The sequence below is a fragment of the Serratia sp. 22278 genome, assembly GCF_052045405.1.
Taxonomy (GTDB): Bacteria; Pseudomonadota; Gammaproteobacteria; order Enterobacterales; family Enterobacteriaceae; genus Serratia; species Serratia marcescens.
The window spans coordinates 109,322-165,090 of record NZ_JBQEOW010000004.1; the positions used below are offsets into that span (position 1 = coordinate 109,322).

Consider the following 55,769-nt stretch of genomic DNA (forward strand, 5'->3'; position numbering starts at 1 on the left):
AACTGAGCGGCATGCGCAAGCTGGCGGCGCAGGGGTATGTGGCGCGCAATCGGCTGTTGGATCTGGAAGGGCAGCATGCGCAGATCGACGGCCAGGCGTCCGAGGATACCGGGAATATCGGCCGCCTGGGCCGCCAAATCCTGGAGCTGAAACTGCGGGCGATCCAGCGGCGGGAGGAGTATCAGAAAGAGGTCAGCAGCCAATTGGCCGAGGTACGGATGAAGCTGGACGAGCTGGATAACCGCTTGGCCAAGGCGGAGGCCGATCTGGGGCATACGCAGGTGAAAGCGCCGGTGGCGGGCACCGTGGTGGGGTTGAGCGTGTTCACCGAAGGCGGCGTGATCGGCGCCGGTCAGCAACTGATGGAGATCGTGCCCAGCGATCGCGGGCTGCAGGTGGAGGCGCGTATTCCGGTCGAACTGATCGACAAGGTGCAGGTGGGACTGCCGGTCGAACTGTTGTTCTCGGCGTTCAACCAAAGCACCACGCCGCGCGTCGAGGGCGAAGTGACGCTGGTCGGGGCCGATCGCCTGACCGACGAGAAAAGCGGCGCGCCTTATTACAGCGTGCGCGCCAAGGTCAGCGAAGAAGGATTGCAACGTTTGAACGGGTTGGAGATCCGCCCGGGGATGCCGGTTGAAGGGTTCATCCGCACCGGCGAGCGTTCGATGATGAACTATCTGTTCAAACCGCTGACCGATCGCCTTCATTTGGCGCTGACGGAAGAGTGAGCATGTCGGTTTCGCCGCTGCCTTTCGCCGCGCCCGGCGCCGCCATGCCCTGGCGCCGTTGTCTGGTGTTGGTGCTGGCGCTGCATCTGCTGGTTGCCGCGCTGCTTTGGCCCTGGCGAGACAAGGCCGTGCCGCCGTGGGTGCCGCCGCCGGCGGTGATGGTGCTGATGGCCGCCGCGCCGCAGGCCCCGGCCGAGGTGAAACAGCCGCCGGGACAAAGGACGCTGCCGCCTCAGGCTGAACCGTCGGCGCCGCCGGAGCCGTTGCCGCTGGTGAAAGCGCCTGACGCCGCGCAGCCGAACATCGCCGTGCCGCCGAAACAGAAAAAACCACCTAAGCCGGTGAAGAAAAACAACCTGCCCCGCACGCCGCCGCACGAGAGAATCATCGCGCCGCCGAAGGTTCAGGAGCAAAGCGCCGGCGCGCCGCCGCCGGGCCGCGCGGATAAAACGGCCGCGCCGCAAACCCGCCTGACACCCTATGCTCAGGCGGGGGAGGACAACTGGCGCAGCCGCATCAGCGGCCGCCTGAATCGCTTTAAGCGTTACCCCAAAGACGCACTGCGGCTGAAGCGCCAGGGCGTCGGGCAGGTGCGTTTCACGTTGGACAGACAGGGCCACGTGCTGGCGGTGACGCTGGTCAGCAGCGCCGGGCTGCCGTCGCTGGATCGTGAAATCCAGGCGCTGGTCAAACGCGCTTCGCCGCTGCCCACGCCGCCGGCGGACGCCTACGTCAACGGCACGGTGGAATTGACGTTGCCGATCGATTTCAGTTTGCGCGGCGCGGGTTTTTGACGCGGTTGTTTCATGGCGATGGCCTGAGCGTGGCGCACGGAAACCTTTGCCTCTGCGCCGCGATCGCATTTCGCGCGAAAAACCAGTGACAGATCAACCGCAATCCCCCAATATGGATTTTCCATCAAGATGATTACGCGGGTGCCAGTCTATGCTGAAAGTGAATGAGTATTTTGCCGGAAAAGTGAAGTCTATCGGTTTTGACAGTAGCAGCATCGGTCTTACCAGCGTGGGCGTGATGGAAGAGGGCGAATACACCTTCTCCACCGCGCAGCCGGAAGAAATGACGGTGATCACCGGGGCGCTGAAAGTGCTGCTGCCGGGGGCGCCGGACTGGCAGGTGTTTACGCCGGGCGAGAAGTTCTTCGTGCCGGGGCACAGCGAGTTCAACCTGCAGGTGGCCGACGCCACCGCCTATCTGTGCCGCTACCTGAGCAAATAAACGTTGCTCGTTAGGGGAACGCAGGGCTCAGCGAAGGCTGGGCCCTGGTCGTTTCTGAGGCGGGATTAACGCTGGGCTTCGCCGCCGAGCGCTTCGATGGTGTTTTTGATCAACGCCGCCAGCTCGCTGGTCATCAGGATAAAGTCGGCGTCAAAGCGCTGGGCGAAGTCATCGCGATCGATATCGTCGTTCTGCTCGCGCAGCGTGTCGGCGAACTTCAGGCGCTTGAGCGAGCCGTCGTCCGACAGCATCAGCTGGATGCGCTCCTGCCAGTCCACCGCCAGCTTGGTCACCAGCTTGCCGGCTTCGATGTGCACCGCGATTTCGTCGCTGATCAGATTCTGCTTCTTGCAGCGGATCACGCCGCCTTCTTCCAGAATCGCTTTCAGTTCCGCTTCATCCTGAATGGCGAAGCCGGCCGGCATCTCGCCGGAACGCACCCATTCGGTCAGCGTCAGTTCGATCGGGCTTTCCATGGTCAGCGGCACTACCGGCAGCGAGCCGAGGCTTTTGCGCAGCAGCGCCAGCGTGTCTTCGGCGCGTTTGGCGCTGGCGGCGTCGACCATGATCAGATCGTTGACAGTGTCGATCCACATGAAGGTCTGGTTGAAGCGGCTGAACGCGCGCGGCAGCAGGCTGTGCAGCACTTCATCTTTCAGCGCGTCCTTCTCGGTTTTCTTCAGTTTGCGGTGTTGCTCCGCCTCCAGGCGCTCAATCTTGGCCTGCAGCTCTTGCTTGATCACCGGCGACGGCAGGATTTTCTCTTCCTTGCGCGCGCAGATGACGATCTGGCCGTTGACCGCGTGCGTCAGCGCATCGCTGTGCGAGCCCATCGGGGAGACCCAGCCGGTCTTCGCCATGTCCTGGCTGCCGCACGGCGTGAAGGCGAACGCGCTGAGTTGTTTTTCCATTTCATCCGCGTTTAACGCCACTTCGCGGCTCAAACGGTAAACCATCAAATTCTTAAACCACAGCATAATGTTATCCCTGGCTGGGCGTGCGTTCGGCACGCTGATTCGTCAAAAGCAGGGCGGCATGATAACGAATTGACGCTGAAAAATCGCCCCATTCTCTCCGAATTGCGTCGCTTTGCGCACCGGGGAAGGACGGGACGGAGAATGGGAAACAGGTGATTCATTCGCGCGCTTACATTAGGCTGTGACAACGCTGCGTGGCATTGAGGAGAAAAAATACGTGCGCATTGGCATCGACTTGGGTGGAACAAAAATTGAAGTGATCGCGTTGGCGAATGACGGGCGGGAGCTGTTTCGCCATCGCATCGCCACGCCGCGCCATGACTACCGGCAAACCCTGGCGGCGATCGCCGGACTGGTGAAACTGGCGGAGGATCATACCGGCGAACGAGGATCGGTCGGGATCGGCATTCCCGGCACGCTGTCGCCGTTTACCGGGCGAGTGAAGAACGCCAACTCGGTGTGGCTCAACGGCCAGCCGCTGGATAAGGATCTGTCGGCGCTGCTGGCGCGCGAGGTGCGCATCGCCAACGACGCCAACTGCCTGGCGGTGTCGGAAGCCACCGATGGCGCCGGCGCAGGCGCGAAAACCGTGTTTGCGGTCATCATCGGCACCGGCTGCGGCGCCGGCGTGGCGCTGAACGGCCAGGCGCATTCCGGCGGCAACGGCATTGCCGGCGAGTGGGGCCACAACCCGCTGCCGTGGCAGGATGACGATGAGCTGCGTTACGCCCGCGAAGTGCCGTGCTACTGCGGCAAACCGGGCTGCATCGAAACCTTTATTTCCGGCACCGGTTTCGCCACCGACTATGCGCGCCTGAGCGGCAACGCGCTACAAGGGCATGAGATCATGGTGCTGAGCGAGCGGGGCGATGCGCTGGCGGAGCAGGCGATCGTACGTTACGAAATGCGATTGGCGAAATCGCTGGCGCACGTGATCAACATGCTGGATCCGGACGTGGTGGTGCTCGGCGGCGGCATGAGCAACGTGGATCGCCTGTACCGCACGGTGCCGCAGCGAGTGAAAGACTGGGTGTTCGGCGGCGAGTGTGAAACGCCGATCCGCAAGGCGGTTCACGGCGACTCCAGCGGCGTGCGCGGTGCGGCCTGGCTGTGGCCGCAACAGCAGCGCTAAGCGTTGCAACAAAGCGCGAGGCTGCTCGCGCTTTAAACCCTTCACTGTACAAAAACTGGACGGCGCTTTATGCTTTAGCTAACTTAGCTAAGGAGGACGCGTATGCCGATTCAGGCCAATATGCACGAAGCCAAATCCAATCTGAGTCAGTTGGCGGACAGAGCCGCGGAGGGAGAAACCGTGATTATTGCAAAAGCAGGGAAGCCGTACGTACAGCTGGTCGCCATCAAGGGGGAAGCGCGCCGCCCTGGCGCCGCCAAGGGCAAGTTCACCGTGCCGGCGGATTTCAACGCGGGGGATGCGGCCATTGCGGCGTTGTTTGAGGGCGATGAATGAAGCGCCTGTTGCTGGATACCCACGCGTTGCTGTGGTGGTTGATTGATGACGCCTGCCTGGGCGCGAACGCCAAAAGGCAGATCGCCGATCCGGGCAATGCGGTGTACGTCAGCGCGGCCAGCATTTGGGAGATCTCGATCAAGCAGGCGCAGGGCAAACTGGCGCTGCCGGAAGATATCTTTGCGATCATCGAGGCCGAGGATTTTCTGTCGTTGCCGATGGACACCTTTCACTGCCAACAGGCCGGGCAGCTGCCGCCCTATCATCAGGATCCTTTCGATCGCATGCTGATCGCACAGGCGCAGGCCGAGGGGCTGACGCTGATCTCCGCCGACGCGGTGTTTCCGCAGTACGGCGTGCGGGTGGCGGACGCCCGCCGTTAAGCCGGCTTTTCCTCGCTTTCGCTGCGCACCCGTTCGATATGAATGGTCAGAAACATCATCTCTTCCGTGGTGAGCTGATGCTGATAGTGCTTTTCGATGTGGCGGTTGATCTTGCCGGCGCAGGCGAAAGACTCGCGGTATTTCTCTTTCACCACCTGATACAGCGAGTCGTCGTCGCTGTCGACGTAGTTTTTCCCCAGCAGGCGCTGGGCGAAGAACTTCAAATGGGTGACGAAGCGGTGGTAGCTCAGGGATTCCTCGTTGTAATCAAAGCGGAAATGGTATTTGACCAGGTTGAGGATCTCTTGCATCACGCGGGTGATGTGCAGCGTGTTATGCATCTCGTCGTTAAGCTGAGCGTTGACCAGGTGCAGGGCGATAAATCCGGCTTCGTCTTCCGGCAGCGCGGTATCCAGCCGCTGGGCGATCAGGGCCAGCGCCTCCAGCCCGACGGCGAATTCGGCCGGATAGAGTTTTTTAATCTCCCACAGCAGCGCATTTTTGATATCCAGCCCTTGCGCATAGCGCTGCAGGGCGAAGTGGATGTGATCGGTCAGCGTGATGTAGACGATGTTATGCAGCTTGCCCGGCAGGCGTTCTCGGGCGAGGGTGATGATTCTGTCGGCGGTGGTGACGCAGGCCAATGGGATCTCGGCGAGCAGCTCTTTATAGCGCTCGGCGATTTCACCGCCGTTATGGGTGAAGACCTTTTCGATCAGGCTTTCGTCCAGCGTATCGCCGGGCTTCTTTTTAAAGCCGATTCCTTTTCCCATCACCACCGTCTCTGCCTGACGGTCGTCCAGCGTAATCACCACGTTATTATTGAGTATTTTAGCGATTTTCATGGTTTTTCCCGGTGTTTCAGCATCCTGAAAACGAAAAAACCTGACGCCCGGAAGCGATCCCGGGCGTCAGGTTTTGCCTGTATTTTATGTTTCTGCCCTGCGGCCTGAGCGGCGGAGGGGATACAGTAACAATCCTGTTATGCTGGCATAATAACCCGTGCCCGCCGCGGCTCAACGCTTTTCACCGCGGAGTGCCGCCGCGGTCACACTTCTGCGCGGCGCGCGGCGGGATCATTCCAGCCTGAAGTGCGCCTCCAGCCGGCTGACGCCGAGCCCGTTGACCTTTTTCACCTTGATCTGCACCGGAATGCGTTCTTTCATCGCCTCGACGTGGCTGATCACGCCGATGGTTTTGCCGGAGGCGTTCAGGCTGTCCAGCGCGTCCAGCGCGGTATCGAGGGTTTCGGCATCCAGCGTGCCGAAACCTTCGTCGAGGAACAGCGAGTCGATGCTGGTTTTGTGGCTGACCAAATCGGACAACGCCAGCGCCAGCGCCAGGCTGACCAGGAAGCTCTCGCCGCCGGACAGGGTGCGGGTATCGCGCAGCGCGTCGGCCTGCCAGGTGTCCACCACCTGCAGCTCCAGCGCGTCGCTGGTCTTACGCTGCAGCAGGTAGCGCCCGTGCAGCCGGCCGAGTTGAAGGTTGGCCAGATACACCAGATGATCGAGCGTCAGCCCCTGAGCGAAGCGGCGGAATTTGTCGCCCTCTTTTGAGCCGATCAGCTGGTTGAGGCAGCTCCAGTCGTCGTAGTCTTGCTGGCTGCGGGCGATCTGCTCGAACAGCGCCTGTTGATTGAGACGGCGTTCGGCGTCGCTTTCCAGCTGGTTGCGCAGTTCGCCCTGGCGCAGCTGCAGCGCCTTCAACTGCTGTGCCAGTTCGGCCAGCGATTGGGTGAGCGCATCGAGATCCGCGTTGGCTTCATCCACCCCTTCAGGGCGGTTTTGCCGGTGCTGCTCCAGCGTTTGCGTCGCCTGCGTCAGCAGGGCGGCGGCCTCCACCTGCCGCTGTTGCAGCTGTTCTTTGCGCTGTTGCAATTCGCGGCGCAGGACATCGTCCAGCAGCGCGGCGGTGAAGGCGGTTTCATCGGCGAATTCGCTGTCGGCCAGCGCCTGCTGCCACTGCTGCTGCGCCTGCTGCAGCCGCTCCTGCATCTGAGTGTGTTGATGTTGCAGCCCGGCCTGCTGGCCGGCCAGGCGTTCGCGCAGTTCCTGCGCCTTTTGCCACTGCTCGGCGGCCTGAACGCTGGCCTGTTCGCAGGCGGTTTGTTTGGCGCGCAGCTGTTCGCGCACCTCGGCGACCTGCTGTTCGCCGAACAGCGCCAGCCGCTGCGCGCGTCGTTCGGCAAGGGTCTTCTCGCCTTCTTGCCAGCGTTGATGCAGCTCTTGCTGCTGTTGCAGGCTGTCGGCGTGGGCTTTCTGCAGCAGCGTAAAGCGTTCTTCGAGCAACGCCAGCTGTTGCTGCGTCTGCTGCTGCTGCGTTTGCAGAGCGATGAGCGCATCCTTCGCCTGCTGTACCGCCTGCGCCGCCTGTTCATGCTGTTGCAGCGCGTGTTGCCCGCGCCGTTCTTCGTCGTCGCAGCCGTTCAGCCAGGCGCTGAGTTGCTCGCCATCCGCCAGCGTAAAGTCGAACGCCAACGGCGCGCTGAGCTGCCGCCACTGCTGCTGTTGGCCGGCCAGCTGTTGTTCATCCTGCGCGATGGTTTGCTGCTGACGCTGCAATTGCTGTTGCAGGTTGTCGTAACGGGCTCGCAGCTCGACGCCTTGTTTTTGCAATGCTTCGGTCTGGACTTTCATTTGCTCCAAACGTTGCGCGGTTTCTGACAGTTTTACCTCTTGGTATTGTTCTACTACCGGGTGCTCGCATGAGCCGCACAGCGGGCAGGGGGCGCCGGGTTGCAAACGGGCGCGCTCGGCCTCCAGACCCACGATCCGTTGTTCCAGCGCATAGGTTTTTTCAACATCGGCCTGGTGGGCTTTCTGCTGCTTAAATTGCTGACGGATGAGTTCTAGCTGTGGTTCCAACTGGGTAAGTTCATGTTGGCCGCTGTTTAGCTCTTGCCGCTGTTGTTCCAGCCGTTTAACGATTTGCTGCGATAAAGAAGCGAGAGCAAATAACTGCCGGCGCGTCGGGCGCAGATCCGCCAGGGCGCTCAGGCGTTGGCGCAGCGGGGCCAACGGCGTTTGCGCCTCCAGCGCCTGTTGCTGCTGTTGTTGAACGGCCAGCGCTTCGGTCAGCGCGTTCAACTGCTGCTGATGCTGTGCGGCCTGCGTCGTCAGTTGGCTGCGCTGGGCGGTGAGCTGCTCCAGCGCGGTCTGCTGCTGGGCGCATTGCTGCGCGGCGGCATCGCCGGCCTGTCGCCGCTCGGCCTGTGTCGACTGCAGTTGGGCTATTTGATGGTCGAGCGGGGCCACCTGGTCATCGATCAACTGTTGCTGTTGCCGCATATGCTCGGCATGGGTTTGCTGCGCCAGACGGGTTTTTTCCACCGCCTGCTGCAGCGGCGCCAGCTGCGCCGAGTGCTGTTCCTGTTGTTGCGTCAGCTGGGCTGCCTGCTGTTGTATCGTCTGCAGCTCGGCGCGGCAACGATCGCGTTCGCCGCGCAGCGGCCGCAATTTCTCGGCCGGTTCGCTGCGCGCCAGCCGCTGCAGCTGCGGGGCGGCCTCCGCCTGCTCGCGCTGGGCGGTGTCCAGCCGCAATTGCCCCTCGCTTTGCTGTTGCCGGAGGCGTTGCCATTGCTGCAGCCAGCTCAGCGCCTGTTGCTGCCGCTGGGTTTGCTCGCCGAGGGCGATTTCCTGCGCGCTCAGCGCCATCAGCTGTTCGGCCAGAGACTGGCGCTGCTCGTCGTTCAGCAGTTCGATGCCGCTGGCGCGTTGATGCAACGCATCCAGGTCGGTTTTGGCCTGCTTGTGCGACTCGAACACCTGTTCGGACAACCGCCCGTAGATTTCGGTGCCGGTCAGCTCTTCCAGCAGTTCGGCGCGATCGTTGGCGTCGGCGTTGAGGAACGCGGCGAACTGCCCCTGAGACAGCATCATCGATTTGGTGAAGCGGCCAAAGTCCAGCCCGGTGATGGCGGCGGTAAGCTCCAGCTTGTCGCGCACCTTGTCCGCCAGGATCTTGCCGTCCTCGCGGCGCGCCAGTTCGACCTTCGGCGCCTGCAGATTGCCGTCCGGCGCGTTTTTGGCGCGGCGCTGGCTCCAGAAGGCGCGATAGCCGACGCCCTTGACCTCGAATTCAACCTCCGCCAGCGATTCGGAGGTGTGGCGGGTCATCAGTTCATTCTGGCTCGGCGTGACGTTGAGGCGCGGCGTCTGGTGGTACAGCGCCAGGCAGATGGCGTCCAGCAGGGTGGTTTTGCCCGCGCCGGTCGGGCCGGTAATGGCGAACAGGCCGTTGCTGGCGAACGGCTCGGCGGTGAAGTCAATTTTCCATTCGCCCTGCAGCGAGTTGAGGTTTTTTAACCGCAGGCTGAGGATCTTCATGGGTTGGTCTCCTCGGCGTTGTGCTGCACCGCTTCGACCACCTGGCGGAACAGTTGGTGCATCCGCCGTTGGCGCGCTTCGGGCATGTCGGCCTCCTGTGTCAGACGCCGTTCGAACACCTCGTTGACGCTCAGCTCGTTCAGCGTTTCTTTATCCTGCTGCGCGATCGCCTGGCGGCGCTGCTCTTTACTGCGCCGCAGCAGCACCACTTCCACCGGCAGCTCATCCGCCATCAGCTGGATGCGGCGCTGGATGTCGCTGAGGTAGTCCTGCGTCGCCACTTCGATATCCAGCCACACCGGCAGCTCGCCGGCATAGTCGGCAAATTGCCGCAGCTGCCGTTCGATCTCGGCCAGATCGCCTTTGATCAGTTGCATGGGCTGAAACTGCGGGATCGTTAACGCGTCTACCCGCTGCAAAGCGCCGTCGGCGAAATCGACCAGGAAGACGCTTTTGGCTTTGCCCAGCTCATCGAAGCTGAGCGGGATCGGTGAGCCGCTATAGCGAATATGCTCCGATTTGGCGACGTTCTGCGCGCGGTGAATGTGGCCCAACGCGATATAGTCGGCGGGCGGGAAGGCCTGCGCCGGGAAGGCGTCGAGGGTGCCGATATAGATGTCGCGCACCGAGTCGGAGGTGGTGACGCCGACGGTGGTCAGGTGGCCGGTGGCGACGATCGGCAGCGGTAGGCCCAGCTGGTCGCGGCGCTCGCAGGCCGCCTGATACAGCGCTTGGTAATGTTCGGCGATGGCTTCCTGCAGCGCCTGCTGTTTCTGCGCGCCGGATTCGCCGGCGCGGCTGGTGAGCAGGTCGCGCGGCCGCAGGAACGGGATGGCGCAAAGCACCGCGCCCGGCTGGCCGTCGCGTTGGTTAAGCACCACGATCTGTTGTTCCGGGGCGCCCTGCGCGCTGGCGATCACCGTGGTGTTCAGGCAAGAGAGCAGTTCACGCGATTCGTTCAGCGTTGCGACCGAATCGTGGTTGCCGCCCAGCACTACCAATTGGCAGCCGGTGCGCTGCAGTTCCACCACGAAGCGGTTGTACAGCTCGCGGGCATAGCTGGGCGGCGAGCCGGTATCGAACAGATCCCCGGCGACGATCAGCGCATCCACCTGCTGCTGTTCGATCTGTTCGATCAGCCAGTTCAGAAAAGCCTGGTGCTCGGCGGCGCGGCTTTTGGTGAAAAAGTACTGGCCAAGGTGCCAGTCAGAGGTGTGGATCAGGCGCATGACACTCCCGGATGCAAAGATAATGGCGATGATTATAAAGGCCGCGGCGGCGGCTGTCCCGGCGCAATGATGATGACAACCGGATGATTTTTCTTTACTGCGGGAAATAATCGCTATGCTTACTGCCTATAACAGCCGGTTTTTTTCATAAAAGTGTCACAAAACTGACGCATAATGGCGCCCGAAAAGTCGCTAACACATTGGCAGGATTGACGATGGCAAGACGCATACTGGTGGTGGAAGACGAAGCGCCGATCCGTGAGATGGTGTGCTTTGTGTTGGAACAGAATGGTTACCAACCGTTGGAAGCCGAGGATTATGACAGCGCCGTGACGCGTCTGTCTGAGCCGTTCCCTGATTTGGTGTTGCTTGACTGGATGTTGCCCGGGGGTTCCGGCATTCAGTTTATCAAACATATGAAGCGCGAAGCGCTGACCCGCGATATCCCGGTGATGATGTTGACCGCGCGCGGCGAAGAAGAAGACCGGGTGCGCGGCCTGGAAGTGGGGGCGGATGATTACATCACCAAGCCGTTCTCGCCGAAGGAGCTGGTGGCGCGCATCAAGGCGGTCATGCGCCGCATTTCGCCGATGGCGGTGGAGGAGGTGATTGAAATGCAAGGGCTGAGCCTGGACCCGTCCTCCCACCGCGTGATGGCGAATGATCAGGCGCTGGACATGGGGCCGACCGAGTTCAAGCTGCTGCACTTCTTTATGACCCACCCGGAGCGGGTTTATAGCCGTGAGCAGTTGCTTAATCACGTCTGGGGCACTAACGTTTATGTGGAAGACCGTACCGTTGACGTGCATATCCGTCGGCTCCGCAAAGCGTTAGAAACCAGTGGGCATGATAAAATGGTTCAAACCGTTCGGGGCACCGGCTACCGGTTCTCAACGCGCTACTGATCGCGCCGCGCTGGAGAATATGCCGTGTTAGAACGTCTGTCGTGGAAGAGGCTGGCTCTGGAGCTGGCTCTTTTCTGTCTGCCCGCCTTACTGCTGGGGCTGATTTTCGGTTATCTGCCCTGGTTCCTGCTGGCCTCCGCGCTGGCAGCGCTGGTGTGGAATTTCTACAACCAGCTCAAACTCTCCCATTGGCTGTGGATCGACCGCAGCATGACGCCGCCGCCCGGCCGCTGGAGTTGGGAGCCGCTGTTTTATGGCCTGTATCAGATGCAGCAGCGCAACCGCCGCCGCCGGCGCGAGCTGGCGCTGCTGATCAAGCGCTTTCGCAGCGGGGCCGAATCGCTGCCTGACGCGGTGGTGATGACCACCGTCGAAGGCAATATCTTCTGGTGCAACGGGCTGGCGCAGCATCTGCTCGGCTTTCGCTGGCCGGAAGACAACGGCCAGCACATCCTTAACCTGCTGCGTTATCCGGAATTCAGCCACTATCTGCAACAGCAGGAGTTTTCGCGCCCGCTGACGCTGCAGCTGAACAACGAACACTACGTCGAATTCCGCGTGATGCCGTATTCTGAAGGGCAACTGCTGATGGTGGCGCGCGACGTCACCCAGATGCGCCAGTTGGAGGGCGCGCGGCGCAACTTCTTCGCCAACGTCAGTCATGAACTGCGCACGCCGCTGACGGTGCTGCAGGGCTATCTGGAGATGATGGGCGACGAAGAGCAGGATGGCTCGCTGCGCAGCAAGGCGCTTAGCACCATGCAAGAGCAGACCCGCCGGATGGACGGGCTGGTCAAGCAGCTGCTGACGCTGTCGCGCATCGAGGCGGCGCCCAATGTCGACATGAACGAGCGGGTGGATATTCCGCTGATGCTGCGGGTGTTGCAGCGTGAGGCGCAATCGCTGAGCGGCGGCAATCACGAGATCACCTTCCGGGTGAACGAACAGCTCAACGTGTTCGGCAATGAAGACCAGTTGCGCAGCGCGGTGTCTAACCTGGTGTACAACGCGGTCAACCACACGCCGAAGGGCACCCATATCGAAGTCAGCTGGCAGCAGACGGCGCACGGCGCGCAATTCCAGGTCAGCGACAACGGGCCGGGCATCGCCGCCGAGCATCTGCCGCGCCTGACAGAGCGTTTTTATCGCGTCGACAAGGCCCGTTCGCGCCAGACCGGCGGCAGCGGGCTGGGGCTGGCGATCGTCAAGCACGCGCTCAGCCATCACGACGCGCGGCTGGAGATCCTCAGCGAACCGGGGATCGGCACCCGCTTTATCTTTACCTTGCCCAATCGGTTGATTGTTCCCGCCGCTTTATCAGAGAATGCGGTGAAAAATTAACGCGAGACACCGGTATGACCCGAATTACCCGAGGGCTGTTGCTTTGCCTGGCGCTGCTGGCCGGACGCGGCGCGCTGGCGCAGCCTGACGGCATGTTGGCGGGCAACCTGTCCAGCGTCGGCTCCGACACGCTGGCGAATTTGATGGCGCTGTGGGCGCAGGATTTCAGCCAGCATTATCCCAACGTCAACCTGCAGATCCAGGCCGCCGGTTCGTCGACCGCGCCGACCGCGTTGGCGGCGGGCGCCGCGCAGCTGGGCCCGATGAGCCGGCCGATGAAGGCGGCCGAGGTTTCGGCGTTCGAACACCGTTACGGTTATGCGCCGCTGGCGGTGCCGGTAGCGGTGGATGCGCTGGTGGTGTTGGTGCATCAGGACAATCCGCTGCGCGGCCTTAACCTGCAGCAGCTCGATCGCATTTTCTCCGCCACCCGGCGCTGCGGTGAAAGCCAGCCGCTGACGCGCTGGGGCGAGCTGGGGCTGCGCGGCGACTGGGCGACACGCTCGCTGCAACGCTTCGGCCGCAACTCGGCGTCCGGCACCTACGGCTATTTCAAACTGCGCGCGCTGTGCGGCGGCGATTTCATGCCGCGCGTCAATGAGCTGCCTGGTTCGGCTTCGGTGGTGCAGGCGGTGGCCGGTTCGCTCAACGGCATCGGCTACGCCAGCATCGGTTTTCGCGCCAGCGGCGTGCGGCTGCTGCCGCTGGCGGAGTCGGGAGAAGACTATGTCGCGCCTACTGCCGCCAACGTGCGCAACGATCGCTACCCGCTGTCGCGCTATCTGTATATCTACATCAACAAAGCCCCCAATCAACCGCTGGAGCCGCTGACCGCCGCGTTCCTCGATCGCGTGCTGTCGACACCAGGGCAAAGCCTGGTCAACCACGACGGCTATCTGCCGCTGCCGCCGGCCGCCCTGCAGAAGACTCGTCAGGCGCTCGGGTTGCCACCGCTCGCGCTGGCCACGGCGCAATAAGCGACAAAAATCGGCGTAATTTTCGCCTTTTTTCACGGCAAAACGGAGCTTATACCACGCGAAAACCGGGCATTTATTGGCGTTTTCGCGCGGTAATGCGATATATGCTTCACGTTTCGTGAATTCATTGTTCAAAAATGATACAAATCATGTAGTGTATATTTATTGATAGCCAATATGATCGACTGGTGGCTAAAGTTTATATGGTCGATAGCTCTGCTTTTCGCCGTGCGTCTTGCCTTGAAGCGCTATAAACGTTTACCTTAGCCTTCGTTGTCGGATTAAACCTCCATTTTTATAACTCCTAAAATTTTGCCCATCTTCATGAGCGGCCACTTTCGAATAGGGACATAAACGCCGGATCGACTGCGTTTAGGGTGCTTATTTGGCGCTGCGACGATCGGGCATGCCGGCAACCGGGTGGGGCGTTTCGCCACCACGCTATCGGACAATTTTTTTTCATTTGAACAGGCAACACGACATCGTATGAGTCATCGTTTAACGTCAAAAGATATCCTGGCACTGGGCTTCATGACCTTTGCCTTATTCGTTGGGGCCGGGAACATCATCTTCCCGCCGATGGTCGGCTTGCAGTCCGGTGAACACGTCTGGATCGCTGCGCTGGGCTTCCTGCTCACCGCCGTGGGCCTGCCGGTCATCACCGTCATCGCGCTGGCGCGCGTCGGCGGCGGCATCGACGCCCTCAGTTCGCCGATCGGCCGCGGCGCCGGCCTGCTGCTGGCGACCGTCTGCTACCTGGCCGTCGGCCCGCTGTTCGCCACGCCGCGCACCGCCACCGTGTCCTTCGAAGTGGGTATCGCCCCGCTGACCGGCGACGGCGCCATGCCGCTGTTCATCTACAGTCTGGTGTACTTCGCGCTGGTGATCGGCATCTCCCTGTATCCGGGCCGTCTGCTCGATACCGTCGGCCACGTGCTGGCGCCGCTGAAGATCGTCGCGCTGGCCGTACTGGGCATCGCCGCGCTGCTGTGGCCTGCCGGCGCGCCTATCCCGGCGACGGCGGCTTATCAGAGCGTGCCTTTCTCCTCCGGCTTCGTTAACGGCTATCTGACCATGGATACGCTGGGCGCGCTGGTATTCGGCATCGTTATCGTCAACGCGGCGCGCTCGCGCGGCGTGAAAGACGCCGGTCTGTTGACCCGTTACACCATTCTGGCCGGTTTGATCGCCGGCGTGGGCCTGACGCTGGTTTATCTGAGCCTGTTCAAGCTGGGCTCCGGCAGCGGCGCGCTGGTGCCTGACGCCACCAACGGCGCGGTGATCCTGCACGCTTACGTTCAGAACACCTTCGGCGGCCTCGGCAGCTTCTTCCTGGCGGCGCTGATCTTCATCGCCTGCATGGTGACCGCGGTGGGCTTGACCTGCGCCTGCGCCGAGTTCTTCGCGCAATACCTGCCGTTCTCTTACAAGACGCTGGTGTTTATCCTGGGCCTGTTCTCGATGGTGGTGTCCAACCTCGGCCTGAGCCACCTGATCCAGATCTCCATTCCGGTGCTGACCGCGATTTATCCGCCGTGCATCGTGCTGGTGGTGCTGAGCTTCACCCTGCGTTGGTGGCACAGCGCGCCGCGCATCATTGCGCCGGTGATGCTTGTCAGCCTGTTGTTTGGTATTCTTGACGCGGTGAAAGCGTCCAGTTTCCAGCAACTGCTGCCGGCCTGGTCCACTCACCTGCCGCTGGCGGAGCAGGGGTTGGCATGGTTGCCGCCTTCGCTGCTGATGTTGGCGCTGGTCGCGATTTATGATCGGGTGTGCACGCGTTCCCAAGTGACCGCGCACTGATAATCCCCCGGCTAAATCCAGGGCCACGGACATGTCCGTGGCTTTTTTTCGTTTAAAACTATGGGTCATTTTCATGCAACAACAGTCACCCACCACTGCCCCCGACAATAAGCTGAAACGCGGCCTCAGCACGCGTCATATCCGCTTTATGGCGCTGGGATCGGCCATTGGCACCGGGTTGTTCTACGGCTCGGCGGACGCCATCAAAATGGCCGGCCCGAGCGTGCTGCTGGCTTACCTGATCGGCGGCATCGTGGCCTTTATCATCATGCGCGCACTGGGGGAGATGTCGGTCAACAACCCGCAGGCCAGCTCATTTTCCCGCTACGCGCAGGACTACCTCGGCCCGATGGCGGGTTACATCACCGGCTGGACTTACTGCTTTGAGATCCTGATCGTCGCCATCGCCGACGTGACCGCCTTCGGCATCTATATGGGGGTCTGGTTCCCGGAAGTGCCGCACTGGATCTGGGTGCTGAGCGTGGTGCTGATCATCGGCGCCATCAACCTGATGAGCGTCAAGGTATTCGGCGAGCTGGAGTTCTGGTTCTCGTTCTTCAAGGTCGCCACCATCATCATCATGATCGCGGCCGGCATCGGCATCATCATCTGGGGTATCGGCAACGGCGGGCAACCGACCGGCATTCATAACCTGTGGTCGAACGGCGGCTTCTTCAGCAACGGCGTTATCGGCATGATCCTGTCGCTGCAGCTGGTGATGTTCGCTTACGGCGGCATTGAAATCATCGGCATCACCGCCGGCGAAGCCAAGGATCCGAAAAAATCGATTCCCAAAGCCATCAACTCGGTGCCGTGGCGCATTCTGGTGTTCTACGTCGGCACGCTGTTTGTCATCATGTCGATCTACCCGTGGAACCAGGTGGGCACCAACGGCAGCCCGTTCGTGCTGACCTTCCAGCATATGGGCATCACCGTGGCGGCGGGCATCCTCAACTTCGTGGTGATCACCGCTTCGCTGTCGGCGATCAACAGCGACGTGTTCGGCGTCGGCCGCATGCTGCATGGCATGGCCGAGCAGGGGCACGCGCCGAAGATGTTCAGCAAGGTGTCGAAACGCGGCATTCCCTGGGTGACGGTGGTGGTGATGATGCTGGCGCTGCTGCTGGCGGTATACCTCAACTACATCATGCCGGAGAGCGTGTTCCTGGTGATCGCCTCCCTGGCGACCTTCGCCACCGTGTGGGTGTGGATCATGATCCTGTTCTCGCAAATCGCCTTCCGCCGCAGCCTGAGCAAAGAGCAGGTGAAGCAGCTGGCGTTCCCGCTGCGCGGCGGGGTGTTCACCTCGGTGGTGGCGATCGTGTTCCTGGTGTTCATCATCGGCCTGATCGGTTACTTCCCGACCACGCGCGTCTCGCTGTACGCCGGCCTGGTCTGGGTGGTGTTGCTGCTGGCGGGGTACTGGTTCAAGGTCAACCATCAGAAAAAACGCGTGCCGTTGGCGACGCAGCAAGACTAAATGGAAAAACACCGGCTGAGGCCGGTGTTTTTTTAGAGGCAGGCGTTAAGCGAAGTCCAGCTTGCGCAGTTTCGAAACGTCGATGGACTGCCTGGCCTGCCACAGATCGTAAGCATCTTGCATGCCCATCCAGACCTGTTCGGAACTGCCTATTACGATGGACAGGCGGATGGCCATTTCCGGCGAGATATCGGATTTTCCGCTGATCAGGCGTTGAACCGTAGACGGCGCGACGTCCAATGCTTTGGCCAGCGCGCGTGCGCTGAGATTCAGCGTTTCCATGGTTTCTTTGATCAATTCTCCAGGATGAGGAGGATTATGCATGCGGTTCATTAGTGATAGTCCTCATAATTCACGATATAAACATCACCCTCGACCAGTTCAAACGTGATACGCCAGTTGCCGGTGACGGTGACGGATCACTGCCCGCTGCGAGCGCCCGTTAGCGGGTGCAAGAAGAAGCCGGGCAGATCTACGTCATCAATCACTTTCGCCAGATCCAGCACGCTCAGCCGCAGCGCGATTTTCTTCGCCTGCTTGGCGTCGATACCTGCCGTTGAACCGGTTTCGAAAAACTTTTTGAGTCCCTTATGCTTGAAACTTCTTATCATCCTGATGGCTCCATGAGTGTTGCGTGTGGCGCAACAAGATGGGGCGTTTTTTAACCTGCTATGCCAAGCGTTTGTCTTCCGCTTCCTCCTCCCCGGCGGCGCGCGCTTCGATGCGCATGCCGCCGTCGTTCAGCCGTTCCTCCTCTTCCTCGCCGGCGCAGCGCGCCAGCACTTCGCGAATGTCCTGCAGGTTGCTGCTGAGGGCGCTCAGCGAAGGTTGCAGATTGCGGGGCATGCGGCTTTCATCCAGCGACGCGCTGTGCAGGCAGCCGATAAACAGCAGGGTGGCCAGCAGGGTAAACAGCCGATGACGTATCCGTTTCAGCAAGGGCTTTCCCTCTCGGTGGTGAAGGTGATGGCGCATTAACGCCGTTTTCGCCGGGGAAAAGAAGGGGATGGAGATATCTGCTGGCAATTGAAAGAGAATAATTACCAGCAGACACAGTTACGTCAGCCGACGTCAGGAAGCGTTCGCGCTTTGTCGCAGCATGCCGCGCAGGTCATTGCCGGTTGGCGTCTGATGCACGCGCAGGCCGAACTCGTCGATCACCGCCAGGATATGGTCGAAAATATCCGCCTGAATACTTTCGTACTCCGCCCAGACCGTGGTGTTGGTGAAGGCGTAGATTTCCAGCGGCAGGCCTTCCGGCGTCGGCGCCAGCTGGCGCACCATCAGCGTCATGTTTTGGTGAATGCGCGGGTGAGCGCGCAGGTAGGCTTCCAGATAGGCGCGCAGCGTGCCGAGGTTGGTGAGGCGGCGGCCGTTGAGCGGCGAGGCCAGATCGACGGCGATCTCCTGGTTGTGCTGGCTCAGCTCCTGGGTCTTAACGTTCAGATAGCTGTGCAGCAGCGGGTTGCGCTGCAGGCGGCGCTGTTCCTCTTCCGACAGGAAGTGCACGCTGCCGGTGTCGATATTCAAACTGCGCTTGATGCGGCGCCCGCCGGATTCCGACATCGAACGCCAGTTTTTGAACGAGTCGGAGATCAGCGCGTAGGTGGGGATGGTGGTGACGGTGTTGTCCCAGTTGCGCACTTTGACCGTGGTCAGGCCGATGTCGGTGACCGCGCCGTCGGCGCCGTATTTCGGCATTTCCAGCCAGTCGCCGATCTTCAGCATGTCGTTGGCGGAGAGCTGGATGCCGGCCACCAGTCCGAGGATCGGATCCTTGAACACCAACATCAAGACCGCCGTCATGGCGCCCAGGCCACTGAGCAGCAGCAGCGGCGATTTGCCCATCAGCAATGAGACGATCATGATGCCGATCAGGATCGCCGCCACCAGCTTCAGGCCCTGGAAAATGCCGCGCAGCGGCAGCTGATTGGAAATCGGGCTTTGGCGCAGCAGCGCCAGCAGCGTATCCAGCAGCGAGAACAGCGACAACAGGGTGAAGGCGAGGATCCACACCTGCGCGGCGGTGACGATCACCGCCTGAGTCTGGCTGCCGCTCTGCAGCCACAGCGTCGCCTGGATGCTGATGATCACCCCTTGCAGCAGCAGCGCCACGCGCTGGAACAGTTTGTATTGGGTGATGGCCTGTTGCCAGACGCGCTGCGACTGCTGGCCACGGCGCTGAAGGGCCGCCAACACCACCCGGTGCAGCACCAGGTGGATCGCGACCGAGATCAGAACAATCAATCCCAATACCATCAACAGCGACATCACTCCGCCGAATTCCAAACCAAACTGTTCCAGCCAGCGCGTTATCTGTTGTTGCATTACCGCTCCTTAAAAAATGCGCAAAAAATATCCTGTAAACTTAAAACGCGTTAGCCTAAGGGGTAACGTGCAGGATTTGTGCCTGTTTACCTTTTTTTACATCAAGTTAGCGTTATTTTTCAGTCTCCGCCCCCCGGCTCATCCCCGGGTTTTGCGGCCAGAGAGGAGGGGGAGTTGCACTTAACGTGGCATTGTTCGTTTTTGAAGAACGCCGTCGATTTCGTTTGGTACAGCAGGAGAACAGTATGCTTAACGCCTGGCATCAACCGGTCCCGCCTTTTGTGGTGAAACAAGGGCAACGTTTGGATATCACGCTGTGGTTACAAGGGGATGAACTGCCGGAACGGGTATTTTTGCGCGCCGAACCGGACAACGAAGAGTGGCTGCTGACGATGAAAGCGCAGCGCCACGAGGGGATGCGGCGCTACCAGGCCAGCCTGACGCTGAATGAGGGCGAGCCGACGCGGCGTTACTGCTTCAAGCTGCTGTGGGCCGATCGCCAACAGTGGTTCGGCCCGCAGGGCTGGTCGCCAACGCCGCCGGGCCAGCTGGCGCAGTTCGCCGTCGACGATCCTGACAATGGCCCCGCGTGGGTGGCGGATCAGCTGTTCTACCAGATTTTCCCCGATCGCTTCGCCAGCAGCGGCGGCGAGCACGGCATCCAGAGCGGCAGCTATCGCCATCACGCGGCCGGCGCCGAGGTGATTCGGCGCGACTGGCAGCACCCGTTGGAGGATCGCCACGCCGCCTCGACCTTTTACGGCGGCGATCTGGACGGCATCAGCGCCAAACTGCCGTATTTGCAGCAGCTGGGCGTGACGGCGCTGTATTTGAACCCGATTTTTACCGCGCCGAGCGTGCATAAGTACGATACCGAGGATTATTACCAGGTCGATCCGCACTTCGGCGGCAACGCGGCGCTGCAGCGTTTGCGAGTGAGCACTCACAAGGTAGGCATGAAACTGGTGCTGGACGGGGTGTTCAACCACACCGGCGACTCGCATCCGTGGTTCGACCGCCATCGCCAAGGGCAAAACGGCGCCTGCCACCACCCCGATTCGCCGTATCGCGGCTGGTTCAACTTCTACCCGGACGGCCGCGCGCTCGACTGGAAGGGCAACGCCAGCCTGCCGAAGCTCAACTTCGCCGAGCCGCAGGTGGCGGAAGCGATCTATCGCGGGGAAGGCAGCGTGGTGCGCCACTGGCTGCGCCCGCCGTACAGCATCGACGGTTGGCGGCTGGATGTGGTGCATATGCTGGGGGAGAACGGCGGCGCTGCCGGCAACCTGCGTCACCTGGCGGGCATCTATCAGGCGGTGAAGCAGGAGAATCCACAGGCCTATGTCTTGGGCGAGCACTTCGGCGACGCGCGCCGCTGGCTGCACGCCGGCGTGGAGGATGCGGCGATGAACTACATGGGGTTCGCGCTGCCGGTGCGGGCGTTTTTGGCGGGGCTGGACGTGGCTTATCACCCGGTGCGGCTGGACGCCGCCGGATGCGCGCAGTGGATGGACGGCTACCGCGCCGGGTTGCCGCACGGCCGCCAGCTGATCCAGTTCAACCAGCTGGACAGCCACGATACCGCGCGTTTCCTCACGCTGTTGCAGGGGAACGCGGCGCGCATGCAGATGGCGGCGGTGTGGTTGCTGAGCTGGATCGGCGTGCCTTGCCTCTATTATGGCGATGAGATTGGTCTGGACGGCGGCAACGATCCGTTCTGCCGCAAGCCGTTCCCGTGGGACGTCGGCGACTGGGATCGGCCGCTGCTGGCGCTGTTCCAGCGCATGGCGGCGCTGCGTAAACAGAGCCTGGCGCTGCGTCGCGGCGGCTGTCAGGTGCTGTACGCCAGCGGAGAAACGCTGGTGTTCGTGCGCCTGTATCAGCAGGAGCAGGTGCTGGTGGCGCTGCAGCGTGACGGCAGCGGCCAGGCGCAGCTGCCGCACAACCCGCTGTTGGCCCGCGGCCCGTGGCGGCGCGTGGAAGGGCGGGGAGAGTTGAGCGAAACGGCCGGCGGGCTGCGCCTGCAGCTGGCGGAAGAATCGGCCACCGTGTGGCGCTGTGAAGGCTAAGGGAACTGCGGGGGCCGAAGGGCCCCCGCGATTAAGGTGAGTGGGCGTTTACATCAGTAACCGACCGCGGAGCCTGCCGGGCGACGCACGTCGTTGGCGCCGTACAGGTAACCTTCGCGCACTTTGCCGGAAACCGCCGAATCGTTGCCGGAGTTGGCCGGGCTGACGCCCGCCGCGCCCGGCAAACCGACCAGAATCAGTTCGGCGGCGCCCCACGGCGTTTGTTCGACCATCTTATAGCCCATGCCGCTCAGCAGTTTTAGCGTATCGGCGGAAACGCCGCGCTGTTCGTAGTACACCTCATCCGGCAGCCATTGGTGATGGATGCGCGGCGCGTCCACCGCTTCCTGTGGCGCCATGCCGTGGTCGATCACGTTCAACGCGGTCTGCAGGGTGATGGTGATGATGCGCGAACCACCCGGCGAGCCCAGCACCATAAAGATCTTGTTGTCCTTGGTTACCAGCGTCGGGCTCATTGACGATAGTGGGCGCTTACCGGGGGCAATGTTGTTGGCGGTGCCCTGCACCAGCCCGTACAGGTTTTTCTCGCCCACTTTGACCGTAAAATCGTCCATCTCATCGTTGAGGAAGAAGCCGGTGCCCGGTGCGATCACCACGGCGCCGAAGCGGCCGTTGACGGTATAGGTGGTGGAGACCGCGTTGCCGTCATGGTCGACGATCGAATAGTGGGTGGTTTCCGGCTTCTCATGCGGTTCCATGCCGGGCTGCACATTTTCCGACGGCGTGGCCTTGTCCGCGACGATTTTCTTGCGGATCTGCTCGGCGTAGCTCTTGCTCACCAGCCGGTCGATCGGGTTCTTGATGAATTCCGGGTCGCCGAGGTAGGTGTTGCGATCCATGTAGGCATGGCGCATCGCTTCGGTCATGGTGTGAATGGCCGCCGCCGAGTTAAAGCCCATGCTTTTCAGATCATAGCCTTCCACCACGTTGAGGATTTCGCACAGCGTCACGCCGCCGGAACTGGGAGGCGGCGCTGACACGAACTTGTAGCCGCGATAGCTGCAGGTGATCGGCGGGGTTTCGGTGACTTTATAGTTGGCGAAGTCGGCGGCGGTCAAAATGCCGCCGCCCTGTTTGGCCGCCGCCTCTACCGCCTGCGGGATCTTGCCTTTATAGAAGGCGTCGGTTCCGCCTTTGGCGATGGCTTCCAGCGTGTTGGCCAGATCGGTTTGCACCAGCTTGTCCCCCGGCTGCAGCGGGCTGCCGTCCGGGCGCAGGAAGATTTTGGCCGACTCGGGATCCTGTTTGAAGCGCGCGATGGTGGTGTCGAGGATATCGGTGTCGGCGCGGGTCAGCACAAAGCCTTCGCGCGCCAGCCTGATCGCCGGCGCCAGCACCTGTTCGCGGCTCAGCTTGCCGTACTTCTCACGCGCGGTTTCCATCCCCAGCACGGTGCCCGGCACGCCCGCCGCCAGATAGCCGTACAGGCTGGCGTCTTTCTTCACCTTGCCGTCGGCGTCCAGATACATGTTGGCGCTGGCCGCCGCCGGCGCGGTTTCGCGGAAGTTGATGAAGGTATCGGTGCCGTCCGCCAGGTGGACGGTCATAAAGCCGCCGCCGCCGATGTTGCCGCAGCAGGGGTTCACCACCGCTTGCGCATAGCCGACCGCCACGGCGGCGTCGATGGCGTTGCCGCCCATCTTCAGGATATCCACCCCGACCTGCGAGGCCAGATGCTGCGAGGTGACCACCATGCCGTTTTGGGCTTCCACCGCTGGGTTGGATGCCGCATACAGGCTGCCGCTGACCAGCAGCGCCGCCATGGTCAGGGGTTTGCTCCATTTCTGTAAAAACATAGTTATTCCTACCCTGTCAGTTTTTTATTGTGTTGTGTTTGCTTGCCGCTGTTCGCTTGCAAAGCGCGAGCCAGCGTTATTGATAGTAGCCGCAGATGGGCATTCGCGCGGCGAACTGGGCGGGAAATGTGAGCGGAAACAGGGAAATAAAGCACTGAAGGCGGGCGGTCTGCCCCAAAAAGGGGCATAAAAAAACCGGCCGCGTGGGCCGGTTGATTCACTATCAGGCTGAAATTACAGCTTGGCAGCGTTTTCAGACAGGTATTTTGCCACGCCGTCTGGGGAAGCGCCCATACCTGCTTTGCCTTTTTCCCACTGAGCCGGGCAGACTTCACCGTGCTCTTCGTGGAATTGCAGCGCGTCAACGGTACGGATCATTTCGTCGATGTTACGGCCGATTGGCAGGTCGTTAACAACCTGAGCACGCACGATGCCGTCTTTGTCGATCAGGAAGGAGCCGCGCAGCGCAACGCCGGCTTCCGGGTGTTCGATGCCGTAAGCTTTCTGGATTTCACGCTTAACGTCAGCAACCATTGCGTATTTCACTTCACCGATGCCGCCTTTGTCGACAGGGGTTTTACGCCATGCGTTGTGGACGAACTCTGAGTCGAAGGAAACGCCAACCACTTCAACGCCACGCTTCTGGAACTCTTCATAGCGGTGATCGAAAGCGATCAGCTCGGAAGGGCATACGAAGGTGAAGTCCATTGGCCAGAAGAACAGCACGGCCGGTTTGCCGTTCAGGTGCTTCTTCAGGTTGAAGTTTTCAACGATTTCGCCGCTACCCAGTACGGCAGCTGCAGTGAAGTCAGGGGCTTGACGAGTTACCAGGACCATAATTACTCCTGTAATAGGTGTTAAAGGGTGGATGTAAAAACAAGGGCCAGTATAGGGGCCATGACTTGGTGAATAAAGGGTAAAAGACCAATCAATGAGATAGCTTTTACCTATCAAAGTCGTTGATATAATTTATCAAGCTTTAAAAATAACCTTTTCCTGCAAAAGGGCAAGCGGCAAAACGTAAATTCTTGCAATGCGCTGCAATTTCAAACGCTTGGGCTTGACCTCAGAGCATTTTTTCCTTCGCCTGCTGCATCATTTGCGGATAAAACTGCCAGAATTGTGTTTCAAGCTGATGATAATGTTGTTCGACGTCGGCGAACGAGCCGGCCAGCGCTTCGAGGCGCGGACGGCGGCTGGCCATGCCCTGCAATACCCGGGCGATGAACGGCAATTCGGCGTAGCGTTCCAGCCAGCGTTCCGGCCACAGATAGCCGTTCAGGTTCTGAAAACGCGGCGGCGTGAGCGGCAGGTAAGGTTCGATCTGGCTGCGGGCTTCCTGGGTAAACTGGTGCAGGTCGCGTGAAGGCTCCAACTGTTGCCAGTGGCGCGCCAGAAAATGGTCCCACACCACGTCGAGGGTGATCGGCGCCACGCGGCGGTAGGGGGCGCTGAAATAGTCGCGGCAGGCTTTCACCTGCGGCAGGCTGTCGGTCAGCACGTCGACGCGGCGGTGCATCATGATGCCGGCCACGACCTCGGGCTGGTAGTCGGCGGCGGGGTTGCCGCGAACGAAATCGGCCAGCAGGTTGCCCAGCAGCGAGCTGTCTGCCAGCATGGCCAGGTGAAGGTGAGCGAGAAAATTCATCCCTCAACTATACCTGAAGTCAGGCAAATCCTCCTTATTTCTTGCCGCTGACCGCCCCCGGCTTTAGACTAGGCCGCCTGTTTTTTACCAACCAGCCTTAAATTGAAGAAGTGAATACCCATGCGCGTCGCTGATTTTTCGTTTGAACTTCCCGAATCCCTGATTGCCCACTATCCCCAGGCCGAGCGCAGCGCATGCCGCCTGCTGCAGCTGGATGGGCCGAGCGGGGCGCTGACGCACGGCGTATTCACCGATCTGCTGGATAAGCTGGAAGCCGGCGACCTGCTGGTGTTCAACAATACCCGCGTGATCCCGGCGCGCATGTTCGGCCGCAAGGTCAGCGGCGGCAAGATAGAAGTGCTGGTGGAGCGCGTGCTGGACGACCATCGCGTGCTGGCGCACGTGCGCGCGTCGAAAGCGCCCAAGCCGGGCGCCGAGCTGCTGTTGGGGGATGACGAGAGCATCGCCGCCACCATGGTGGCGCGCCACGAGACGCTGTTCGAGCTGCGCTTCAACGACGAACGCGACGTATTCACCATTCTTAACGCGGCCGGCCACATGCCGCTGCCGCCATATATCGCTCGCCCGGATGAAGACGCCGACCGTGAGCTGTATCAGACGGTCTACAGCGAGAAACCGGGCGCGGTCGCCGCGCCGACCGCCGGCCTGCACTTCGACGAACCGCTGCTGGCGGCGCTGCGCGCCAAAGGCGTGGAAATGGCGTTCGTGACGCTGCACGTCGGCGCCGGCACCTTCCAGCCGGTGCGCGTGGAAACCATCGAAGATCACGTGATGCACGCCGAATACGCCGAAGTGCCGCAGGACGTGGTGGATGCGGTGCTGGCTTGCAAAGCGCGCGGCAAGCGCGTCGTGGCGGTGGGCACCACCTCGGTGCGTTCGCTGGAAAGCGCCGCGGCGGCCAGCAAAGAGGCGCTGATTGCGCCGTTCTTCGGCGATACCAGCATCTTTATCTATCCAGGTTATCACTACCAGGTGATCGACGCGCTGGTGACCAATTTCCACCTGCCGGAATCGACCCTGATCATGCTGGTATCGGCCTTCGCCGGCTATAAAAATACCATGAACGCCTATCAGCAGGCGGTGGCCGAGCAGTATCGCTTTTTCAGCTACGGCGATGCGATGTTCATCAGCCGTAACCCGCAGGCGGAAAACGAGTCCGTCGGCGGTTAATTTCCCGGGCTGCGCCTACGGCGCGGCCCCGTTTCAACGACATCAGACTGTTTCTCTGATGCTGGAGGCTTTGTGAAGTACGAACTACAAACTACCGATGGCCGCGCACGCCGCGGCCGCCTGATTTTCGACCGCGGCGTGGTGGAAACCCCGGCCTTTATGCCGGTCGGCACCTACGGTACGGTCAAGGGCATGACGCCGGAAGAAGTGAAAGAGACCGGCGCGCAGATCCTGCTGGGCAACACCTTCCACCTGTGGCTGCGCCCGGGCCAGGAGATCATGAAACTGCACGGCGATCTGCACGACTTCATGCAGTGGCCGGGCCCGATCCTCACCGACTCCGGCGGTTTCCAGGTATTCAGCCTGGGGGCGATGCGCAAGATCAAAGAGGAAGGCGTGTACTTCCGCAACCCGATCAACGGCGACAAGGTGTTCCTGAGCCCGGAAAAATCGATGGAAATCCAGTATGACCTGGGTTCCGACATCGTGATGATCTTCGACGAATGCACGCCGTACCCGGCCGACTGGGACTACGCCAAGCGTTCGATGGAAATGTCGCTGCGCTGGGCGGAGCGCAGCCGCAAGCGTTTCGACGAGCTGGAAAATAAAAATGCGCTGTTCGGCATCATTCAGGGCGGCGTTTACGAAGATTTACGTGATGTTTCCGTCAAAGGGCTGGTGGATATCGGCTTTGACGGGTACGCTGTGGGCGGCTTGGCTGTAGGCGAGCCGAAAGAGGATATGCATCGCATTCTTGAACACGTTTGCCCGCAAATTCCGGAAGATAAGCCACGCTATTTGATGGGCGTCGGCAAGCCGGAAGATTTGGTGGAAGGCGTGCGTCGCGGCATCGACATGTTCGACTGCGTCATGCCGACCCGCAACGCCCGCAACGGCCATTTGTTCGTGACTGACGGTGTGGTAAAAATCCGTAATGCCAAGCACAAGGATGATACGTCTCCGCTGGATAAGGACTGTGATTGCTACACGTGTCGCCATTACAGCCGCGCCTACTTGCACCATCTCGACCGTTGCAACGAAATATTGGGTGCTCGACTGAACACGATTCATAACCTGCGTCACTACCAGCGCCTGATGGCGGGTTTACGCCAGGCTATCGAAGAGGGTAAATTAGAGCAGTTTGTTGCGGATTTCTATGGTCGGATCGGCAAGCCGATTCCGCCTTTAAACGCTTGATCTAATAATTGATAACTTAATGAGGGAATTTCAATGAGCTTTTTCATTTCTGACGCCGTCGCATCCGCAGGGGCTCCGGCTCAGGGAAGCCCGTACTCTCTGATCATTATGCTGGTGGTGTTCGGCCTGATCTTCTACTTCATGATCCTGCGCCCACAGCAGAAGCGCGCTAAAGATCACAAGAAGCTGATGGACTCCATCGGTAAAGGCGACGAAGTGCTGACCACCGGCGGCCTGATCGGTCGAGTGACCAAAGTGGCCGACACCGGCATCATCGCCATCGCGCTGAACGACACCACGGAAGTGATGATCAAGCGTGACTTCGTGGCGGCCGTTCTGCCGAAAGGTACCATGAAGGCCCTGTAATCTTTTTTCCCGAAGGGAATTGCCGTGCTAAACCGTTATCCTTTGTGGAAGTATCTGATGTTGATCGTCGTGATCCTCGTCGGTCTGCTTTATGCGCTTCCCAACATCTACGGTGAGGATCCGGCCGTACAAATCACTGGCGCGCGCGGCGTCGCCGCCAGTGAAACTACGCTGGACCAGGTCCGTACCGTATTAGAAAAAGACAACATCGCGAGCAAGTCGATTGCGCTGGAAAATGGCGCCATCCTGGCTCGCTTTAAAGATCCTGACGTTCAGCTGCGCGCCCGCGAAGCGCTGGTGACCGAGCTGGGTGACAAATTCGTCGTGGCGCTGAACCTGGCGCCGGCCACGCCGACCTGGCTGGCCATGCTGGGCGCAGAGCCGATGAAACTCGGCCTGGACCTGCGCGGCGGCGTACACTTCCTGATGGAAGTGGACATGGACACCGCGTTGAGCAAGCTGCAGGAACAGACCATGGATACCCTGCGCAGCGAGCTGCGCGAGAAGGGCATTCCTTACGCGTCTATCCGCAAGCTGGACAACAACGGCGTGGAAGTTCGCTTCCGCGACGATGCGGCTCGCGATCAGGCCATCAGCTACATCGGTCCGCGTCAGCGCGATCTGGTGCTGTCCGCCAACGGCGCCAACACCATGAAAGCCAACCTGACGGACGCCCGTCTGAGCGAAGCGCGCGAATACGCCGTCCAGCAGAACATCACTATCCTGCGTAACCGCGTCAACCAGCTCGGCGTCGCCGAACCGCTGGTGCAGCGCCAGGGCGCCGACCGCATCGTGGTTGAGCTGCCGGGCATTCAGGACACCGCGCGCGCCAAAGAAATTCTGGGCGCCACCGCGACCCTGGAGTTCCGCCTGGTGAACACCAATGCGGACGCCACTGCGGCGGCCAACGGCCGCGTGCCGGGCGACTCCGAGGTGAAATACACCCGTGACGGCCAGCCGATCGTGCTGTACAAGCGCGTGATCCTGACCGGTGACCACATCACCGACTCCACCTCGAGCACCGACGAATACAACCAGCCGCAGGTTAACATCTCGCTGGACAGCGCCGGCGGCACGTCCATGTCCAACTTCACCAAGGATAACATCGGCAAGCCGATGGCGACCCTGTTCGTGGAGTATAAGGACAGCGGCAAGAAAGACGCTAACGGCCGTGCGGTGCTGGTGAAACAGGAAGAAGTGATCAACGTGGCGAACATTCAGTCGCGTCTGGGCAACAGCTTCCGCATCACCGGCATCGGCAACCCGAACGAAGCGCGTCAGCTTTCGCTGCTGCTGCGTGCGGGTGCGTTGATCGCGCCGATTCAGATCGTCGAAGAGCGCACCATCGGCCCAACCCTGGGTCAGCAGAACATCACCCAAGGTCTGGAAGCCTGTCTGTGGGGCCTGGTGGCGTCTATCGTCTTCATGGTGGTCTGGTACCGTAAGTTCGGCGTGATCGCCACCACGGCGCTGGTCGCCAACCTGGTGCTGATCGTCGGCGTGATGTCCCTGTTGCCGGGGGCGACGCTGACCATGCCGGGTATCGCCGGGATCGTGTTGACGCTGGCGGTGGCGGTTGACGCCAACGTACTGATTAACGAACGTATCAAGGAAGAGCTGAAGAACGGCCGGTCCGTTCAGCAGGCGATCCATGAGGGCTATAAAGGCGCGTTCTCCAGTATCGTCGATGCCAACATCACCACCCTGATCACCGCGGTCATCCTGTACGCAGTGGGCACCGGTTCGATCAAAGGCTTTGCGATCACCACCGCTATCGGTGTGGCGACGTCCATGTTCACCGCGATTGTCGGTACCCGTGCCATCGTCAACCTGCTTTACGGCGGCAAACGCATTAACAAGCTGTCTATCTGAGGAGTGCGTTGTGGCACAGGATTATACTGTTGAGCAACTCAACTACGGCCGTAAAGTCTACGACTTTATGCGCTGGGACTATTTGGCCTTCGGCATCTCGTTGCTGCTGTTGGTCGCGTCGATCGTCACCATGTCGGTGCGCGGGTTTAACTGGGGTCTGGATTTCACCGGCGGTACGGTGATTGAAATCAACCTGGAGAAACCGGCTAACCTCGACCTGATGCGCGATACGCTGGAGAAGGCCGGGTTCCAGGATCCGATCATCCAGAACTTCGGCAGCAGCCGCGACGTGATGGTGCGCATGCCACCGGCGACCGGCACCGCAGGCCAGGAACTGGGCAACAAGGTGATCGGCGTGATCAACGACTCGGTGGATAAAAACGCCACCGTGAAGCGCATCGAGTTCGTCGGCCCGAGCGTGGGCAGCGAACTGGCGCAAACCGGCGGCATGGCGCTGCTGGTGGCGTTGATCTGTATCCTGATCTACGTCGGTTTCCGCTTCGAATGGCGCCTGGCGCTGGGGGCGGTTATCGCGCTGGCGCACGACGTGATCATCACGCTGGGCGTGCTGTCGCTGTTCCACATCGAGATTGACCTGACCATCGTCGCGTCCCTGATGTCGGTTATCGGTTACTCGCTGAACGACAGCATCGTGGTTTCCGACCGTATTCGTGAAAACTTCCGCAAGATCCGCCGCGGCACGCCTTACGAGATCATGAACGTGTCGTTGACCCAGACGCTGAGCCGTACGCTGATGACTTCCGGTACTACCCTGATGGTGGTGCTGATGCTGTACATCTTCGGTGGCGCGATGCTGCAAGGTTTCTCGCTGGCGATGTTGATCGGCGTGTCGATCGGTACCGTCTCCTCCATCTACGTCGCGTCCGCGCTGGCGTTGAAACTGGGGATGAAACGCGAGCACATGCTGCAGCAAAAAGTGGAAAAAGAGGGCGCGGATCAGCCTTCGATTCTGCCTTAACCGCCGCAGTATTCAGCGAAATGAAAAGGAGCGCCCATCGGCGCTCCTTTTTTTTGCTTTGGGTTTCAGCGTTGCTGCACCACCGCCGGTTGGGCGGTCGAAACCAGACTGTGCAGACGGATATAGCCCAATTGTTCCGGCGTCACGCCGCTGAAGCGCAGCTCAAAGTCCTGGCCGGGTTTCGGCAGCAGCGAATCGGCGCTGGCGATCGGTTGCGACAGCGCCTCGGCGGTCAGCGGCCGCCCGGTGGCGTCGTCCAGTTGGCCCCATTCCACCACCGCTTTGAACGGCGGCAGCGTGGCCTGTGAGAGGATGCGCACATGCAGCTGCGCCTGCGTGCCGTTGGCTTCGCTCTTGATGTGGCTCAGCGAAACGCTCAGCTCGCCGATGCCGCTCTGCAAACGGGCGGCGCTTCGGGCCGCCGGCAGCAGGTAGACGCCGTTGTCGGAGTGCTGATTGAGCATATTCTGCCGCTCCAGCGCGGTGGTTTGATCGGTCAGCACGCTCACTTTCTGGTTCAGCGCGGCGACCTGATGGCGCAGTTGAGGCACGGCGGCGTTGTGCGCGCAGCCTGCCAGCAACACGGCGGCGGCGAGCAGGGCGATTTTGGGGTAACAGGTTGTCATGACGGCGATTTCCTATGCTGAATCTCCTGCTATCAGCTTAGTCCGCTCGGAGGGGAAAGTCATATCGGCGCCGCTTCCCGGCGGCGTGTTGCAACAAATGGCCGCCGCCCTTTGTTGTGGCTGCACTTCGGGGTAAACTGCGTTTATCTATAAAAACGTTTATCAGGACGTGTTATGCATTGCCCTTTCTGCGCCGCCGTTGATACCAAAGTCATTGATTCCCGCCTGGTGGGGGACGGTTCGCAAGTGCGCCGCCGCCGCCAGTGTCTGGTGTGCAATGAGCGCTTCACCACCTTCGAGGTGGCCGAGCTGGTGATGCCGCGAGTGATTAAAAGCGATGAGGTGCGCGAGCCGTTCAACGAAGACAAACTGCGCCGCGGCATGCTGAAAGCGCTGGAAAAGCGCCCGGTAAGCTCGGACGATGTGGAAAACGCCCTTAATCATATCAAATCCCAACTGCGCGCCACCGGCGAACGCGAAGTGCCGACCAAACTGGTGGGTAATCTGGTGATGGACGCGTTGAAAAAGCTGGATAAGGTCGCCTACATTCGCTTTGCGTCGGTGTACCGCAGCTTCGAGGACGTGCGCGAGTTCGGCGAAGAGATTGCCCGCCTGCAAGACTAAAGGATCTTTCATGCATCACGACGAATTTTATATGGCGCGCGCCTTCGAACTGGCGCGCCTGGGGCGTTTCACCACCGCGCCCAATCCGAACGTCGGCTGCGTTATCGTGCGCGACGGCGAAATTGTCGGTGAAGGCTACCATCTGCGCGCCGGCGAGCCGCACGCGGAAGTGCACGCGCTGCGCATGGCGGGCGACAAGGCGCGCGGCGCCACCGCCTATGTGACGCTCGAGCCGTGCAGCCACCACGGCCGCACGCCGCCCTGCGCCGATGCGCTGGTGGCCGCCGGCGTGACGCGGGTGGTCGCGGCGATGCAAGATCCCAATCCGCAGGTGGCGGGGCGCGGGCTGTACAAGCTGCAGCAGGCCGGCGTCGAAGTCCGTCATGGCCTGATGCTGGCCGAGGCCGAAGCGGTCAACCTGGGCTTCCTCAAGCGCATGCGCACCGGTTTCCCTTACGTGCAGCTGAAGCTGGGCGCGTCGCTGGACGGCCGCACGGCGATGGCCACCGGCGAGAGCCAGTGGATCACCTCACCCGAAGCGCGTCAGGACGTGCAGCGCCTGCGCGCGCAGAGCGCCGCGATTCTCAGCACCAGCGCCACCGTGCTGGCGGACGATCCGTCGCTGACGGTGCGTTGGGATGAGCTGGACGCCGAGACGCAGCGCCTCTATCCGCGCGAAAATCTGCGCCAGCCGCTGCGCATCCTGCTCGACAGCCAAAATCGCATCACCCCGCAGCACCGCGTGGTGCAGCAGCCGGGCGCTACCTGGCTGGCGCGCCTGCAGGCGGATGAACAGGCCTGGCCGCAAGAGGTCGAACAGTTTATCTGCCCGGCGCACGGCGGCGGCATTGATCTGGTGGTGATGATGATGCTGTTGGCCAAGCGCCAGGTGAATTCAATCTGGGTAGAGGCGGGCGCAATGCTGGCCGGCGCGCTGCTGCAGGCCGGCCTGGTGGATGAGCTCATTTTGTACATCGCGCCGAAACTGTTGGGCGATAATGGCCGTGGCCTGTGTCATCTGCCGGGCCTGGAACGGCTGGCCGACGCGCCGGAATTCGTCTTTAGCGACGTGCGCCAGGTCGGCCCCGATCTGCGTTTGCGCCTGCGGGCGAAACACTGAATCTCGCGCCCGCGCGCCGGTTTTACAAAAGCGCCGCGCAGGCGATGAAAGAATATGATAGAATCCGCCCCCCTGCGGGGTATTGAACCCATTTTTAAGGAAAGCCCATGAAAGTTATCGAAGGTGTTGTTGCTACTCCAAATGCCCGTGTGGCGATCGCAATTGCACGTTTTAACAATTTCATCAACGACAGCCTGCTGGAAGGCGCCATCGACGCGCTGAAACGCATTGGTCAGGTTGCTGACGACAACATCACCGTTGTCTGGGTCCCGGGCGCTTACGAGCTGCCGCTGACGGCGAGCGTATTGGCCAAAACCGGCAAATACGACGCGGTTATCGCGCTGGGCACCGTTATCCGCGGGGGCACCGCGCACTTCGAATATGTGGCGGGCGAAGCCAGCTCCGGCATCGGCAACGTTGCGATGAATGCCGAAATCCCGGTTGCCTTTGGCGTGCTGACCACCGAAAGCATCGAACAGGCGATCGAACGCGCCGGCACCAAAGCGGGCAACAAGGGCGCTGAAGCCGCGTTGACCGCACTTGAAATGATTAATGTTATCAAAGCTATTAAAGCCTGAATTTAGTTAAGGGGAATTCCGTGAAACCTGCTGCTCGTCGCCGCGCTCGTGAGTGCGCTGTTCAAGCGCTTTACTCTTGGCAGTTGTCTAAAAACGACCTTGCCGATGTTGAACACCAGTTCCTGACGGAGCAGGATGTCAAAGATGTTGACGTCGCCTATTTTCGCGAGTTGCTGTCCGGCGCGGCAGTGAATGCAGGTATGCTGGACGAACTGATGGCGCCATACCTGTCGCGTCAGCTCGAAGAGCTGGGCCAGGTGGAGCGCGCGGTGCTGCGCGTCGCGCTGTTTGAACTGAAGATGCGCGAGGATGTCCCTTACAAAGTGGCGATCAACGAAGCGATCGAGCTGGCGAAAACCTTCGGCGCGGAAGACAGCCACAAGTTTGTGAACGGGGTGCTGGATAAAGTGGCGCCAACCCTTCGCAAGAAAAAGTAAAACATTAAGGCCGGCATTCCCGGCCTTAATTTCTTCTCGTGGAATATCGATATGGCATGCGGCGAATTTGACCTCATTGCCCGCTATTTTGACCGGTTTAAGCGCGTGCGCCGGGATGTACAGTTGGGCATTGGAGATGACTGCGCACTGCTGGCAGTGCCGGAAAAACAGCTGGTGGCCGTCAGTACCGATACGTTGGTGGCGGGCGTGCACTTCTTGCCGGATATCGATCCGGCCGATCTCGGTTATAAAGCGCTGGCGGTCAATCTGAGCGATCTGGCGGCGATGGGCACCGATCCGGCGTGGCTCTCGCTGGCCCTGACCCTGCCGGAGGTGAACGAACCCTGGCTGAAGGCCTTCAGCGACAGCCTGTTTGATCAGCTCAACTATTACGGCATGCAGCTGATCGGCGGCGATACCACGCGCGGCCCGCTGAGCATGACGTTAACCATTCAGGGTTTGATCCCGGCCGGTCGGGCGTTGACCCGCAGCGGCGCGCGCATCGGCGACTGGATCTACGTGACCGGCACGCTGGGCGACAGCGCCGCCGGTCTGGCGATCCTGCAGGATCGCCTGGCGGTGCCGGATGCGGCGGCGCGCGATTACCTGCTCGCTCGCCATCTGCGGCCGCAGCCGCGGGTGCTGCAGGGGCAGGCGCTGCGGGATCTGGCCAGCTCGGCGATCGACATCTCCGACGGCCTGATTTCCGATCTGAAACACATCCTGAAGGCCAGCGACTGCGGGGCGCGCATCGTGCTGGACGAGCTGCCGATGTCGCAGGCGCTGAGCAGCCACACCGACGCCGAGCAGGCGCTGCGCTGGGCGCTGGCGGGCGGCGAAGATTACGAGCTGTGCTTCACCGTGCCGGAGATCAACCGCGGCGCGCTGGAAGTGGCGCTGAGCCACCTCGGCGCCGACTACACCTGCATCGGCCAAATTGGTCCGCTGTCTGAAGGCATCCGCTATTATCGCGACGACGAAGCGGTAGAGCTGGACTGGGCCGGGTTCGATCATTTCAATGCGGAGCCGGGCGCCCATGGATGAAGCCAAGCGTCGGCTGCGGATGAGCAATCCGTGGCACCTGCTGGCCACCGGTTTTGGCAGCGGTTTGTCGCCGGTGATGCCGGGCACCATGGGATCGCTGGCGGCGATCCCGTTCTGGCTGCTGCTGATCCAGCTGCCGTGGCAGCTCTACTCGCTGGCGGTGATGTTCAGCATCTGTATCGGCGTCTATATTTGCCACCGCACGGCAAAAGACATGAAGGTGCACGATCACGGCAGCATCGTCTGGGATGAGTTCGTCGGCATGTGGATCACGCTGATGGCGCTGCCGATCAACGACTGGCGCTGGGTCGCCGCCGGTTTCGTCATCTTCCGCATTCTGGATATGTGGAAGCCGTGGCCGATCCGCTGGTTCGACCGCAACGTGCATGGCGGCATGGGCATCATGGTCGACGATATCATCGCCGGCGTGCTGTCCGCCGGCATCATCTACCTGATTGGCCACCACTGGCCTATCGGGCTGTTCTGACAGACGGGCGCGCTTCTTCGCGCCCGCTTCTCTTTATTCAAACCCTGTCACCCGGTGCGGCACGTAGGCCGTCTCCAGTTCCGCCACCTCTTGTGGCGACAAACTCAAATCGACCGCGGCGATGGCGTCATCCAACTGCTCGCTGCGTGAAGCGCCGACGATCGGCGCGCTGACCGTCGGTTTGTTCAGCAGCCAGGCCAGCGCGATCTGCGCGCGTGAAACGCCACGTTCGTCGGCGAGGCTGGCGACGCGCTCGGCGATGATGGCGTCGATGCCTTCAGTGTCCTCGTACAGGCTCTTGCCGAACTGGTCGGAGACCAGCCGCGCGGTGGTTTCGCCCCAGGGGCGGGTCAGGCGGCCGCGCGCCAGCGGGCTCCACGGCAGTACGGCAATGCCTTCGGCGGCGCATAGCGGGTGCATCTCGCGTTCTTCTTCGCGCTGGATCAGGTTGTATTGATCCTGCATGCTGACAAAGCGCGTCCAGCCGTGCAGATCGGCGGTATACAGCGCTTTGGCGAACTGCCAGGCGTACATCGAGGAGGCGCCGATGTATCGCGCTTTACCGGCTTTCACCACGTCATGCAGCGCTTCCAGCGTCTCTTCCAGCGGCGTTTCGTAATCCCAGCGATGGATCTGCAGCAAATCGACATAGTCGGTGCCCAGACGCCGCAGGCTGTCGTCGATGGACTGCATGATCTTGGCGCGCGACAAACCGCGCTCCAGGTTGCTCAGTGGGAAATAGACCTTGGTGGCGATCACCACGTCCTCGCGGCGCGCATAGTCGCGCAGCGCCCGACCGAGGATCTCCTCGCTGCTGCCGTCGGAATAGCTGTTGGCGGTGTCGAAAAAGTTGATGCCGGCTTCCAGCGCCTGTTTCAGCAGCGGGCGGCTGCTCTCTTCCGGCAACGTCCAGGCGTGATTGCCGCGATTCGGTTCGCCGTAGGTCATGCAACCCAGGCAGATGCGCGAAACGTTCAGATCGGTGTTGCCCAGTTTCAGGTACTTCATGTTTGCCTCCCATTCACAGCTCAGACAGTAACTGTAGCGCGGATCCCGGAGGGCGGAAACGAAAACGCCTCCGAGAGCGGAGGCGTTTTTTCAGGCGCGGGGGGGATTACTGCGCCAGCCAGGTTTCGATTTGGCGCTGAATGCCGGCGGCGTCCAGCCCCAGATCGGCGCGCAGCTCTTCCTGGCTGCCCTGCGAGACGAAGCTGTCAGGCAGACCGAGGTTCAGCACCGGCACCGGCCGGCGTTTGGCCATCAGCAGTTCGTTGACGCCGCTGCCGGCGCCGCCCATGATGGCGTTTTCTTCCAGCGTCACCAGCGTTTCATGGCTGGCGGCCAGTTCGAGCACCAACTGCTCGTCCAGCGGCTTGACGAAGCGCATGTCGACCAGCGTGGCGTTGAGCGCTTCCGCCGCTTGCGCGGCCTCCGGCAGCAGAGTGCCGAAGTTGAGAATGGCGATCTTTTCCCCCTGGCGGCGCACCACGCCTTTGCCGATCGGCAGCATGTTGAGCGGCTCCAGCGCCGCGCCGGTGCCGGTGCCGCGCGGATAGCGCACGGCGCTCGGGCCGGCATTGTAGTGATAGCCGGTATACAGCATCTGGCGGCATTCGTTTTCGTCGCTCGGCGTCATGATCACCATGGTCGGGATGCAGCGCATGAACGACAGATCGAACGCACCCTGGTGAGTCTGACCATCGGCGCCGACGATGCCGCCGCGATCGATGGCGAACATCACCGGCAGGTTTTGGATCGCCACGTCGTGGATCAGTTGGTCGTAGGCGCGTTGCAGGAAGGTGGAATAGATCGCCACCACCGGCTTGTAGCCGCCGATCGCCAGCCCGGCGGCGAAGGTGACTGCGTGCTGCTCGGCGATCGCCACATCAAAATATTGCTGCGGGTAGTCGCGGGAGAACTGCACCATGCCGGAGCCTTCGCGCATCGCCGGCGTGATCGCCATCAGCGAGCTGTCTTTGGCGGCGGTTTCACACAGCCAGTCGCCGAAGATTTTCGAATAGGTCGGCAGACCGCCGGCGCTTTTCGGCAGCGTGCCGCTGGCGGGATCGAACTTCGGCACCGCGTGGAAGCTGATCGGATCCTTCTCCGCCGGCGCGTAACCGCGGCCTTTCTTGGTCATGATGTGCAACAGCTGCGGGCCTTTCAGATCGCGCATGTTTTTCAACGTGGCGACCAGCCCCTGTACGTCGTGCCCGTCTACCGGGCCGATGTAGTTGAAGCCCAGCTCTTCGAACAGCGTGCCCGGTACCACCATGCCTTTCAGGTGCTCTTCGGTGCGTTTCACCAGCTCCTTGATCGGCGGCACGCCGGCCAGCACTTTCTTGCCGCCTTCGCGCAGGGTGGAATAAAGCTTGCCGGACAGCAGCTGCGCCAGATGGTTGTTCAGCGCGCCGACGTTTTCCGAGATCGACATCTCGTTGTCGTTCAGCACCACCAGCATGTCCGGATTGATGTCGCCGGCGTGGTTCATCGCTTCAAACGCCATGCCGGCGGTGATGGCGCCATCGCCGATCACGCACACCGTGCGGCGGCCTTTGCCTTCACGCTCCGCCGCCACCGCCATGCCGAGGCCGGCGCTGATCGAGGTTGACGAATGGCCGACCGACAGCACGTCGTATTCGCTTTCGGCACGCCACGGGAAGGGGTGCAAGCCGTTCTTTTGCCGGATAGTGGCGATCCGGTCGCGGCGGCCGGTCAGGATTTTGTGCGGGTAGGCCTGGTGGCCGACGTCCCACACCAGATGATCGAACGGCGTGTTGTAGACGAAATGCAACGCCACCGTCAGTTCGACGGTACCCAGCCCGGAGGCAAAGTGGCCGCTGGAGCGGCTGACGCTGTTCAGCAGATATTGCCGCAGCTCATCGCACAGCTTCGGCAAGCTCTCTTTGGGCAGTGAGCGGAGTTCCTCGGGGTTTTCCGCTAGCGCCAGGGTTGGGTATTTGGCTATATCAAGACTCATTCGATACTCATATCAGAGGAGTTAACGTCACACGTTAATTGTCGCGTTCAATAATGAAGCTGGCTAACGCTCGCAATGGCGCTGTGTTGTAAGATTGCGCTGCCAAAGTGTCTAATGCAGCTAATGCTTCCTGATAGAGATCCCACGCTTTTGCTTTCGCGCTGTCAAGCCCGAGCAACGCCGGGTAGGTACTCTTTCCGTGTTGTTGGTCCGCTCCCTGGCGCTTGCCGATCTTTTCAGTCTCGCCGACAACGTCCAAAATGTCATCCTGCACCTGGAACGCCAGGCCAACCGCGGCGGCATATCGATCCAGCTGCGGCAGCGCCGCTCGCCCGGCTTCGCCGGCGCTCAGCGCGCCCAGGCGCACCGCCGCGCGGATCAGCGCGCCGGTTTTGTGGCGGTGGATCTGTTCCAGCGCCTGCAGATCGACGTGCTTGCCTTCAGCTTCCAGATCCAGCGATTGGCCGCCGCACATGCCGGCTACGCCGCTGGCGGTCGCCAGTTCGGAAACCATCGCCAGCCGATCGCGCAGCGCCACGTCAGGCATCTCGGCATCGGCCAGGATCGAAAACGCCAGCGTTTGCAGCGCATCGCCGGCCAGGATCGCGTTGGCTTCACCGAATTTAATGTGGCAGGTCGGCTGGCCGCGGCGCAGATCGTCGTCGTCCATCGCCGGCAGATCGTCATGGATCAGCGAGTAGGCGTGAATGCATTCCACCGCCGCCGCCGGCGCGTCCAGGTTGGCCAGCGACACGCCGAACATCTGGCCGGTGGTGTACACCAGGAACGGGCGCAGGCGCTTGCCGCCCAGCAAGGCGCCATGACGCATCGCCGCCACCATGTTGCCGTCGTTGAACGGCAGCGGGGCGATGAAGTCCAGCAGCGCGCGATCGGCGCGCTGGCGGAAAATCTGCAGTTGATCGGCAAAAGCGGCCGATGGGGCGATCTCAGACATGTCGGTTACTCGGCATCCGGTGTGAAAGGCGCCAGCGCCGCATCGTCGGCGCTGTCGTTAAGAAGTATCTGCACACGCTGTTCCGCCTGTTGCAGTTTCTGCTGGCCTTGGCGCGCCAGCTGCACGCCGCGTTCGAATTCGTTCAGCGCGTCTTCCAGCGGCAGTTCGCCCGACTCCAGACGCGTCACGATGCTTTCCAGCTCGCCGAGGGCGCTTTCAAAGCTGGCTGTTTGCTCTGTACTGGCTGATTGTGCTGGTTTTTTCGGCATAATTTTCTTTTTACGTCATCATGTGAACCGTGGCGCCAGAGCCTATCCTAGCGGATCTTGATTAGCAAATCATGGCGCTCATGTGTGGTTTTGTGCGCAGAGCGCGGCGATATGGTGATATACTCCGCGCCGTAATTCTTATCTGACAACAAAGACCGCCATGAAGTTTATCATTAAATTGTTCCCGGAAATCACCATCAAGAGCCAATCTGTGCGCTTGCGCTTTATCAAGATTCTCTCGACCAATATTCGCAACGTCCTGAAGCAGTATGATGAAACGCTGGCGGTCGTCCGTCACTGGGATCATATCGAAGTTCGCGCCAAAGATGAAAACCAGCGGCCGATCATCGCCGACGCGCTGACGCGCATTCCCGGCATCCACCATATTCTGGAAGTGGAAGATCGCGCTTATACCGACATCCACCACATCTTCGAGCAGACGCTGGAAGCCTACCGCGCCCAGCTGGAAGGCAAAACCTTCTGCGTGCGCGTCAAGCGCCGCGGCAAGCAGGCGTTCAATTCGCAGGACGTGGAGCGTTACGTCGGCGGCGGCCTGAACCAGCATATCGAGAGCGCGCGCGTTAATCTTACCCGCCCGCAGGTCACGGTAAATCTGGAGATTGAAGACGACAAGCTGATGCTGGTCAAACGCCGCCTCGAAGGCATCGGCGGTTACCCGGTCGGCACCCAGGAAGACGTGATGTCGCTGATTTCCGGCGGTTTCGATTCGGGTGTGTCCAGCTACATGCTGATGCGTCGCGGCTGCCGCGTGCACTTCTGCTTCTTCAATTTGGGCGGCGCCGCGCACGAGATCGGCGTGAAGCAGGTGGCGCACTACCTGTGGAACCGCTTCGCCAGCTCGCACAAGGTGCGCTTCGTCGCCATTGACTTCGAGCCGGTGGTGGGCGAGATCCTGGAGAAGGTCGACGACGGCCAGATGGGCGTGGTGCTCAAGCGCATGATGGTGCGCGCCGCTTCGCAAGTGGCCGAACGCTATGGCGTGCAGGCGCTGGTGACCGGCGAAGCGTTGGGGCAGGTCTCCAGCCAGACGCTGACCAACCTGCGCCTGATCGATAACGCGTCCGACACCCTGATCCTGCGTCCGCTGATCTCGCACGATAAAGAGCACATCATCAAACTGGCGCGTGAAATCGGCACCGAAGACTTCGCCAAAACCATGCCGGAATACTGCGGCGTGATTTCGAAGAGCCCGACGGTAAAAGCCGTCAAGGCCAAGATCGAAGAGGAAGAGAGCCACTTCGATTTCAGCATTCTCGATCGGGTGGTGAGCGAGGCGAAGAACGTTGATATTCGCTCCATCGCCGAGCAGGCGCAGGAGCAGGTGACCGAGGTAGAAACCGTTGCGGCCTTCGGCGCCGATGAGGTGATCCTGGATATCCGCTCCAACGACGAGCAGGAAGAGAAGCCGCTGCAGCTGGAACAGGTTGAAGTGAAAGCGTTGCCGTTCTACAAGCTGAGCACCCAATTCGGCGATCTGGACCAAAGCAAAACCTACCTGCTGTACTGCGAGCGCGGCGTGATGAGCCGTCTGCAGGCGTTGTACCTGCTGGAGCAGGGCTTCAGCAACGTGAAGGTTTATCGCCCGTAACGCGCGGAGCGCCATAAACGAGAAGGGCTGAACCGATGTTCAGCCCTTTTTTATCGGCAAGCCGCTCAGTCGCGGAAATCGTACATTCCCGGGATCAGCACCAGCTGCGCGGCGATCTCCGCCGCTTTGGCCTTGCCGAGCAGCAAGTCTATCAGCTTCAGCGCGAACTCCATCGCGGTGCCCGGCCCCTGGCTGGTGAGCAGGTTGACGCGCGCGTCGTACACCACGCGGCGCTCCATCCATTTTTCCGCCGGTATCTGGTCTTTCAGGCCCGGGAAGCCGGTCATGTTGCCGACCGGGAACAGATCGTGGTGCTGCAGCACCAGCGCCGGCGCCGCACAGATGGCGGCGACGATATTCCCCTGCAGGTGCATCTGCCGCACTTTTTCCACCAGCAACGGGCTGTCGCGGAAGCATTCTGCGCCTTTCAGGCCGCCGGGCAGCACGATGGCGTCGAAAGGCTCATCGACGATCGCCACCAGCGGCGCATCGGCCAGCAGTTTGACGCCGCGTGAACAGACGATAGTCAGCTCGCCGTCGCCGGCGACGCTGGCGGTAGTGACTTTTACGCCCGCCCGCACCAGCAGATCGATGGTGGTGACGGCTTCGGTTTCTTCGCTACCAGGTGCCAGGCAAACCAGCGCCGATACGCTCATATTCATTTTCCTTTCGTTTAATCAATTCAAACAGCCGCGCATTCTCCGGCAGCGTGAGGCCGTGGCTGCGCGCGCGGCGCAGCAGGTAGCCGGTGATGTAGTCGATCTCGGTGTGTCGCTGGCTGCGGATATCCTGCAGCATCGACGAAACGTTGTCGGCGGTGCTGTGGATCACGTCCATCACATATTGCATCAGGCCTTCGCAGGAGGTGTGGTAGCCCTCCATCGCCATCACGCTGGCGACTTCACGACACAGCGCTTCGATTTGCTCCGGGTAGCGCTGCAGATCGCCGTTGCGACAGCCGTACAGCGCCGTCAGCGGGTTGATCACGCAGTTGACCGCCAGCTTGCGCCAGTTGGCCGAGGCGATATTGTTGTGCCAGGCAACGTCAGGCAAAGCCTGATGCAGCACTTCCGCCAGGTGGCTGAGGTGCTGGGCGGCCGGCGAGGTTGGGCCGATGTGGGTGATGCCGGTGGCGACGTGGATAATGGTGCTGCCTTCGTGGCGCGCGGCGTGGGTGGTGGTGCCCTGCAGGATGGGCTGGCCGTTTGGCGGCAGTTCCTCCTGGGTGCCCATGCCGTTATGCAACAGCAAAATGGCGCACTGAGGGTTCAGCTTCGGCAGCAGCGCGCTGACCGCACTGGACACCTGCCAGGCTTTCAGCGTCACCAGCAGCAGCTCGCTCTGCGCGAGGTGCTCAGGATCGTTGGTGGGCAAATTGCGATTAAACGAGACGCCTTCCGGCTCGATCACGTTCACGGCGCAAAAAGGTTGCGGCACTCTTAGCCATCCCTGTACATCGTGGCCCTGCTGATACAGCCGGGAGAGCCACAGTTGTCCGAGCGCGCCGCAACCAAGAATGGTTATTTTCATTCAGTCTCCTTGGAAACACGGGAATACCGCTCAATTACCGTGATTTAACTATAGGCTTTATGGCAGCCTGAAGCGCTATCCCTGCGTGCGTTCAGCAGATTTTGTCTGAGGCGGCAAAGCGGTTATCATGCTCGGCATCAAAATCGCCTAAGCTATTAGGCACTCATTCAGGAGGAAGAAGTATGCCATCTTTCGACATCGTTTCCGAAATTGATATGCAGGAAGTGCGTAACGCCGTTGAGAACGCCACCCGCGATCTCGGCACCCGCTGGGATTTTCGCAATGTGCCGGCCAGCTTTGAGCTAAACGAGAAAAACCAAAGCATTAAGGTTGCCACCGAGTCTGATTTTCAGGTGCAGCAGCTGCTCGACATTCTGCGCGAAAAGCTGAGCAAGCGCAGCATCGACGGCGCCGCGCTGGAGATCCCGGAAGAGTTTACCCACAGCGGTAAAACCTACAGCGTGGAAGCCAAGCTGAAGCAGGGGATTGAAACCTCTGTAGCGAAGAAAATCGTCAAGCTGATCAAAGACAGCAAGCTGAAGGTGCAGGCGCAGATCCAGGGCGAAGAAGTGCGGGTGACCGGCAAATCACGCGACGACTTGCAGAGCGTGATGGCGCTGGTGCGCGGCGGCGATCTGGGGCAGCCGTTCCAGTTCAAGAACTTCCGCGATTAATCTCTACGGGGCCGGCATTGCCGGCCCCGTTTCTTTACAGCGAATTGACCAGCGCTTCCAACTGACCGCGATTGGTCTGCTTGGTGTCCACCTTGACGTAGGCGCTGCGCTCTTCCGGCACCACGATCGCCTCGGCCACGCCGGGCTGCGCCTTCAGGCGGCTTTCCAGCGCCGAATCCTTCACCGCCAGTTCCGACAGCGTAATGCGCAGGCTGCTGACATACGGCGGCTCTTTCATGGTGCTGCTGACCAGGAACCAGACGGCGGCCAACACGGCACCAGCGATAAACACCAAGCCTGCCCCCTGCAAACCGTACAGCCAGCCGCCGAGGCTGCCGCCTATCGCCACGCCGATAAACTGGCTGGTGGAGTAGACCCCCATCGCGGTGCCTTTGTAGCCGGCCGGTGACTCTTTGCTAATCAGCGAAGGCAGAATGGCTTCCATCACGTTAAAGGCCATAAAGAACAGCTGTACGCCGGCGATGATGCCCCACAGGTGCGCGCCGGAGAGCCACAGCAGCACTTCGGCGCAAAACAGCACCGCCACGCAGCCCATAAACACCTGCTTCATGCGGCGATACTTTTCGGCATAGATGATGAACGGCACTACGGCGGCGAACGACACCAGCATGGTCACCAGGTAGACGATCCAGTGTTCGCTGGCCGCCAGCCCGGCTTTCTCCATCGCCAGCGGCAGCGCCACGAAGCTCGACATCAGCAGGATATGCAGGCACATGATGCCGACGTTGAGCTTCAGCAGGCGCGAGTTGCTCAGCACTTTGCGGAAGCTGCCGCGCACGATGCTGGACTCGCGGTTCAGCAGATGGGTATCGGCGGAAGGCACTACTGCCAGAGTGATGACGATGCCGGCCAGCGCCAGCACGGCGATCATCCAGAACAACGCATGTAAGCCAAAGGCATGAGTGATGATAGGGCCCAGAACCATGGCGATGGCGAAGGTGATACCGAAGCTGACGCCGATGAACGCCATCGCTTTGGTGCGGTTCTGCTCGCGGGTCAGATCGGAGAGCAGCGCCATTACCGCGGCGGCGATGGCGCCGGAGCCTTGCAACGCGCGGCCGAGGATCACGCCCCAGATAGAGTCAGTGACCGCGGCGATCACGCTGCCGAGGGCAAAAATCAGCAGGCCGCCGACGATCAGCGGTTTGCGGCCGATGCGATCGGACACCAGGCCGAACGGGATCTGAAACACCGCCTGCGCCAGGCCGTAGATGCCGATGGCGATGCCGATCAGCGCTTCGCTGGCGCCGTTGAGCGCCATGCCGTAGGTGGTCAGCACCGGCAATACCATAAACATGCCGAGCATGCGCAGGGAGAATACGGTGCCCAATCCCCAGGTAGCGCGGCGCTCCTGCGGGGTCATTGAATTATCGTTCACATCAAACCTCGGTAAAAACCATGCCATCAGACGTTGAGACAGCGCCTGATGGCATGATTTCTGTAAAGCTGCGTCATTTTAGTGTGCGGGGCAGGGGGGGTAAATCGAATGTTGTTTAACAGATATTACAGTTTGGCCGCTTTTGGGCGTGACAAATAAAATGGGCCGCAAAAGCGGCCCATTCACAGATGATTTGGCTTACCAAACGTAGGTCACCAGCGCTTCAGGCGCCGCCGTGGCGCTGAAGTCGATCGACATCATCACGCTCAGCGAGGTGATGGCGACGATGGAGAACACGAACAGTTTACGCGCCCAGACGCTGTCGTTTTCGGTCTTGTAACCGCGCAGCGCCATGCCCAGCCACCATACGCTCACCGCCGCAGCGACGATCAGGTACTTGTAGCCGGCATAACCTACCAGGGTCAGCATCAGCGTGGCGATCATAAATGCCAGGATGTAGACCGTGATGTGGTTCTTGGCGACGGAAATGCCTTTCACCACCGGCAGCACCGGAATGTTGGCCGCCTGGTAATCTTTAAAGCGGAAGATAGCGATCGCATAAGAATGCGGCATCTGCCACAGGCTAAAGATAGCCAGCAGGATCAACGCGCCGGCGTCGAACTCGTTGGTCACCGCGCAGTAGCCGATAACCGGCGGCGCGGCGCCCGACAGGCTGCCGATCAGCGTGCCGTAGACCGAATGGCGTTTCATGTACAGGCTGTAAACGCCGACATAAACCACGAAGCCCATCACCGCCAGCCACATGGCCAGCGGGTTGGCCGCGATATACAGCAACGCGAAGCCCGCAATACCCAACACGGTCGCATAAACCAGGGTGACACTCGGCGCGATCAGGCCTTTTACCAGCACCCGATTCTTCGTTCTCTCCATTTTCTTGTCGATGTCGCGGTCGATGTAGTTGTTAAACACACAGCCCGACGCGACCACCAACGAGACACCCACCAGGGTGGCGAGAAACAGGGGATAGTCGATGCTCCCTTTGGAAGCGAGCAGGAATCCCCCAACGACAGAAATTAAATTGCCGAAAATAATTCCTGGTTTAGTGACTTGCAGGTATTGCTTAATCATCACGTGCAGCTCAGCTCTTAATCGACCATCATATTGATGTTGAGGTTGTACATAATCCAGAGTGAACCTACAACAACGATACCGATGATCATAGCGGTGAACAGCAATGCCACCAGGTTCCAGCGCTCTTCCGATGAGGTGTTCATGTGCAGGAAGTAAACCAGGTGAACAATCACCTGGATAACCGCCATACCGACAACAACCGCCAGGATGGTGGAATGAGAGGCGGAGCCGTTCATTACCATCGCAAATGGAATTACCGTCAGGATGATCGACAGGATAAAGCCGATCAGGTATGACTTCACGCTGCCGTGGCTTGCGCCGCCGTGAGAGGTTTCATGGGATGAATGGCTCATTACATAACCCCCAGCAGGTAGACAACGGTAAATACGCAGATCCAGACCACGTCCAGGAAGTGCCAGAACAGGCTCAGGCACATCAGGCGGGTTTTGTTGGTCGCGGTCAGGCCGAACTTGCTCACCTGAATCATCAGCACGATGATCCAAATCAGGCCGGAAGTCACGTGCAGACCGTGGGTGCCGACCAGCGCGAAGAAGCTGGACAGGAACGCGCTGCGATCCGGACCGAAGCCTTCGGCGATCAGGTGATGGAATTCATAGATTTCCATCGCCACGAAGCCCAGACCAAACAGGAAGGTCAGGAACAACCAGGTGTTTACACCGCCAACTTTACCTTTGTTCATGGCGATCATCGCCATGCCGTAGGTGATGGAGCTGAACAGCAGCAGGAAGGTTTCAACCAGGACAAACTTCAGGTCGAAGATGTCTTTGCCTGAGGGACCGCCAGCGGTCCCGTTCACCAGGACTGCATAAGTCGCGAACAAGCTCGCAAACAAAATACAGTCGCTCATCAGGTAGATCCAGAATCCGAAGACTTTGGTCTCTCCCGCGTCGTGGTGCCCATGCTCTGCATGGGCTGCGTTATGATTGGTCAGAGTTTCAGTTGACATGGTTCACGCCTGCTTTACGGATTTGTTCGTAGTGTTGGTTCTCAATGCGCTCGATTTCATCAACCTGCACATAGTAGTCAACATCGTGATCGAAGCTCTTGCCGATCCAGACAACGATCATACCGATGAAGCCGGCCAGAGCCATCCACCAGATTTCCCAAATCATTGCGAAACCGAATACCAGGCTGAAGAAGGCGATGATAACGCCGGCGCCGGTGTTCTTAGGCATATGAATCGGTTCGTATTTAGCCGGTTTCTTATACGCTTCGCCTTTTTCTTTCATGTCCCAGAATTCATCACGGTCATGAATCTGCGGCACTACGGCAAAGTTATAGAACGGCGGTGGAGACGAGGTTGACCACTCCAGAGTACGAGCACCCCATGGGTCACCGGTCAGATCGCGGTTCTGTTCGCGGTCACGGATACTGACGAAGATCTGGGTCAGCTGGCACAGGATGCCGCAGGCGATCAGCGCCGCACCGCCGGCTGCAACCAGCAGCAGAGGGTGGAACTCAGGGTTGATGTTCTGGCTGATACGACGGGTCATGCCCATAAAGCCCAATGCGTACAGCGGCATGAAGGCGGTGAAGAAGCCGATGATCCAGAACCAGAACGCGCGGATGCCCCATTTTTCGTTCAGCGTGAAGCCGAAGGATTTCGGGAACCAGTAGGTCAGGCCCGCGAAGCAACCGAACACCACGCCGCCGATGATGACGTTGTGGAAGTGAGCGATCAGGAACAGGCTGTTGTGCAGCACGAAGTTCGCGCCCGGCACCGCCAGCAGAACGCCGGTCATACCACCCACGGAGAAGGTGATGATGAAGCCAACGGTCCACAGCATCGCGGAGTTGAGCTTGATACGGCCCTGATACATGGTGAACAGCCAGTTGAAGATTTTCACCCCGGTCGGGATGGAAATGATCATGGTGGCGATACCGAAGAAGGCGTTAACGTTCGCGCCGGACCCCATGGTGAAGAAGTGGTGCAGCCAGACGATGAACGACAGAACGGTGATCGCGATGGTTGCCCATACCAGTGAGGTATAGCCGAACAGGCGTTTTCTGGAGAAGGTCGCGGTGACTTCGGAGAACACGCCGAACACCGGCAGAACCAGGATATACACCTCTGGGTGACCCCAGGCCCAAATCAGGTTGATGTACATCATCATGTTGCCGCCCATATCATTGGTGAAGAAATGGGTGCCCAGATAGCGATCCAGGGTCAGCAGCGCGATGGTGACGGTCAGAATTGGGAAAGAAACGATGATCAGGACGTTAGTACACAACGCCGCCCAGGTGAACACCGGCATCTTCATCATAGGCATGCCAGGGGCACGCATCTTCAGAATGGTGGCGAAGAAGTTCACGCCGGTCAGCAGGGTACCCAGACCGGAAATCTGCAGACTCCAGATCCAGTAATCGACCCCGACGCCAGGACTGTACTCTTTACCCGACAGCGGCGGATACGCCAGCCAACCGGTCTGAGCGAATTCACCGACCCCCAGGGAGATGTTGATCAGCACAACGCCCACCACGAAGAACCAGAAGCTCAGGGAGTTCAGGAACGGGAAGGCGACGTCACGCGCACCGATTTGCAGCGGCACCACGACGTTCATCAGGCCGACCACGAAAGGCATCGCCATGAAGAAGATCATGATAACGCCGTGCGCGGTGAAGATCTGGTCGTAGTGGTGCGGCGGCAGGAACCCGGCTTCGCCGGCGGACGCCAACGCCTGCTGGCTACGCATCATGATGGCGTCGGCGAAGCCGCGCAGCAGCATGACCATCGCCACGATGATGTACATGATACCAATTTTTTTATGGTCGACCGAAGTCAGCCATTCGCTCCACAGCCACTTCCATTTGCCGAAATACGTCAGCAGCGCCAGCACTGCCAGGCCCCCGACAATAATTGCGGCTACGGTGACCATGATGATCGGTTCGTGGTACGGAACCGCATCAAGTGTTAATTTTCCCAACATCAGTTATTCCTCGGCTCCGGCGTGAGCAGCATGTTCACCCATGTCCATACCTTGGCTCATGTCCATGCCTTCGTGCGCGCCAGCGCCCTTGTGCATATCCATGTCGCCCATGAATTTGGCAATTGTTTCTTTGAACAAATTCGGTTTGACAGCGGCAAAGTACTCAACCGGGTTGTTTTCACTCGGCTCTGCCAGTTTGTTAAAGTCGTCGGTGGTGTTCAGGTTTTTAGACGATGCCTTCACCTTGGCCACCCACTGATCGAAGTCGCCTTCGGTCGGGGTAACGATCGCGGTGAATTTCATACCGGAGAAGCCTGCGCCGCTGTAGCTGCTGGAGATACCTTTGTAGGCACCGGCTTCGTTGCCGATCAGGTGCAGTTTGGTCTGCATGCCGGCCATCGCATAAATCTGTCCACCCAACTGCGGGATAAAGAACGAGTTCATTACCGAGTTAGAGGTGATCTTGAATTCGACTGGAACATCTTTCGGGAAAGCCAGCTCATTAACGGTCGCAATGCCTTGTTCCGGGTAGATGAACAGCCATTTCCAGTCGAGCGACACCACTTCGATCGTCATCGGCTTCTTGTCAGTGACAATCGGCTTGAACGGATCGAGTTCGTGGGTGGTCTTCCAGGTAATGGTGCCAAGGATGGCGATGATAATGATAGGAATGGTCCAGACGACCGCTTCGATCTTGTTGGAGTGGGCCCAGTTCGGACTGTACTTGGCGTCTTTGTTGGAAGCGCGATACTTCCAGGCAAAGGCGAACGCCATGAAGATAACTGGCACCACTACGATCAACATCAACGCGATTGCAGTGATAATCAGTGTCCGTTGCTCAACACCAATTGCTCCTTTGGGATTCATCAAAACCATATCGCAGCCACTGAGCAATACAGTGCCTGCGATTAATGACAGCATCCCAATACTTTTATTGTATTTCTTAAGTCTCATCTAACGACCTCAATAACAAAGGCTCAATTGTCGTTTCATGTGTGCGGGCATTTTACGGGAAGGTTGCAGTACTGTAAACATGCTTAAGGGAGTGTCAGCGGCTTGTTGACACTTTCTGTTAAGGGGGTCACAGATGTAACCCTGCGTGACAATTTACCAATGACAACAACGCGTTGGCACGCTGAATCGTGACGAGCAGCCCGTATGTTAAGGAAAACTAAAGGTATGATGAATTTGGCGAAGAAATGCGCGGCGGGGAAATACGCAGAAAAGGTTTATTTAATGTAAAATAATTGTGTCTTAAAGGTGAATTTAATTTTATTTCCGAGCGCGGCAGTCGGATAAAAAAATAATTTCCGCGCCGATTATCTTTTTTTACCGAAATAAATATACCCCCGGATCGCTTTTTTTTCGGCCGGCGAAATCACCGGCCGTTCAGATTATGCCAAACGGGTGCGGCGCAGGGCGAGGTAATCCAACGTACTGCCCATTGCGACGCCGAGCAGGCTCAGCGCGGCGCCGGCCTGCAGCAGCCGATCGGCCAACTGCGGGGCCTGCGTCCAATCCAGCGCATTGGCGATAAGCAACAGCAACCACAGGCCCAACAGCGAACAGCCTAGCGTCAGCAAGCGCAGTGCCCAACGGTAAGATTCTGAAAACTCGGTGCGCGGCATAAAATTGCCATGCTGCTGGGTGTGCTCCAGCGTCTGACGACAGATACCGAGCAGCAGCAAGCCGGGCAGGGCAGCGGCGATAGAGAACAGGTAGAACAACGGCCAACCGTGGGCTTCGACGAACCAGCCGGCGATCGGGCCGACATAGACACGCCCTACGGCGGACAGCGCCGACAGCAGCGCGAACTGGGTGGCGGAGAACGACCGGTTGCACAGCGTCATCAGCAACGCGACGAAGGCCGCGGTGCCCATGCCGCCACACAGATTTTCGAGGAAGATGGCGCTGCCCATGGTGAGCAGGCTCTTGTCGGTCACCGCCAGGATCCAATACCCGAGATTGGAGACCGCCTGCAGGACGCCGAACAGCATCAGCGCGCGGAACAGGCTGAGACGCTGCATCAGCACGCCGCCGAACAGGGCGCCGACGATGGTCGCGAACAGGCCGAGGGTTTTGTTCACCAGCCCGACTTCACCGGCGTCGAACCCCACGCCGCGGATCAGGAAAGTGGTGCTCAGGCTGCCGGCGAAAGCGTCGCCCATTTTGTACATCACGATCAGCAGCAGGATCAGCCAGGCGTTGTTGCGGCCGAAGAAATCGCGCAGCGGCGCGACGACCGCCTGTTCCATGGTGCGCGGCGCCGGGATGTTTTCGTCCGGCTCCGGCGCCAGCAGCGTGGCGGCCACGCCGATCAGCATCAACCCGGCCATCAGCCAGTAGGTGGCTTGCCAGCCGAAATAGCGATCCGCCAACCACAGCGCCAGGCCGCCGGAAACCAGCATCGCCAGCCGATAACCCAGCACCGAGATCGCTGCGCCCGTGCCCCGTTCTTCGGCTTTCAGCAGGTCGGTTTTATAGGCGTCGAACACGATATCTTGCGAGGCGGAGCAGAACGCCACCAGCACCGCCAACGCCGCCAGCCACCACAGGTGCTGCGCGGGCTGCATAAAGCCCATCGCCACAATCGCCGCCACCAGCAACAGCTGGCTGATCAGCAGCCAACCGCGCCGCCGCCCGAGAAACGGCGGGGTATAACGGTCCATGAACGGCGACCAGAGGAATTTGAAGACGTAGGCCTGGCCCACCAGCGAGAAGATGCCGATGGTTTTCAGATCGATATTTTCGACGGTCATCCAGGCTTGCAGCGTGCCGGAGGTCAATGCCAGCGGCAGACCCGACGCGAAGCCCAGCAGCAGCAGAATGGCGGAGTTACGCTGGGTGAAGATGTTCAAATAGTGTTTCGACATGAGTTCCCTGTCTGCGCCGCCCGATCCGCCGGGCGGCACAAGGCGCGGCGATTAACGCGCGTTTTGCTTGATGAAATCGTTGACGCTGGTGTCCTGAGCCATGTCGGCGATCACGTCGCCCAGCACGGAGTTGACGGCGTCGGTGATCTTCTCGTTGGTCGCCGTGAAGGCGCCCTGCACGTTATAGGTCGAGCGGTAATTCTTCACCTGCTTGTTGCCGTTCTTCGCCTGGGCGATGATCGAGATGTCGGCTTTGGTGGTGATGTTGTAGCGCAGGTTACCTTCGGCGACGTCCGCGTACAGATTATTGACGACGATTTGCAGCGCCACCGGGCCGTCGGCGCCGATCATGTAGCCACGTGCGCCCATCTGTTTCTCCAGCACTTCCTGCAGCAGGAAACGCAGATCGCGCGACGGCGTCAGCGTGACCAGCTGGCCGTCGCGGTTCACCTTGGCCAGCGCCTGGTCGGTGCGCTGATCCGCGCCGTTGATGCTGACAGTGATGCCCTGCAGGGTAGGATCCTGCTGCGGCAGAACGATTTTCGGCGTGACGTTCAGGGTGTTGCTGCTGGTCGCGCAGCCGGCCAGCAGCAGGGCGGCCAGCAAAGGAAGACAAAGTTTCTTTAACATGTTTTCTGTCTCATTCTCGATGGATTTAGCAATAATCAGAGCGGGATAGCCGACAACAAATTGCCGACATCATAGCATCGCCGCCGTGCGGTGGAAGCGCGGAAGGCGCCTGAGTGACAAATTTTTACCTGCCGTTGATAAAAACACGCTTTTTTGGCCCGCTCAATCGGATAATCCCCCAAGCGGCGGGGATGGCGCTCATCATTTGACCGCAGAAAAGAGAAATTTGTCCCGGCGATGGTCTAAACGGGGGAAAACCGGCTAATATTGAACTAGATGGGCACGGTCCTCTGCCGGTGTTGTAAGGAGATCCTATGATTCGCGAGCAAATAGAAGCAAAGTTAAGGGCGGCGTTTGAGCCCGCGTATCTGGAAGTCGTTGATGAAAGCTATCGTCATAACGTTCCGGCGGGTTCAGAAAGCCATTTCAAAGTGGTATTGGTCAGCGATCGCTTCGTCGGCGAACGTTTTTTGACGCGCCACCGCTCCATCTACGGCGTATTGTCGGAGGAGCTGGCGGACGGCGTACACGCGCTGGCGCTGCATACCTATACGCTCAAAGAGTGGGAAGGTCTGCAGGATACCGTGCCGGCCTCGCCGCCGTGTCGCGGCGCGGGCACGCTGGCCTGAGGGGGAAATTTTCAGGTATCAGTGGAACTTTGCCCTTGAATTAGGGTATTACTACTGACGAATTTTGAAACGGCCTGCGGGCCGTTTCTGTTTTTGACGACGACATGGCCGACGCGCAATGTGGCCAACGTTCGGTCTGTTTTGGCGGCCTTTTGGCGATCGAATCGGCAAAAGTGTGAGTTTTAGCGCGCCTGCGCCGCCTAGCTTTCCTCGACTCGCCACGCATGCGCCGCTATAATGTCGCGTCTTATTTTTCCGGAATGGTTTCGGGACGCTTCTGTCATCAGGGAACTCGGTTCTTATCTGTAGCCGTCCTGGTTCTTGGAACGGAGTTGACCGAGCACTGTGATTTTTTTGAGGTAACAAGATGCAAGTTTCAGTAGAAACCACTCAAGGCCTTGGGCGCCGTCTCTCTATTACTGTACCGGCTGATACTATCAAGCAGGCGGTGAAGAAAGAGCTGATCAACGCAGCGAAAAGCGTGCGTATCGACGGCTTCCGCAAAGGCAAAGTGCCGATGAACATCGTGGAACAGCGTTACGGCGCCTCTGTTCGTCAGGACGTGCTGGGCGAAGCGATGCAGCGCAGCTTCGTTGACGCGATCATCAAAGAAAAGATTAATCCGGCCGGCGCACCAAACTACGTGCCGGGCGAGTACAAAGAAGGTGATGACTTCACTTTCGCCGTTGAGTTCGAAGTGTATCCAGAAGTTGAGCTGAAAGGCCTGGAAAACATCGAAGTTGAAAAACCCGTGGTTGAAGTGAACGACGAAGACGTCGACGCGATGCTGGATACCCTGCGCAAGCAGCAGGCAACCTGGAAAGAAACCGATCGCGCAGCGGAAGCTGAAGATCGCGTGACCGTTGACTTCACCGGTTCTATCGACGGTGAAGAGTTCGAAGGTGGCAAAGCGTCCGACTTCGTGCTGGCAATGGGCCAGGGCCGCATGATCCCAGGCTTCGAAGAAGGTCTGGTTGGTCACAAAGCGGGCGAAGAGTTCTCCATCGACGTGAACTTCCCGGAAGACTACCACGCGGAAAACCTGAAGGGCAAAGCGGCCAAATTCGCTATCGTGCTGAAGAAAGTTGAAGAGCGCGAGCTGCCGGAACTGACCGAAGAGTTCATCAAGCGTTTCGGCGTGGCGGACGGTTCCGTTGCCGGCCTGCGCACCGAAGTTCGCAAGAACATGGAGCGCGAGCTGAAAGGCGCCGTGCGTAACCGTATCAAGTCTCAGGCGATCGACGGCCTGGTGAGCGCGAACGAAATCGACGTGCCTGCTGCCCTGATCGACGGCGAAATCGACGTGCTGCGTCGTCAGGCTGCACAGCGTTTCGGCGGCAACGAGAAGCAAGCGCTGGAACTGCCACGCGAACTGTTCGAAGAGCAAGCGAAACGCCGCGTAGTGGTTGGCCTGCTGCTGGGCGAAGTGATCAGCACCAACGATCTGAAAGCTGACGAAGACCGCGTGAAGACGCTGATCGAAGAAATGGCTTCTGCCTACGAAGATCCAAGCGAAGTCATCGAGTTCTACAGCAAAAACAAAGAGCTGATGAACAACATGCGCAACGTGGCTCTGGAAGAGCAAGCGGTTGAAGCCCTGCTGGCAAAAGCGAAAGTGACTGAAAAAGCCACTACCTTCAGCGAGCTGATGAACCAGACTCAACAGGCGTAATGCCGGCGTGCCGGGCGCGATGAATGGCGCCCCCGGTTTCGCCTGGCGAACCGGCGCACGATGAAAAAGCCCGCAACCTCAGGTTGCGGGCTTTTCTTTTTGCCACGTTGCTGATTAATCTCAGGTTAAGCGGGTTAATATGCACTATATTTACCCTGTTGCCTGGGGAACTGGCTGGCATGATAACGGTCAGATTAACGGCATCGTTTTCGGCGCGCGGAGAAAATCGGCCCCTGGGCTTGAAATTGCGCCGGGATCCCCCAATCTGTAAAGAATGATTCTGGGGCTGTTTGCCAAAGTGCGCGGGATAAACTAACCGTCGGGTACGTGCGGCGCGGGTCGAATGCTTGAGCATAGTCATCATGGCCGTTCTCAAGTAGAATCGGCGTATTAGGGTGACACCCTGGCCGCCAAGGCAATTTCTATTAGGAGACGGTAATGTCATACAGTGGCGAACGAGATCAATTTGCACCGAACATGGCGCTGGTGCCGATGGTGGTAGAGCAGACTTCACGCGGGGAGCGTTCTTACGACATTTATTCCCGCCTGCTGAAAGAGCGCATCATTTTCCTGACCGGCCAGGTGGAAGATCACATGGCCAACCTGATCGTGGCGCAAATGCTGTTCCTCGAAGCGGAAAGCCCGGAAAAAGACATTTTCCTCTACATCAACTCGCCGGGCGGGGTGATCACCGCGGGCATGTCGATTTACGACACCATGAAGTTCATCAAGCCTGACGTCAGCACCATCTGTATGGGCCAGGCGTGCTCGATGGGCTCCTTCCTGCTGACCGCGGGCGCCAAAGGCAAACGTTTCTGCCTGCCGAACTCGCGCGTGATGATTCACCAGCCGCTGGGCGGCTACCAGGGCCAGGCGACGGACATCGAAATCCACGCGCGTGAAATCCTCAAGGTGAAAGCGCGCATGAACGAACTGATGGCCGAGCATACCGGCCAGCCGCTGGAGCAGATCGAGCGCGACACCGAGCGCGATCGCTTTATGACCGCGGAAGAAGCCGTGGAATACGGCCTGGTTGACGGCATTCTGACACACCGCAGCTAGAACCACGCGGCGCCGATGGACTATAGTAATCAGAGTGGGCAGGGGCTCGCTCTGTTGTAGCCCCTCGGCGTTCCCGATATGAGTTTGGGCGCACTGCCGCCGTGATTTTCCTGCGGGACAAGACTAAAGAAGAGGTTTGACTGATGACAGATAAGCGCAAAGACGGTTCAGGAAAGCTGCTGTACTGCTCTTTTTGCGGCAAAAGC

At 60.0% G+C, this 55,769-nt stretch carries 54 protein-coding genes and 1 pseudogene (2 of these 55 running past the window's edge); 29 read left to right on the top strand and 26 right to left on the bottom strand.

Annotation, left to right across the window (positions count from 1 at the left end; genetic code table 11):
* The 3 genes from ACTJJ6_RS10350 to ppnP form a co-directional block, all read left to right on the top strand.
* Positions 1–731, top strand: partial view of an HlyD family type I secretion periplasmic adaptor subunit gene (locus tag ACTJJ6_RS10350; RefSeq protein ID WP_033641167.1) — the 3' portion only. The gene continues 601 nt to the left of window position 1, outside the view; the window shows 731 of its 1,332 coding nt (coding positions 602–1,332); its start codon lies beyond the left edge, outside the window; the stop codon is at positions 729–731.
* Between the two features lie 2 nt (positions 732–733).
* The gene (locus ACTJJ6_RS10355) at positions 734–1,525 is read left to right on the top strand and encodes an energy transducer TonB (protein WP_176063617.1); all 792 of its coding nucleotides are present in this window, start codon (positions 734–736) and stop codon (positions 1,523–1,525) included.
* A 151-nt stretch (positions 1,526–1,676) separates the two neighbouring features.
* A complete protein-coding gene (gene ppnP, locus ACTJJ6_RS10360) occupies positions 1,677–1,967 on the top strand; it encodes a pyrimidine/purine nucleoside phosphorylase (RefSeq protein ID WP_004940463.1) in 291 nt (96 codons plus the stop codon).
* 65 nt (positions 1,968–2,032) lie between these two features.
* On the opposite strand, the gene rdgC is transcribed toward ppnP, so the two are convergent.
* Positions 2,033–2,944, bottom strand: a complete 912-nt coding sequence (gene rdgC, locus ACTJJ6_RS10365; protein ID WP_004940461.1) for a recombination-associated protein RdgC — start codon at positions 2,942–2,944, stop codon at positions 2,033–2,035.
* Between the two features lie 217 nt (positions 2,945–3,161).
* Between rdgC and mak the strand changes: the two genes are divergently transcribed.
* The 3 genes from mak (at position 3,162) to ACTJJ6_RS10380 (ending at position 4,795) form a co-directional block, all read left to right on the top strand.
* Positions 3,162–4,076: a fructokinase gene (gene mak, locus ACTJJ6_RS10370; RefSeq protein ID WP_016928894.1), complete on the top strand. Its 915-nt coding sequence runs from the start codon at positions 3,162–3,164 to the stop codon at positions 4,074–4,076.
* 102 nt (positions 4,077–4,178) lie between these two features.
* Positions 4,179–4,412: a type II toxin-antitoxin system Phd/YefM family antitoxin gene (locus ACTJJ6_RS10375; RefSeq protein ID WP_016928893.1), complete on the top strand. Its 234-nt coding sequence runs from the start codon at positions 4,179–4,181 to the stop codon at positions 4,410–4,412.
* Complete coding sequence (locus ACTJJ6_RS10380; RefSeq protein ID WP_079450865.1) at positions 4,409–4,795, top strand: type II toxin-antitoxin system VapC family toxin; 387 nt, start codon at positions 4,409–4,411, stop codon at positions 4,793–4,795. Before ACTJJ6_RS10375 ends, ACTJJ6_RS10380 begins: the two co-directional genes overlap by 4 nt.
* Here the strand turns inward: ACTJJ6_RS10380 and licT are convergent.
* From licT to sbcD, 3 genes are all read right to left on the bottom strand, one after another.
* Entirely contained in the window at positions 4,792–5,640 is an 849-nt protein-coding gene (gene licT / locus ACTJJ6_RS10385) for a BglG family transcription antiterminator LicT (RefSeq protein ID WP_016928891.1), read from the bottom strand. The two genes, ACTJJ6_RS10380 and licT, sit on opposite strands and share 4 nt — an antisense overlap.
* A gap of 231 nt (positions 5,641–5,871) precedes the next feature.
* Positions 5,872–9,123 (bottom strand): exonuclease subunit SbcC, encoded by a 3,252-nt coding sequence (sbcC, locus tag ACTJJ6_RS10390; protein WP_440801328.1) that lies wholly within the window; start codon positions 9,121–9,123, stop codon positions 5,872–5,874.
* Positions 9,120–10,352, bottom strand: a complete 1,233-nt coding sequence (gene sbcD, locus ACTJJ6_RS10395; protein WP_147882278.1) for an exonuclease subunit SbcD — start codon at positions 10,350–10,352, stop codon at positions 9,120–9,122. Before sbcD ends, sbcC begins: the two co-directional genes overlap by 4 nt.
* 215 nt (positions 10,353–10,567) lie before the next feature.
* On the opposite strand from sbcD, the gene phoB reads away from it, so the two are divergent.
* The 5 genes from phoB (at position 10,568) to proY (ending at position 16,858) form a co-directional block, all read left to right on the top strand.
* The gene (phoB, locus tag ACTJJ6_RS10400; RefSeq protein WP_004940438.1) at positions 10,568–11,257 is read left to right on the top strand and encodes a phosphate response regulator transcription factor PhoB; all 690 of its coding nucleotides are present in this window, start codon (positions 10,568–10,570) and stop codon (positions 11,255–11,257) included.
* A gap of 24 nt (positions 11,258–11,281) precedes the next feature.
* Positions 11,282–12,598: a phosphate regulon sensor histidine kinase PhoR gene (phoR, locus tag ACTJJ6_RS10405; protein ID WP_004940434.1), complete on the top strand. Its 1,317-nt coding sequence runs from the start codon at positions 11,282–11,284 to the stop codon at positions 12,596–12,598.
* Positions 12,599–12,612: 14 nt separating this feature from the next.
* Positions 12,613–13,575 (top strand): PstS family phosphate ABC transporter substrate-binding protein, encoded by a 963-nt coding sequence (locus ACTJJ6_RS10410; RefSeq protein WP_016928888.1) that lies wholly within the window; start codon positions 12,613–12,615, stop codon positions 13,573–13,575.
* 486 nt (positions 13,576–14,061) lie between these two features.
* Positions 14,062–15,378 (top strand): branched-chain amino acid transport system II carrier protein, encoded by a 1,317-nt coding sequence (gene brnQ, locus ACTJJ6_RS10415; protein ID WP_016928887.1) that lies wholly within the window; start codon positions 14,062–14,064, stop codon positions 15,376–15,378.
* A gap of 73 nt (positions 15,379–15,451) precedes the next feature.
* Positions 15,452–16,858 (top strand): proline-specific permease ProY, encoded by a 1,407-nt coding sequence (gene proY, locus ACTJJ6_RS10420; protein ID WP_028128209.1) that lies wholly within the window; start codon positions 15,452–15,454, stop codon positions 16,856–16,858.
* Between the two features lie 45 nt (positions 16,859–16,903).
* On the opposite strand, the gene ACTJJ6_RS10425 is transcribed toward proY, so the two are convergent.
* The 4 genes and pseudogenes from ACTJJ6_RS10425 to ACTJJ6_RS10440 all read right to left on the bottom strand — a co-directional run bounded on the left by ACTJJ6_RS10425 (position 16,904) and on the right by ACTJJ6_RS10440 (position 19,186).
* Positions 16,904–17,191 (bottom strand): HigA family addiction module antitoxin, encoded by a 288-nt coding sequence (locus ACTJJ6_RS10425; RefSeq protein ID WP_025160069.1) that lies wholly within the window; start codon positions 17,189–17,191, stop codon positions 16,904–16,906.
* A pseudogene (locus tag ACTJJ6_RS10430) lies at positions 17,191–17,469 on the bottom strand (type II toxin-antitoxin system RelE/ParE family toxin). Before ACTJJ6_RS10430 ends, ACTJJ6_RS10425 begins: the two are co-directional and overlap by 1 nt.
* 58 nt (positions 17,470–17,527) lie before the next feature.
* Positions 17,528–17,797 (bottom strand): hypothetical protein, encoded by a 270-nt coding sequence (locus ACTJJ6_RS10435; RefSeq protein ID WP_016928883.1) that lies wholly within the window; start codon positions 17,795–17,797, stop codon positions 17,528–17,530.
* Positions 17,798–17,929: 132 nt separating this feature from the next.
* On the bottom strand, positions 17,930–19,186 hold the full coding sequence (locus ACTJJ6_RS10440; RefSeq protein WP_016928882.1) for a mechanosensitive ion channel family protein: 1,257 nt from the start codon (positions 19,184–19,186) through the stop codon (positions 17,930–17,932).
* Positions 19,187–19,431: 245 nt separating this feature from the next.
* On the opposite strand from ACTJJ6_RS10440, the gene malZ reads away from it, so the two are divergent.
* A complete protein-coding gene (gene malZ, locus ACTJJ6_RS10445) occupies positions 19,432–21,255 on the top strand; it encodes a maltodextrin glucosidase (RefSeq protein WP_261105917.1) in 1,824 nt (607 codons plus the stop codon).
* A 53-nt stretch (positions 21,256–21,308) separates the two neighbouring features.
* Here the strand turns inward: malZ and ggt are convergent, their stop codons facing one another.
* The 3 genes from ggt to ACTJJ6_RS10460 all read right to left on the bottom strand — a co-directional run bounded on the left by ggt (position 21,309) and on the right by ACTJJ6_RS10460 (position 24,720).
* The gene (gene ggt, locus ACTJJ6_RS10450) at positions 21,309–23,072 is read right to left on the bottom strand and encodes a gamma-glutamyltransferase (protein ID WP_440801335.1); all 1,764 of its coding nucleotides are present in this window, start codon (positions 23,070–23,072) and stop codon (positions 21,309–21,311) included.
* A gap of 234 nt (positions 23,073–23,306) precedes the next feature.
* Positions 23,307–23,909: a peroxiredoxin C gene (locus tag ACTJJ6_RS10455; protein ID WP_004940403.1), complete on the bottom strand. Its 603-nt coding sequence runs from the start codon at positions 23,907–23,909 to the stop codon at positions 23,307–23,309.
* A 229-nt stretch (positions 23,910–24,138) separates the two neighbouring features.
* Positions 24,139–24,720, bottom strand: coding sequence for an ACP phosphodiesterase (locus ACTJJ6_RS10460; RefSeq protein ID WP_079449610.1), 582 nt, complete (start codon positions 24,718–24,720; stop codon positions 24,139–24,141).
* Between the two features lie 120 nt (positions 24,721–24,840).
* On the opposite strand from ACTJJ6_RS10460, the gene queA reads away from it, so the two are divergent.
* The 5 genes from queA (at position 24,841) to secF (ending at position 30,325) form a co-directional block, all read left to right on the top strand.
* Complete coding sequence (gene queA, locus ACTJJ6_RS10465) at positions 24,841–25,911, top strand: tRNA preQ1(34) S-adenosylmethionine ribosyltransferase-isomerase QueA (RefSeq protein WP_016928878.1); 1,071 nt, start codon at positions 24,841–24,843, stop codon at positions 25,909–25,911.
* Positions 25,912–25,983: 72 nt separating this feature from the next.
* Entirely contained in the window at positions 25,984–27,108 is a 1,125-nt protein-coding gene (gene tgt, locus ACTJJ6_RS10470; protein ID WP_004940392.1) for a tRNA guanosine(34) transglycosylase Tgt, read from the top strand.
* 33 nt (positions 27,109–27,141) lie between these two features.
* Positions 27,142–27,474, top strand: a complete 333-nt coding sequence (yajC, locus tag ACTJJ6_RS10475) for a preprotein translocase subunit YajC (RefSeq protein WP_004940391.1) — start codon at positions 27,142–27,144, stop codon at positions 27,472–27,474.
* A gap of 24 nt (positions 27,475–27,498) precedes the next feature.
* The gene (gene secD, locus ACTJJ6_RS10480) at positions 27,499–29,346 is read left to right on the top strand and encodes a protein translocase subunit SecD (RefSeq protein WP_004940390.1); all 1,848 of its coding nucleotides are present in this window, start codon (positions 27,499–27,501) and stop codon (positions 29,344–29,346) included.
* A 10-nt stretch (positions 29,347–29,356) separates the two neighbouring features.
* Positions 29,357–30,325 (top strand): protein translocase subunit SecF, encoded by a 969-nt coding sequence (gene secF, locus ACTJJ6_RS10485; RefSeq protein ID WP_004940389.1) that lies wholly within the window; start codon positions 29,357–29,359, stop codon positions 30,323–30,325.
* 65 nt (positions 30,326–30,390) lie between these two features.
* Here the strand turns inward: secF and ACTJJ6_RS10490 are convergent, their stop codons facing one another.
* Entirely contained in the window at positions 30,391–30,951 is a 561-nt protein-coding gene (locus tag ACTJJ6_RS10490) for a DUF3251 domain-containing protein (protein WP_016928875.1), read from the bottom strand.
* A gap of 174 nt (positions 30,952–31,125) precedes the next feature.
* Between ACTJJ6_RS10490 and nrdR the strand changes: the two genes are divergently transcribed.
* From nrdR to pgpA, 6 genes are all read left to right on the top strand, one after another.
* Positions 31,126–31,575 (top strand): transcriptional regulator NrdR, encoded by a 450-nt coding sequence (gene nrdR / locus ACTJJ6_RS10495; protein WP_004940387.1) that lies wholly within the window; start codon positions 31,126–31,128, stop codon positions 31,573–31,575.
* Between the two features lie 10 nt (positions 31,576–31,585).
* Entirely contained in the window at positions 31,586–32,695 is a 1,110-nt protein-coding gene (ribD, locus tag ACTJJ6_RS10500) for a bifunctional diaminohydroxyphosphoribosylaminopyrimidine deaminase/5-amino-6-(5-phosphoribosylamino)uracil reductase RibD (protein ID WP_016928874.1), read from the top strand.
* 107 nt (positions 32,696–32,802) lie between these two features.
* A complete protein-coding gene (gene ribH / locus ACTJJ6_RS10505; RefSeq protein WP_004940385.1) occupies positions 32,803–33,273 on the top strand; it encodes a 6,7-dimethyl-8-ribityllumazine synthase in 471 nt (156 codons plus the stop codon).
* Between the two features lie 20 nt (positions 33,274–33,293).
* The gene (nusB, locus tag ACTJJ6_RS10510; protein WP_004940384.1) at positions 33,294–33,710 is read left to right on the top strand and encodes a transcription antitermination factor NusB; all 417 of its coding nucleotides are present in this window, start codon (positions 33,294–33,296) and stop codon (positions 33,708–33,710) included.
* A 51-nt stretch (positions 33,711–33,761) separates the two neighbouring features.
* Positions 33,762–34,754 carry a thiamine-phosphate kinase gene (gene thiL / locus ACTJJ6_RS10515; RefSeq protein ID WP_440801340.1) on the top strand — a complete coding sequence of 331 codons (993 nt, stop codon included), beginning with the start codon at positions 33,762–33,764 and terminating at the stop codon, positions 34,752–34,754.
* Positions 34,747–35,241, top strand: coding sequence for a phosphatidylglycerophosphatase A (gene pgpA, locus ACTJJ6_RS10520; RefSeq protein WP_016928871.1), 495 nt, complete (start codon positions 34,747–34,749; stop codon positions 35,239–35,241). The genes thiL and pgpA overlap by 8 nt, the downstream gene beginning before the upstream one ends.
* 33 nt (positions 35,242–35,274) lie before the next feature.
* Here the strand turns inward: pgpA and ACTJJ6_RS10525 are convergent, their stop codons facing one another.
* From ACTJJ6_RS10525 to xseB, 4 genes are all read right to left on the bottom strand, one after another.
* A complete protein-coding gene (locus ACTJJ6_RS10525; RefSeq protein WP_016928870.1) occupies positions 35,275–36,249 on the bottom strand; it encodes an aldo/keto reductase in 975 nt (324 codons plus the stop codon).
* A 106-nt stretch (positions 36,250–36,355) separates the two neighbouring features.
* Entirely contained in the window at positions 36,356–38,221 is a 1,866-nt protein-coding gene (gene dxs, locus ACTJJ6_RS10530) for a 1-deoxy-D-xylulose-5-phosphate synthase (protein WP_028128213.1), read from the bottom strand.
* Between the two features lie 34 nt (positions 38,222–38,255).
* Positions 38,256–39,176, bottom strand: coding sequence for a (2E,6E)-farnesyl diphosphate synthase (ispA, locus tag ACTJJ6_RS10535; protein ID WP_016928868.1), 921 nt, complete (start codon positions 39,174–39,176; stop codon positions 38,256–38,258).
* A 5-nt stretch (positions 39,177–39,181) separates the two neighbouring features.
* Positions 39,182–39,445: an exodeoxyribonuclease VII small subunit gene (gene xseB, locus ACTJJ6_RS10540; protein ID WP_015376838.1), complete on the bottom strand. Its 264-nt coding sequence runs from the start codon at positions 39,443–39,445 to the stop codon at positions 39,182–39,184.
* A gap of 160 nt (positions 39,446–39,605) precedes the next feature.
* Between xseB and thiI the strand changes: the two genes are divergently transcribed.
* A complete protein-coding gene (gene thiI, locus ACTJJ6_RS10545) occupies positions 39,606–41,054 on the top strand; it encodes a tRNA uracil 4-sulfurtransferase ThiI (protein ID WP_004940377.1) in 1,449 nt (482 codons plus the stop codon).
* A 65-nt stretch (positions 41,055–41,119) separates the two neighbouring features.
* Here thiI and yajL read toward each other — a convergent pair whose 3' ends face one another.
* Complete coding sequence (gene yajL / locus ACTJJ6_RS10550; RefSeq protein ID WP_033641150.1) at positions 41,120–41,710, bottom strand: protein deglycase YajL; 591 nt, start codon at positions 41,708–41,710, stop codon at positions 41,120–41,122.
* Positions 41,673–42,584, bottom strand: coding sequence for a 2-dehydropantoate 2-reductase (gene panE, locus ACTJJ6_RS10555; RefSeq protein ID WP_079449607.1), 912 nt, complete (start codon positions 42,582–42,584; stop codon positions 41,673–41,675). The genes yajL and panE overlap by 38 nt, the downstream gene beginning before the upstream one ends.
* 182 nt (positions 42,585–42,766) lie before the next feature.
* Here panE and ACTJJ6_RS10560 point away from each other — a divergent pair, with 182 nt between their 5' ends.
* Positions 42,767–43,258, top strand: coding sequence for a YajQ family cyclic di-GMP-binding protein (locus ACTJJ6_RS10560; RefSeq protein ID WP_004940373.1), 492 nt, complete (start codon positions 42,767–42,769; stop codon positions 43,256–43,258).
* A gap of 34 nt (positions 43,259–43,292) precedes the next feature.
* Here ACTJJ6_RS10560 and ACTJJ6_RS10565 read toward each other — a convergent pair whose 3' ends face one another.
* The 8 genes from ACTJJ6_RS10565 to ACTJJ6_RS10600 all read right to left on the bottom strand — a co-directional run bounded on the left by ACTJJ6_RS10565 (position 43,293) and on the right by ACTJJ6_RS10600 (position 52,200).
* Positions 43,293–44,657, bottom strand: a complete 1,365-nt coding sequence (locus ACTJJ6_RS10565; RefSeq protein WP_176519329.1) for an MFS transporter — start codon at positions 44,655–44,657, stop codon at positions 43,293–43,295.
* 198 nt (positions 44,658–44,855) lie between these two features.
* Complete coding sequence (gene cyoE / locus ACTJJ6_RS10570; protein WP_015376842.1) at positions 44,856–45,746, bottom strand: heme o synthase; 891 nt, start codon at positions 45,744–45,746, stop codon at positions 44,856–44,858.
* Positions 45,747–45,763: 17 nt separating this feature from the next.
* Positions 45,764–46,102, bottom strand: coding sequence for a cytochrome o ubiquinol oxidase subunit IV (locus ACTJJ6_RS10575; RefSeq protein WP_016928864.1), 339 nt, complete (start codon positions 46,100–46,102; stop codon positions 45,764–45,766).
* Complete coding sequence (locus ACTJJ6_RS10580) at positions 46,102–46,716, bottom strand: cytochrome o ubiquinol oxidase subunit III (protein ID WP_004940367.1); 615 nt, start codon at positions 46,714–46,716, stop codon at positions 46,102–46,104. The genes ACTJJ6_RS10575 and ACTJJ6_RS10580 overlap by 1 nt, the downstream gene beginning before the upstream one ends.
* Entirely contained in the window at positions 46,706–48,697 is a 1,992-nt protein-coding gene (gene cyoB / locus ACTJJ6_RS10585) for a cytochrome o ubiquinol oxidase subunit I (protein WP_004940366.1), read from the bottom strand. The genes ACTJJ6_RS10580 and cyoB overlap by 11 nt, the downstream gene beginning before the upstream one ends.
* Positions 48,698–48,700: 3 nt before the next feature.
* Complete coding sequence (gene cyoA, locus ACTJJ6_RS10590; protein ID WP_004940365.1) at positions 48,701–49,651, bottom strand: cytochrome o ubiquinol oxidase subunit II; 951 nt, start codon at positions 49,649–49,651, stop codon at positions 48,701–48,703.
* Positions 49,652–50,091: 440 nt separating this feature from the next.
* Positions 50,092–51,570, bottom strand: a complete 1,479-nt coding sequence (ampG, locus tag ACTJJ6_RS10595; RefSeq protein WP_016928861.1) for a muropeptide MFS transporter AmpG — start codon at positions 51,568–51,570, stop codon at positions 50,092–50,094.
* Between the two features lie 51 nt (positions 51,571–51,621).
* On the bottom strand, positions 51,622–52,200 hold the full coding sequence (locus ACTJJ6_RS10600; RefSeq protein ID WP_004940363.1) for a lipoprotein: 579 nt from the start codon (positions 52,198–52,200) through the stop codon (positions 51,622–51,624).
* A gap of 314 nt (positions 52,201–52,514) precedes the next feature.
* On the opposite strand from ACTJJ6_RS10600, the gene bolA reads away from it, so the two are divergent.
* From bolA to clpX, 4 genes are all read left to right on the top strand, one after another.
* Positions 52,515–52,829, top strand: coding sequence for a transcriptional regulator BolA (bolA, locus tag ACTJJ6_RS10605; RefSeq protein WP_004940361.1), 315 nt, complete (start codon positions 52,515–52,517; stop codon positions 52,827–52,829).
* 367 nt (positions 52,830–53,196) lie between these two features.
* Complete coding sequence (gene tig / locus ACTJJ6_RS10610; protein WP_440801352.1) at positions 53,197–54,501, top strand: trigger factor; 1,305 nt, start codon at positions 53,197–53,199, stop codon at positions 54,499–54,501.
* A gap of 438 nt (positions 54,502–54,939) precedes the next feature.
* The gene (clpP, locus tag ACTJJ6_RS10615) at positions 54,940–55,563 is read left to right on the top strand and encodes an ATP-dependent Clp endopeptidase proteolytic subunit ClpP (protein ID WP_016928858.1); all 624 of its coding nucleotides are present in this window, start codon (positions 54,940–54,942) and stop codon (positions 55,561–55,563) included.
* 143 nt (positions 55,564–55,706) lie between these two features.
* Positions 55,707–55,769, top strand: the beginning of a protein-coding gene (gene clpX / locus ACTJJ6_RS10620) for an ATP-dependent protease ATP-binding subunit ClpX (protein ID WP_004940354.1). 1,209 nt of this gene lie beyond the right edge of the window; 63 of the gene's 1,272 nt are visible here — the first part of the coding sequence; it begins with the start codon at positions 55,707–55,709; the stop codon falls past the right edge of the window.

Excerpts from the sequence above, each read along its gene's own strand:
- ACTJJ6_RS10355 (WP_176063617.1), top strand. The coding sequence starts at position 734 with ATGTCGGTTTCGCCGCTGCCTTTCGCCGCGCCCGGCGCCGCCATGCCC.
- ppnP (WP_004940463.1), top strand. The coding sequence starts at position 1,677 with ATGCTGAAAGTGAATGAGTATTTTGCCGGAAAAGTGAAGTCTATCGGT.
- rdgC (WP_004940461.1), bottom strand. The coding sequence starts at position 2,944 with ATGCTGTGGTTTAAGAATTTGATGGTTTACCGTTTGAGCCGCGAAGTG.
- ACTJJ6_RS10375 (WP_016928893.1), top strand. The coding sequence starts at position 4,179 with ATGCCGATTCAGGCCAATATGCACGAAGCCAAATCCAATCTGAGTCAG.
- ACTJJ6_RS10380 (WP_079450865.1), top strand. The coding sequence starts at position 4,409 with ATGAAGCGCCTGTTGCTGGATACCCACGCGTTGCTGTGGTGGTTGATT.
- licT (WP_016928891.1), bottom strand. The coding sequence starts at position 5,640 with ATGAAAATCGCTAAAATACTCAATAATAACGTGGTGATTACGCTGGAC.
- sbcC (WP_440801328.1), bottom strand. The coding sequence starts at position 9,123 with ATGAAGATCCTCAGCCTGCGGTTAAAAAACCTCAACTCGCTGCAGGGC.
- sbcD (WP_147882278.1), bottom strand. The coding sequence starts at position 10,352 with ATGCGCCTGATCCACACCTCTGACTGGCACCTTGGCCAGTACTTTTTC.
- phoB (WP_004940438.1), top strand. The coding sequence starts at position 10,568 with ATGGCAAGACGCATACTGGTGGTGGAAGACGAAGCGCCGATCCGTGAG.
- ACTJJ6_RS10410 (WP_016928888.1), top strand. The coding sequence starts at position 12,613 with ATGACCCGAATTACCCGAGGGCTGTTGCTTTGCCTGGCGCTGCTGGCC.
- brnQ (WP_016928887.1), top strand. The coding sequence starts at position 14,062 with ATGAGTCATCGTTTAACGTCAAAAGATATCCTGGCACTGGGCTTCATG.
- proY (WP_028128209.1), top strand. The coding sequence starts at position 15,452 with ATGCAACAACAGTCACCCACCACTGCCCCCGACAATAAGCTGAAACGC.
- ACTJJ6_RS10425 (WP_025160069.1), bottom strand. The coding sequence starts at position 17,191 with ATGAACCGCATGCATAATCCTCCTCATCCTGGAGAATTGATCAAAGAA.
- ACTJJ6_RS10440 (WP_016928882.1), bottom strand. The coding sequence starts at position 19,186 with ATGCAACAACAGATAACGCGCTGGCTGGAACAGTTTGGTTTGGAATTC.
- malZ (WP_261105917.1), top strand. The coding sequence starts at position 19,432 with ATGCTTAACGCCTGGCATCAACCGGTCCCGCCTTTTGTGGTGAAACAA.
- ggt (WP_440801335.1), bottom strand. The coding sequence starts at position 23,072 with ATGTTTTTACAGAAATGGAGCAAACCCCTGACCATGGCGGCGCTGCTG.
- ACTJJ6_RS10455 (WP_004940403.1), bottom strand. The coding sequence starts at position 23,909 with ATGGTCCTGGTAACTCGTCAAGCCCCTGACTTCACTGCAGCTGCCGTA.
- ACTJJ6_RS10460 (WP_079449610.1), bottom strand. The coding sequence starts at position 24,720 with ATGAATTTTCTCGCTCACCTTCACCTGGCCATGCTGGCAGACAGCTCG.
- queA (WP_016928878.1), top strand. The coding sequence starts at position 24,841 with ATGCGCGTCGCTGATTTTTCGTTTGAACTTCCCGAATCCCTGATTGCC.
- yajC (WP_004940391.1), top strand. The coding sequence starts at position 27,142 with ATGAGCTTTTTCATTTCTGACGCCGTCGCATCCGCAGGGGCTCCGGCT.
- ACTJJ6_RS10490 (WP_016928875.1), bottom strand. The coding sequence starts at position 30,951 with ATGACAACCTGTTACCCCAAAATCGCCCTGCTCGCCGCCGCCGTGTTG.
- nrdR (WP_004940387.1), top strand. The coding sequence starts at position 31,126 with ATGCATTGCCCTTTCTGCGCCGCCGTTGATACCAAAGTCATTGATTCC.
- ribD (WP_016928874.1), top strand. The coding sequence starts at position 31,586 with ATGCATCACGACGAATTTTATATGGCGCGCGCCTTCGAACTGGCGCGC.
- ribH (WP_004940385.1), top strand. The coding sequence starts at position 32,803 with ATGAAAGTTATCGAAGGTGTTGTTGCTACTCCAAATGCCCGTGTGGCG.
- thiL (WP_440801340.1), top strand. The coding sequence starts at position 33,762 with ATGGCATGCGGCGAATTTGACCTCATTGCCCGCTATTTTGACCGGTTT.
- pgpA (WP_016928871.1), top strand. The coding sequence starts at position 34,747 with ATGGATGAAGCCAAGCGTCGGCTGCGGATGAGCAATCCGTGGCACCTG.
- ACTJJ6_RS10525 (WP_016928870.1), bottom strand. The coding sequence starts at position 36,249 with ATGAAGTACCTGAAACTGGGCAACACCGATCTGAACGTTTCGCGCATC.
- dxs (WP_028128213.1), bottom strand. The coding sequence starts at position 38,221 with ATGAGTCTTGATATAGCCAAATACCCAACCCTGGCGCTAGCGGAAAAC.
- ispA (WP_016928868.1), bottom strand. The coding sequence starts at position 39,176 with ATGTCTGAGATCGCCCCATCGGCCGCTTTTGCCGATCAACTGCAGATT.
- xseB (WP_015376838.1), bottom strand. The coding sequence starts at position 39,445 with ATGCCGAAAAAACCAGCACAATCAGCCAGTACAGAGCAAACAGCCAGC.
- thiI (WP_004940377.1), top strand. The coding sequence starts at position 39,606 with ATGAAGTTTATCATTAAATTGTTCCCGGAAATCACCATCAAGAGCCAA.
- yajL (WP_033641150.1), bottom strand. The coding sequence starts at position 41,710 with ATGAGCGTATCGGCGCTGGTTTGCCTGGCACCTGGTAGCGAAGAAACC.
- panE (WP_079449607.1), bottom strand. The coding sequence starts at position 42,584 with ATGAAAATAACCATTCTTGGTTGCGGCGCGCTCGGACAACTGTGGCTC.
- ACTJJ6_RS10560 (WP_004940373.1), top strand. The coding sequence starts at position 42,767 with ATGCCATCTTTCGACATCGTTTCCGAAATTGATATGCAGGAAGTGCGT.
- cyoE (WP_015376842.1), bottom strand. The coding sequence starts at position 45,746 with ATGATTAAGCAATACCTGCAAGTCACTAAACCAGGAATTATTTTCGGC.
- ACTJJ6_RS10575 (WP_016928864.1), bottom strand. The coding sequence starts at position 46,102 with ATGAGCCATTCATCCCATGAAACCTCTCACGGCGGCGCAAGCCACGGC.
- ACTJJ6_RS10580 (WP_004940367.1), bottom strand. The coding sequence starts at position 46,716 with ATGTCAACTGAAACTCTGACCAATCATAACGCAGCCCATGCAGAGCAT.
- cyoB (WP_004940366.1), bottom strand. The coding sequence starts at position 48,697 with ATGTTGGGAAAATTAACACTTGATGCGGTTCCGTACCACGAACCGATC.
- cyoA (WP_004940365.1), bottom strand. The coding sequence starts at position 49,651 with ATGAGACTTAAGAAATACAATAAAAGTATTGGGATGCTGTCATTAATC.
- ampG (WP_016928861.1), bottom strand. The coding sequence starts at position 51,570 with ATGTCGAAACACTATTTGAACATCTTCACCCAGCGTAACTCCGCCATT.
- ACTJJ6_RS10600 (WP_004940363.1), bottom strand. The coding sequence starts at position 52,200 with ATGTTAAAGAAACTTTGTCTTCCTTTGCTGGCCGCCCTGCTGCTGGCC.
- bolA (WP_004940361.1), top strand. The coding sequence starts at position 52,515 with ATGATTCGCGAGCAAATAGAAGCAAAGTTAAGGGCGGCGTTTGAGCCC.
- tig (WP_440801352.1), top strand. The coding sequence starts at position 53,197 with ATGCAAGTTTCAGTAGAAACCACTCAAGGCCTTGGGCGCCGTCTCTCT.
- clpP (WP_016928858.1), top strand. The coding sequence starts at position 54,940 with ATGTCATACAGTGGCGAACGAGATCAATTTGCACCGAACATGGCGCTG.